Origin of the sequence: Roseovarius sp. MMSF_3298 (assembly GCF_030733705.1) — a bacterium.
GTDB lineage: Bacteria > Pseudomonadota > Alphaproteobacteria > Rhodobacterales > Rhodobacteraceae > Roseovarius > Roseovarius confluentis.
Window position 1 is genome coordinate 1 of the sequence record NZ_JASHIN010000013.1, and the last position, 54429, is coordinate 54429.

A 54429-nucleotide genomic window follows, 5' to 3' on the forward strand; every position below is an offset into this window, starting at 1 on the left:
CTGCGAGACGATGATGAAAGGCGAGGACCTTGCCACGTTCCACGCGAACCAGAAGGTCGCGCACGAGAAGCTGATCGCAAAGGTCGGCGCCGCGTCCATCACCGGCGAGTAAAACAAGGGATATCACCGAAGAATTAACGGTGGTTGAAGGTCAAGGGCGGCGCAGGTGATGCGTCGCCCTTTTCAGTGGTCGATCAGGTTAACGGTGCCGGATTCTTCGAAAATGGCACGTCGGTATCGCGTCGGTATCGCTGGAGGTACTGCATCGGTACGCATTTCAAACTCCGCGCGATTTAACGGAACGTGCGCTGCAAAAGTCTTTCAAAGACTTTTGCCAAGACTTTTTCTTAAAAAGTCTTGGCCTGTGGAACGCGGGTCAGGGGCGGAGCAGGATCTTGCCGCGGTGGGTGGCGGATTCCATCAACTCGTGTGCCGCCGTCGCCTCCTCGAACGGGAATACCTTGTGAGTGTAGGTGCCGACCGTGCCCTCGGCCAGAAGTGGCCAGACTTTTTCCAGGAGATCTTGCGCCACGCGGGTCTTGAACGTGTCGGGCCGCGACCGCAGGGTGGAGCCGGTATAGGTGAGCCGCTTGAGCATCACGGGCATCAAGTCGATTTCCATCTTCGAGCCGCCGTTGAACGCGAGTTGCACGATGCGGGCATCGGCATGGGCGGCCTTGATGTTGCGGGCCACGTAGTCGCCGCCGATGATGTCGAGGATGAGATTGGCACCGCCGGCCTCGCGGACGATGGGCACGAAATCCTCGGTCTTGAAGTCGATGGCGCGTTCGGCGCCGAGCTTCGTCACGTAGTCGGCGTCGTCCTTGCCGGTGCAGGTGGTGAAGACGCGCATGTCCAGGGCGCGGCCCAACTGGATTGCGGTGGAGCCGATGCCGCCGGCGCCGCCATGGACAAGCAGGAGGTCCTTGGGGGCCGGGGGCCTGTCGAGGAAGAGGTTGGACCAGACGGTGAAATACGTCTCGCAAAGGCCGGCGGCATCGGTTGCATCCATGCCCGTTGGAATGGGCAGGCAATGGGTGGCGTCGACGGCCACGTATTCGGCATAGCCGCCGCCATTGGTCAGCCCGCAGATCGCATCGCCCACGGCCAAGCCGGTCACGTTGGCGCCCACGGCGGCGACCTCGCCCGAGACCTCGAGCCCCAGAAGGTCGGAGGCCCCCTTGGGCGGCGGGTAGTGGCCACGGCGCTGGACGAGATCGGGGCCGTTGACGCCCGTGGCGGTGACCTTGATGAGCACCTCGGACGGCGCGGGGTCGGGGACGGGGCGTTCGCCTATCTCCAGCACCTCGGGTTTGCCGGGTTCGCGCATTTCCACGGTTTTCATCGTCTCGGGCAGCATTTGGGTCGTCCTTTTCTTGAGCTTGACCCTGAATGTGCATTTAATGCGAGGGGTTTCAACCGGATTGGCCGGGATGGTGGGTTTTCACCCACCCTACGAGAGGCGGCTAGCCGAGTTCTGACAAGTCCACATCGGGCAGGCTGTCGAGGGCGTTCTTCAGCGCCTCGCCCCAGCCCTCGGAGACGGCCTGGAAATAGGGGCTGTCGGCCTCGATCCGGCCAGTCTGGCCGATTGTCAGGCTGTCGGTTTCGTAGATGTGGTAATCGAAGGGCGCGCCCACGGTCAGGTTGGCCTTGAGCGTGGAATCGAAGCTGACCAGCAGGAGCTTCATCGCGGCCTCGAAGCTGAGATCCGGATCGAAGGCGCGCACCAGGATGGGGCGGCCGTACTTGGTTTCGCCCATCTGGAAGAAGGGCGTGTCGTCGCCCGCCTCGATGAAATTGCCCTCGGGGTAGATCAGGAAGAGGCGGGGCGGGCTGCCGGCGATCTGGCCGCCCAGCATGATGGTGGCGTTGAACGTGCCTTCGGCGCGCTGGCCGGATTCGCCCGTGCGCTCGATCACCTCGCGCAGGGTGTCGGCGACCATGCGCGCGGCCTGGAACAGCGAGGGGACGCCCAGCAGGGAGGGCGTGCGGTCGCCGGGGGACTTGGCGCGCTCGTCCAGCAGGCTGATGACGGATTGCGTGGTGGCGAGGTTGCCTGCGGACAGTAGCGTGATCATCCGCTCGCCGGGGCTTTCCCAGCTTGTCAGCTTCTTGAAGGTCGAGATGTTGTCCAGCCCGGCATTGGTGCGGGTGTCCGACATGAAAACGAGGCCCCGGTCGAGAACCATTCCCACGCAATATGTCATGCCCGTCCTTCGCTATTGTTGGGTGACGTCGATCTCGACCTCGAGCTGTTCCTCGGGGCCGCCGATTCTGGTGCCTGTGATGGGCGCAGCATCGGCGTAATCGAGGCCCGTTGCAACGCGGACGTAGCGTGTGTCGGGCGAAATTCCGTTGGATATGTCGAAGCCGACCCACCCCAGCGCGTCGACATGCGCCTCGGCCCAGGCGTGCATCGCCTCCTGCGCGGTGCGGTCGTCGAGCATGAGGTAGCCCGAGACGTAGCGGGCCGGAAAACCCATGGCGCGGGCGCAGGCCAGGAAGATGTGGGTGTGGTCCTGGCAGACGCCCTTGCCGTGGGTGATGGCATCCTCGGCGGACCAGCTGGGCTCGGACGCGCCGACCTCGAAGGGCACGCTGTCGCGGATCGTCTTGCTGAGCGCGTGCAGGCGGTCGAGCGGGTCCGGCTCGTCGACCTTGCGGATCAGGGCGCGGGCTCCGGATTTGGCCTCGGTCCGCTTGGTGGGCTGTTCATAGAGCCAGAGCGGCGCGGGGCCGAGGTGCCGCCCCAGGATGCCGCTGACATCCTCGAGTACGACCTCACCTTCGCTGCTGACTGTGAGCTCGGTCGTGTCGCGGTCGAAGCTGATGAGCTCGACGGCGTTGTTGTGGTGGTCGGTGAAGTCCAGTTCCTTACGGCCATTCTCGATGCTGGTGGTCCAGTTCAGGATGTGCTGGGCGCGCGTGGTCTTGGGAGTCTTGCGCAGCTGTTGCAGGCCATAGGTCACGGGGCCGGAAAAGCGGTAGCGGGTGATGTGCTTGATTTGCAGATGCATGGGTGTGGGTCACTCGTAGAAGCGGTATTCGCGCTCGATTTCCTGCGCAAGGTCGGCGAGGAGGGCGATGATCTCGGTGATGAATTCGTGCAGGCCGTAGTCGAAGATCGCGTCGACCTCGTGGGCGAGGTACTTGCGGTTGATGAAGTCGAGCTTCTTCATGGCGTCGGAGGGATGCGCGTTGCCGGCATTGAGGCTGCGCAGGTTTTCCTGAAGCTGGGCGGCGCAGAAGGCGAGACTGCGCGGCAGGCGCTGGTCGAGAATGAGGAAATGGGTGATGTCGCGAGGGCCGGAATCGGCGCCGTATTCCATGCGGAAGCCGCCGCGCGCCGCGACGGAGCGCAGGATGGTTTCCCATTGCACGTTGTCGAGCGCCGAGCCCACGGCGCGCGCCGATGGCAGAAGGACGTAGTATTTCACGTCGAGGATACGCGCGGTGTTGTCGGCGCGTTCAAGGAAGGTGCCGAGCCGGGCGAAATCATAGCGTTCGCCACGCAGCATGGTGCCGTGGGTCATGCCGCGCACCAGCGAGGTGTTCTGGCGCAGGGTGCGCAGGCAGCCGGGCAGGTCGCGTTCGGCCACCTGGCGGGCAAGGTTTTCCTGTGCGTTCATGTAGGCGCTGTTGATCGCTTCCCACATGTCGCCGGTAAGGGCGGTGCGCACCAGTCGCGCGTTCTGGCGGGCGGCGCAGATGCAGGAATAGACGGATGACCCGTTGTTGCGGTCGCGCAGAAGCCAGTTGATCGCGGCCTCCTTGGTGACCTCGCCCTTTGCCGCCTCGAAAGCGGGCCAGACGCCGGCGGATTGCAGCACCGAGCGCCATTCTGCCGCGCTGTCACCCATGCGTGTCAGCGCGATGCGCTGGCCGGTTTCGATCAGGCGGGCGGTGTTTTCGGCCCGTTCGAGGTAGCGGAAAAGCCAGAAGAGGCCGTTTGCGGTTTTGCCTAGCATCTCATCAGTCCTCCAGCACCCAGGTGTCCTTGGTGCCGCCGCCCTGCGACGAGTTCACCACCAGCGAGCCTTTCTTGAGAGCAACGCGCGTCAGACCGCCGGGGGTGATCTGGATGCCGTCGGGATTGACCAGCACGAAGGGGCGCAGGTCGACGTGGCGCGGGCTGAGACCCTTGTTCGTGAAAGTGGGCACGGTCGACAGGCTGAGCGTGGGCTGGGCGATGTAGTTCGAGGGCTTGGCGTCGAGTTTCTTGGCGAAGTCGGCGATCTCCTTTTTCGACGCGGCGGGGCCCACGAGCATGCCGTAGCCGCCCGAGCCGTGGACCTCTTTCACCACCAGTTCGGCGAGGTGCTCGCGGACATAGGCGTAGTCGTCGGCCTCGGAGCAGCGCCAGGTGGGGACGTTGGGCAACAAGGGCTGTTCGCCGGTGTAGAACTCGACGATATCGGGCATGTAGGAATAGATCGCCTTGTCGTCGGCGATGCCGGTGCCCGGCGCGTTGGCGATGGTGATGCCGCCGGCGCGGTAGACATCCATGATGCCCGCGACGCCAAGCTGGCTGTCGGGATTGAAATTGAGCGGATCGATGAAGTCGTCGTCGACGCGGCGGTAAAGCACGTCGATGGGTTTGTAGCCGCGGGTGGTGCGCATCGCCACGCGGCCGTCGACCACGCGCAGGTCGTGGCCCTCGACGAGGTCGACGCCCATTTGGTCGGCCAGGAAGGCGTGTTCGAAATAGGCGGAGTTGTAGATGCCGGGGGTCAGCACGGCCACGACGGGCGCGTCCTTGGTGCCTGCGGGCGCGCAGGCGGCGAGCGAGCGGCGCAGGTTGGTGGGGTAGTTCTGCACCGGCTGGACGCGGTTGCGCGAAAATAGCTCGGGGAACATCTGGAGCATGGTTTCGCGGTTTTCCAGCATGTAGCTGACGCCTGAGGGCGTGCGGGCGTTGTCCTCGAGCACGAAGAACTCGCCCGGACCGGTGCGCACCACGTCGATGCCGACGATATGGGTGTAGACGCTGCCGGGCGGCTCGACCCCGATCATGTGGGGCAGAAACGCCTCGTTCTTGGCGATCATCTCGGCGGGCAGGCGTCCGGCCTTCACGATTTCCTGCTTGTGATAGATGTCGTGCAGGAAGGCGTTGATCGCGCGCACGCGCTGTTCGATGCCGCGCGACAGCTTGAACCATTCGTTGCCCGACAGGATGCGCGGAATGATGTCGAAGGGGATCAGCCGTTCTTCGGCCTCGGCCCGGCCGTAGACGTTGAAGGTGATGCCGGTGAGCCGAAAGAGGTCCTCGGCCTCGCGCTGTTTGGCGCGCAGGCGGGCGGGATCTTCGGAGTCGAACCACTCGTGGAAGCTAGCATAGGGATCACGCAGGGTTTGGCTGGTGCCCCACATTTCGTCGAAGAAAGGTTCTGATGACATGTTCACCTCCGGCGTTTCATAGAAGCAGGCAGGCGCGAAGCTGGCAAGATAGTGCATTGCCGGAGGCTGAGTGGGTTAGGCTAAGGGGCCGGAACTGCTGGATTTTTGTGCATAGGCTGATCAGCCAAAACGGAAGAAGACCGGCGCGGTGCGGCGGATATAGTCCTCGAAGAAGGTGGTGAAGGTGGCCACAAGCGGCGGAAACGCCTCGTAGGGCGGGTAGAAAAGCGTGAGCCAGAGCGGTGTGACCTGCCAGTCAGGCAGAAGGATCGTGACATCGCCCGAGGCAAGCCCGTCGGCCACGAGAAAGTCCGGCAGGACGGTGATGCCCTGGCCGTGGCTGGCCAGTTGATAGAGCAGGTCGCCATTGTTGGTGATGAGGCTGCTTCCCGCCTGGACGCTGCGATGGGCCTGCTCGCGGGTGAACTCCCAGGTCTCCGGCGTGCCGGTGGCGCTGTAGGAGAGGCACATCTCGCGCGGCAGGTCGGCGGGGTCGGTGGGTGCGGCGGTGCCCGCAAAGAGCGACGGGGCGGCGACGGCGTGGCGTGGTACCTCGCAGATCTTGCGCCAGATGGTGGACTTGTCCGACGGTGGGCCGGAGATGCGGATCGACAGGTCATAGGGGTCTTCGATGATGTCGACGAAGCGGTCGGTCAGGGTGACGCTGAGATCGACCCGGGGGTAGGCGTCGCGGAAGGCGGCGATCAGGCCCGGCATCAGGCGCAGGCCCAGCGACATGGGCGCGTTGAGGCGCAGGCGGCCGGCGTCGGGATGGGCGGCGTGCATCAGCGCGTCGGTGGTGGCATCGAGTTCCGCCAGAAGGGGGCGATAGCGGGCCGCCACCACGGCGCCGGCATCGGTGAGCGAGACCTTGCGGGTGGTGCGCAGGAGAAGCTGCTGGCCAAGGCTGTCTTCGAGCCGCGCGACAATGCGCGTGACGCTGGAGGGGGTCATGTCGAGCGCGCGGGCGGCGGCGGCGAAGCTGCGCCGCTCGGCCACTTCGAGGAAGACGCGGATGGGTTTGATATCCTGCATGAGAGCATTATTGCCCCATGTGCAATAGTCTATGCAAGTTTGTTGCTATTCCCCTGCGAGGGTCTTTGCCCCAGATTGCACGGTAACAGTTCTTCAACCGAAAGGGCGACAGCATGATTACCGAGATCAAGGGTCTGCATCACGTGACGTCGATGGCGGGCGACGCCAATGACAACAACGCGTTCTTTACCAAGGTGCTGGGATTGCGCCGGGTGAAGATCACGGTGAATTTCGACGCGCCGGAGGTCTATCACCTTTATTTCGGCGACGAGGTGGGCACGCCGGGGGCGGTGATGACGACCTTCCCCTTCGGCCAGATGCCGCGCGGCACGCGGGGCGTGGGCGAAGTGGGCGTGACCGAGTTCGCCGTGCCACATGGCGCGCTGGGCTATTGGAAAGACCGGCTGGCCGCCGCAGGCGTGACCGGGCTGGCCGAGGACGAAGCCTTTGGCGAGAAGCGTCTGGGCTTTGACGGGCCTGATGGCGATGGTTTCGCGCTGGTCGAAACGGACGTGCGCGGGCGCACGCCCTGGACCGGGGCGGACGTGCCGGAAAGTGCCGCGATCCTGGGCTTTCACGGCGCGCGCTTTGCGCTGCGCGATGCCGATGCGACGGGAGAGCTTTTACGCTTCATGGGGTATCAGAAGATGGATACCCAAGGCGACCTGACGCGATACGTGATCGAGGGTGGCAATGCGGCGGACACGATCGACCTGCAGGAGGCGCCGAGCGCCAAACCGGCCCAACAGGGCGCGGGATCGGTGCATCACATCGCGTTCTCGGTTGAGGATCGGGCGACGCAGCTGGACGTGCGCAAGCGGCTGGTGGACACAGGGTATGACGTGACGCCGGTGATCGACCGCGACTATTTCTGGTCGATCTATTTCCGCACGCCGGGCGGTGTGCTGTTCGAGGTGGCCACCAACGAGCCCGGGTTCGACCGGGACGAGGATACGGCGAACCTGGGATCGGCGCTGATGCTACCGGATCGCTACGAGCCGCACCGTGCGAAGATCGAGGCGCATCTGCCGCAGCTGGTGGAGTGAGGCGATGGCGCTGGATCTGTACCATGCCAAGACGCGGGCGCCCGATGCGGGCGCGCCGCTGGTCTTTGCCTTTCACGGCACGGGCGGGGACGAGTCGCAGTTCTTTGACGTTGTCCGGCAGGTGAACCCACGGGCGGGGATCGTCTCGCCCCGGGGGGACGTGTCGGAACATGGCGCGGCGCGGTTTTTCCGGCGCACGGGCGAGGGGGTCTATGACATGGACGACCTGGCCAGGCGCACGGAGGCGATGGTGCGCTTCGTCGAGGCGCGGAAGGCCGTGTTTCCGGGCGTGCAAACATATGGCTTCGGCTATTCCAACGGGGCGAATATACTGGCCTCGGTGATGATGGCGCGGCCGGAGCTGTTCGACCGGGTGGGGCTGCTGCACCCGCTGATCCCGTGGGAGCCAGCGCCGGTCGCGGGGCTGGACGGGCGACGCGTGCTTGTCACGGCGGGGCGGCAGGATCCGATCTGTCCCTGGCCGCTGAGTGCGCGGCTCATCGAATGGCTGGCGGCGCAGGGTGCGGACGTCGAGACAGTAATCCATGATGGCGGGCACGAGATACGGCCCGAGGAAGTGCAGGCGCTGGCGCGCCATTTGACCTGAAACAGGAGAGCGAGATGAGTTGGAACCCGACGCAGAACCCCGATTGTCCCGATGCCGCTGGGTTGGAGGGCATAGAAACGTTGATCATCCCGCGCGCGCGGGACCTGGGCGGCTTCGAGGTGCGGCGCGCGTTGCCGAGCCCGGAGCGGCAGATGGTCGGCCCCTTTATCTTCTTCGACCAGATGGGGCCGGCGGAGTTCATCACCGAGGGCGGGATCGATGTGCGGCCGCATCCGCATATCGGGCTGGGGACGGTGACGTATCTGTACCAGGGCGAGTTCGAGCATCGCGACAGCTTGGGCACGCACCAGATGATCTATCCCGGCGAGGTGAACTGGATGCTGGCGGGGCAGGGCGTGACCCACTCGGAGCGCACGAGCGAAGAGACGCGGGGCACGCGGCATAACCTCTTTGGCATCCAGACATGGATTGCCTTGCCAGAGGACCGCGAGGACATGGCGCCGGATTTCGAGCATCACAAGGAGGCGGCGCTGCCGTTCCTGAACGATGGCGGCGCGGAGGTGCGGTTGATCCTGGGCACGGGCTGGGGTGAAAAGAGCCTGGTAACGATGCAATCCGAGATATTCTATGCCGATGCGGTGCTGGCGCCGGGGGCAAGTTTTCCCTTGCCCGACGAGCACGAGGACCGGGGGCTGTACGTGACGCAAGGCAGCGTCGAGATCGCGGGCGAGGTGTTCGAGGCGGGCCGGATGATGGTGTTCCGCCCCGGCGACCGGATGAGCGTGAAGGCGGGGCCGCAAGGTGCGCGGGTGATGGCGCTGGGCGGTGAGACGTTCAACGGGCCAAGGTATATCTGGTGGAATTTCGTGTCGTCCGATGTCGAGAAGATCGAGGCGGCAAAGAAAGCGTGGAAGGCGGCGGATTGGGACGGCGGACCGTTCAGGCTACCGCCGGGGGATGCTGACGAGTTCATCCCCATCACGGACGACATGGAGTGGATGAAGGTGAAGCGGCCCAAGGGGTAGAGCGTGCGGACGTGGTGGGGTGGAACCCCACCCTACGCAGCGTTCAGTAGAGCTTGATCGCGCCGGAGGTTTCGTCCGGCTCGGGCGTTTTTCCGGCGATGACCGAGGCGACGGACTGGTCGAGGATATCGTCCTCGGCCTTGCGCAGGCGGGTCAGCAGGTCGGGCAGGGTGCCGGTGGTGCCCGCCACCTGCTCCAGCGAGGGGCGGTCGCTCATGTCGCGGGTGCGACCGAGGCTGAGCCCGATGTCGCGGGCCAGTTCGGCCACGGTGACCCGGTGCAGGTCGCGCGAGAGACAAAGTTCGCCGTCCTCGGTTTCGACGATGTAGTTGGCCTCGAGCAGGGCCTCCACCGTGGAGTCACGCGCCAAGAGCGGCACGGCTTCGGCGAGGTCGTCATGGCTGAGCGACTGGCCATTCGGCGCCAGCCGGACCAGCGCGGCAAGAAGGGCGACGGCGACTTGCAGCGTTTCGGCGGGGGTGAGCGGACCGCCCGAGAGCGAGTCGCGGCGGCGCCACCAGTCGGGAAAGGAGGCGGTGAGCACGGCACCGAGGATGATCACCGTCCAGGAAGAATAGATCCAGATCAGGAAGATCGGGAACACCGCGACGGCGCCGTAGATCGTGGAATAGGTCGCGGAAGAGGTAACGAAGGTGTTGAACCCCCATTGCAGCAGTTGGAAGGCGACCGCGGCGAAGGCGCCGCCGATGAGCGCGTTGCGGACCTTGACCTGCACGGCGGGCACGACGCAGTAGAGCAGGGTGAAGACGAAGGTCGTGTTGACCACCGCGAGCACCGTGCGGGGCCAGTCCGAGCGCAGGTTGAGCGACGGCAGGTAGCCCGTGTCCTTGGCCCAGTCCTGAAGCGGGCGCATGACGTCGGTGGTCAGCGTGAAACTGGCCCCGATCAGGAGCGGCCCCATGGTCAGGACCGCCCAGAAGGTCAGCAGCCGCACATGCAGGGGACGGGGCCGGGCGACGCGCCAGATGCTGTTGAGCGTGGCTTCGATGGTGGCCAGAAGCAGCACGGCGGTGACCGGCAGGGCAATGATGCCTGCCACCGTCAAGTCACTGGCGTTGCTGGTGAAATCCGAGATGTAGGTGCGCACGTCCGAACCGACTTCGGGGATGAGGATGCCGAAGAACATTTCCTGCATGCGGATCTTGACCGGATCAAAGGCGGGAAAGCCCGAGAGCACGGCGAAGGCGATGACGAGAAGCGGCACCAGCGCCAACAGGGTGGAGTAGGTGAGCGCGCCCGCCGCCTGGGTCAGGCCGTCATTCACGAAGCGGCGCATGGCGAAATAGAAGAAGCTTCCGATATCCTTGAGGATGTCGATCGGGCTGGTTTCGCGCCAGTATTCCAGACGGGATTTCTTGTTCGCCATATCGGGGAGATAGCATAGGTCCCGGACAGCGTCTTTCAAACCGATGGCCTGACAGCGGCGATTTCCGCAAAGCGTGGGCTTTGAGACACCCTGGGGTTGAGGTCCCGGGTCAGGCCCGGGACGGGGTGGCGCGTAGGGCGGTGTCCCTTGTTTTTTGCCCGGTCGACGGGCTCAGGCGTCTTCCAGCACGAGTTCGGCGCATTTCTCTCCGATCATGATCGCGGGGGCGTTGGTGTTGCCAGAGACGATTTCCGGCATGATGGAGCAATCGGCCACGCGCAGGCCCGTCAGCCCATGCACGCGCAGGCGGGCATCGACGACGGCATTCGCATCGTCGCCCATCTTGCAGGTGCCGGTGGGATGGTAGATCGAGACCGAATTGTTGCGCGCCCAGTCGAGCGTGGCGGCGTCGTCGTCCATGCCGAGGTCACCCGAGGGCCGGAATTCCTCGGCGATCTTGGTCGACAGGGGCGCGTGGCGGGCGATTCTGCGGGCGATCTTGACGCCCTCGGTGAGGGTGCGGCAGTCGAGGTCGGTCGACAGGTAATGCGGGTGGATCTTGGGATAGGTCTTGGGGTCGGGGCCGTTCAGACGGATCTCGCCGCGGCTTTCGGGCCGCAACTGGCAGACTGACATGGTGAAGGCCGAGAAGGGATGCACGCCCTCACCGGGGCTGTCGGCGGACCACGGCTGGACATGGAACTGGATGTCGGGGGTTTCCACGTCGGGGCGCGTCTTGAGAAAGCCGGTGGCGAGGCTGGCGGCCATGGTCATCGGGCCGGCGCGGAACAGCGCGTATTTCAGCGCGATTCGGGCCTGCGAGGCGAGGCTGCGGACCTCGTCGTTCAGCGTGGGTTCGTTGCACTTGAAGACAAGGCGGGCTTGCAGGTGGTCCTGCAGGTTGCGGCCCACGCCGGGCAGGGCGTGGTGCGGCGTGATGCCGTTTTCCTTGAGGTGGTCGGGGTCGCCGAGGCCCGACAGCATGAGGATCTGCGGGCTGTTGATGGCGCCGCCCGACAGGATGACCTCGCGGGTTGCGCCGATGGTCTGCAACTGGCCGCCCTTGTCGCGGTACTCGACGCCGGTGACGCGTTTGCCGTCGAGAAGCACGCGGGTGACTTGCGCGTGGGTGACGATGTTCAGGTTCTTGCGGTCGCGGATGGGGCGCAGGTAGGCCACCGCCGCGCTGCATCGGCGGCCGTTGCGGGTGGTGAGCTGGAAATAGCCCACGCCCTCTTGATCTTCGCCGTTGTAATCGGGGTTGAACGGGTAGCCTGCTGTCTGGGCGGCGGCGACCCAGGCGTCGCAGATGGGGCGCTGGATGCGCATGTTGGACACCGAAAGCGGCCCGGCGTCGCCGTGATATGCGTCGGCGCCGCGCTCGTTGTTTTCGGCCCGTTTGAAAAGGGGGAGGACATCGTCCCAGCCCCAGCCGGTGTTGCCCATCTGGCGCCAGCGGTCGTAGTCCTGCGGCTGGCCGCGGACGTAGAGAAGCCCGTTGAGCGAGGACGACCCGCCCAGCACCTTGCCGCGCGGCCAGTCGATGGCGCGACCGTTGAGGCCCGGGTCGGGTTCCGTCCGGTAGCACCAGTCGACCGTGGGGTTGTGCATCGTCTTGAAGTACCCGACGGGGATGTGGATCCACGGATTTCGGTCGGGCGGGCCTGCCTCGAGCAGCGTCACGCGCACCTTGGGGTCCTTGCTGAGCCGGTTGGCCAGGACGCAGCCCGCAGAGCCCGCGCCAACGATCACGTAATCGGTATTCACCAGTTTTCCTCCCATTTCACGAAAAAACTCTATGCAGAACGGGAAAGCTATTCTAGTGTTTTTTGAAACGATACGTCTCAAAAGTTGTCAAAATGGGAGGATTAAATGGCAATTTATGACCGAGTGAAGGGCGTTTCGCGCCGGGATTTTTTCAAGATAGCAGGGACTTACGGCATGAGCTCGACGCTCTTGGCGGCGGGTGCCTTTGGTGGCGCGATGACGTCGGCGAACCTGGCCCGTGCGGCGGAATCGACCTACGAGAGGCGATTCTCGAAAGAGGCCAAGCACACGCTGAAGTTCGGTGCGTCGGGTTTCAACCCGCAGAACCTGCTGATCGAGCGGGCGGGCGCGCTTGAATTCGCGCGTGACCTTGAAAGCCGCACGGACGGCGAGATTCGCGTCGAGTTTATCGGCAACAACCAGATCTGCGGCCAGCTGAGCTGTGTCGAGAAGACCCAGCAGGGCATCATCGACATCTATGCCGCGTCTACCCAGAACTCGGCCGGCGGCGCGCCCTATCTGAACGTGCTGGATTATGCCTACATGTTCCCCGGCCGGGCGTCGCAGTACCACTTCCTTTACAGCCCCGAGTCCCAGCGCATCCTGCGCGACCCGCTGGAAAAGCGGCACGGGCTGAAATTCCTGTTCTCGCACTGTGAATTGCGGGGCATCCAGTTGGGTCTGTCATGGGAGGACAAGCCGACGGTGACCAAGCTGGAGGAGCTTTTCGGCACCAAGAACCGGGTCACGGGCACGCAGCTGGGCCGGATCGCCATGCAGGCGCTGAACCTCAACCCGGTGCCGGTGGCATGGGAAGAGACGCTGGACGGGCTGAAGCAGGGCCTGATCGACGGGGCGGAGACCTGGGCCTCGGCCGTGGCTTATGCCAACATGTCTCCGGTGGTCAGCCAGTGTGTCGACCTCAAGTTTTTCTGCGGGACCGAGCACACGTCGATGAGCGCGAGCGTCTTCGACGGGCTGGACGCGCATCTGCAGGAGGCCGTGATGGAAAGCGCCTACTGGGCGCAGACCCATGTGCAGGCGGCGAACGAGGCGGCTTTGGTCAAGACCGTCGGATTCTCGGACCCGCAGCTGCCGAACACGATCTTTGCCGAGAACAACGTGCGCAACGCGTTCCTGGCAGACGACCAGATCAAGATGGCCGAGGAAATGTGTTCGCCGGAATACCAGCCGGACCTGTGGGCCGACTGGCGCGAGCGCCTGAACAACTGGGCCGGTGGCATCGATACCTATCAGGAGATCTATGACATCGCACGCGAGGTCCCCGCGGACATGCTGCCCGAGAATGTCGAGCCGCGTCGCTGGTGGAAATCCTGATACTGACTTAAGAAAAATATCGCCGGCCCCCTGACCCGGGCCGGCGATATGCGGTCAGGACCGGCGTGATAGGCCGGAAGTCAACGAAAATGGGAGGGCGTCATGTCGATCTTGTCCGACGTGGGAGCAATTTTCTCTGCTGTCGCATCGAACGATGCGTGGATGATCCGGGAAGCGCTGAGTGCCGATGCGGCGTGGTACCTTGGAACGGCGGTGGCCTTGGTCGGGGGGCTGGCTCTGGCGGGGATGTACCGCGCGCTGCCTTTCGTCGAGCGGCACCTGGAGCGCACGATCATGGTGGTGGCTTACCTGGCGGTGGCGTTCATCATTTTCTGGGGCGTGATCGACCGCTTTATCTTTTCCAACCAGCAGCCGTGGTCGACGACGATCCCGCCCTTGCTGTTCATGATCATGGCGTGGTTCGGTGCGACCTATAACGTCGCGCTGCGCACGCATCTGAGTTTTTCCGAATTCCGCAGCCGGATGCCGCGGCCTGCGCAGTTCGCCTGTCTGATGCTGGACGCGGTGCTGTGGTTCACATTCTCGGTGATCGTGATGGTCACAACGGCGCGGGCCGCGGCCCTGTCGGCGTCGAATTTCCAGATCGTGCTGGGCACGGACAATACCCTGCAATGGTGGTTCCTGATCACCGCGCCCATCGCGTTTCTGCTGATGGCGGCGCGGACGTTTCAGAACCTGTTCGAGGATATCGCCAACTGGCGGTCGGGCCGGCCGCTGATCAAGCAAGCCGTGATCGGGGGGGACGTATGATGACCGATGGCACCCTCATTACGCTGATTTCACTGGGCGTGACGTTCCTGTTCATGCTGGGCGTGCCGGTGTTCCTGGTGATCGCCTACTGGGTGATCGGGTGCAGCTTCGTGCTGGACCTGACGCTGGACAACCTTGGCGCGGAACTGCTCAACGTCTTCAACAAGGGGTTCGCCCTGTTGGCGATGCCACTGTTCATCCTGACCGGGGACCTGATCAACAAGTCGGGGATCGCACGACGATTGTCCGATTTCGCCTATGCCTGTCTTGGGTGGTTACGCGGCGGTCTGGCCATGGCGAGCCTTGGGGCCTGCGGGCTGTTCGCCGCGATTTCGGGGTCGAACTCGGCAACCACGGCGACCATCGGTTCGATGCTGCATCCCGAGATGGTGAAAGGCGGCTATGACGAGCGGTTCTCGGCGGCCACCGCCGCCGCAGGTGGTACGGTGGGGATCATCATCCCGCCGTCGATCATCTTCATCGTCTACGGCTTTCTGATGAACCTGCCGATCTCGGACCTGTTCGTGGCGGGGATCCTGCCCGGCGCGCTGATGGTGTTCGGCATGCAGTTCGCCTGCTGGATCATCTGCCGGATGAACGGCTGGGGCTACCTGATCCCGCTCCAACTGAACCGGGTGCTGAAGACGGCGTTCGGCGCATGGCTGGGGTTCTTTGCGATCGGGCTGGTGCTGTGGGGCATCTATACCGGCAAGTTCTCTCCGACCGAGGCGGCGGGCGTGACGGTTGGCTTCTGCATCATCGCGGGCCTGCTGAGCTGGGTGGTGAGCCGGATCTTCCGGGTCAGGAGCGACAGGCCGTGGGAAGAACGGTCTTACGCGTCGATGTTGGTGGTTGAAGGGTTCACCATTCCTGAAATCCCGGGCATCGTCATGCGCTCGGCCCAGATCACGGGAATCCTCGCGCCGCTCATCGCCATCTCGGTGGTGATGCAACAGATCCTGTCGCTGTTGGGCGCGCAGGAAGTGATCGGCACGTTCCTGACCTCGATGGGCGGCTATTACCCGGTGCTGTTCACCGCGATGCTGATCGTGTTCTTTTCGGGCATGATCCTGGAATCGCTGCCGGTCACGATCATCCTGGCGCCTATTCTTGCGCCGATTGCGGCCAGCGTGGGTGTCGATCCGGTGCATTTCTCGGTGATCTTCCTGGTGGGCGCGTCGATCGGGTTCATTACGCCGCCTTATGGGCTTAACCTTTACGTCGCATCCGGCGTGACGGGGGTGCCGTACTTCCGCTTGCTGAAGTATACCGTGCCGTATCTTGTCGCCTTGATCAGTGTCTGGGTTCTGGTGTCTGTTGTCCCGGAAATTGCGCTGGTCTTGTTGCCGAACAGGTAGGAAAGACGTGACATGCCCGACGATCAATCAGAAGACGGAAAGTACCTGATCCCTACCAACCTGCGCCTGCTGGTGCTGCTTGAAGAGGTGGCGAAGGCGGGCGTGCCGGTGGCGCCGTCGACGCTGGTCGCGGCGCTGGGCCTGCCGAAGCCGACGGTGCATAGGTTGCTGAGCACGGCGGAGGCGGAGGGGTATTTGCAGCGCGATGTCGACGGGCGCTCGTTCGGGCCGGGCAAGAGGTTGCGGACACTGGCGATCAACACGCTGTCGTCGCAGCGCATCCGCACCGAGCGGCTGATGATCATGAAGGGGCTGGCCGAGGATGTGGGCGAGACCTGCAACCTGGCGGCGCCGGGACGGTACGGGATGGTGTATCTCGACCGGGTCGAGACGCATTGGCCGCTGCGCATCCAGTTGCCGGTGGGCACGCAGGTGCCGTTCAACTGTACCGCCAGCGGCAAGATGTACCTGTCATCGCTGCGCACCGACAAGCTGTCCCGGCTGTTGCAGAACCTGGACATGCCGCGGCGGACCGAACGGTCGCTGACCGACGCGGATGCGCTTATGGCGGAGCTGGCGCGCATCAGGGAGCGGAATTATTCGACCGACAACGAGGAATTCATGGACGACATGACCGCCGTTGCGGTGCCGATCCGGGACGATCAGAACCGGCTGGTGACGACCTTGTCGCTGCACTCTCCGATCCAGCGGTGCAGCCTTTCGGACCTAGAGGCTTACCTGCCGCGCCTGCGCGAGGCGGCGCGGCAGTTGGAAGACCTGATCTGAGGACGGACTGGGCGGCCTGACGGGGGCGGGGATGCGCCGCCGAAGATCGCCCTGCGGCCAACGTGGATCAGGCTTTCTTGTCTTCGGGGAATTCGACCGGGCCGCCCTGGTCGGCCCAGGTGGAGAAGCCCTCGCGCAGGTGCGACGCCTCGAACCCCATGTCCTGAAGCGTGGCTGTGGCAAGCGCCGAGCGCCAACCGGACGCGCAATGCAGCACGTAGCGCTTGCCGGGTTGGGCGAAGACGTCGCGGTGATAGGGGCTTTCGGGGTCGACCCAGAATTCGAGCATCCCGCGCGGGGCATGAACACTGCCGGGGATGAAGCCGCTGCGCTGGCGTTCGCGCACGTCGCGGATATCGACGATCACGAGATCGGGGTCTTCGTGCTGCGCGATCAGGTCCTTCGTTTCGACCTCTTGGATACGGGCGCGGGCGTCGGCGACCATCTGGGCGGCGGTTGTCTTGAGTTGGGTCATCAAAGCTCCTTTGGGGGCGTTCAGGCGTTGGGTCGCGCGTCGAGCCAGGCGATCTGGTCACGAATGAAGTTCGGGTCGGTTTCCATGCGGATGAAGACTGCCGTCAGCGCGGCGACCGCTGCGGGCATGTCGTCGTCCGGGCTGCCATCGGGCATCAGGATTTCGCAGGTGCCGTCGGGGGCGACGGTCAGTGCGAATGTGTCGGACGGGATCACGGTGCCGGTATCGGAATGGGCTTGCATGGGTCTCTCCTGACGGTTTTCCCAGCAATAGAGACGGGGCGGCGGGCTGTCAAAACGACGCGGCGGGCGCGCGCGCGTGGTGCTGTTTGCGCGAACGTGATCGCGGGACCGCTGGGATTTGTGGAAACGTCGACGTGACCGGTCTATGTTGCGCGATCAGGGAGGTGCCATGCGCGTCGTTCGACTTGCTTTCATGCTGATCTTTGCCGGGCTGGCCGCGCAGGCGGATCAGCGCGAGGATTACCTTGACATGGCGCAGCGCGGCTGGAGTTACGAGCTGCGTACCACGATGATCGGGCGGGACATGGAAATCCCGGTACGGATCAACGGGCGCGACATGGCGGGGGCCGCGCTGTGCGTGGTGGGCGAGAAGCCCCACCCCGAGACCCGCGCGGTGCTCGATGCGTTCCGGGGCCTGATCGGAGACGTTTACGGCAAGCCGCTGCCGATGCGGTTTGCCGGGGACACGGCGCAGGGCTGTGGGGCGGGGCGGGTCGTTTTGTTGCGGCTGTATTCCGGGCGGCCGCCGAACCGGGCGCTGTCGCAGGACGTGGACTGGATGAACAGCGCTTTCGGTCTGGGCCTGCCGCGAGGGCGGGACTATGCGGCGATGTCGCCGGCGATGGCGCAGACGTTCTTTGGCCACCTTGGGCAGGTGACGCATATCATGGTCAAGCAGCCGGGGCCGTCGACGCCCGGAAAGCTGGAGCGCAAATTCTATCGCTCGATCCTTGTGGAAGAGTTGTTCCAGTCGTTCACCTTCGGGATGGATGTGCTGAAGTTCGACCGCGACGCGCGGTTCGTGTCAAAACTGCAGGAATTTCCCGTGAACATGGGCAGGATGCCGTGGAGCTCACGCGGGTTCATGCGGGCGATCCTGGGGTCGAACCCGGTAGGGCTGTGCCGGTTTGACGTTTTCATGCTGCATGCGGTGGCGCAGTCGCCGGGGGCCGAGACAAACGCGCCGGAATTCATAGATTTCATCGACGTGAACTACGAGCGACTGGATGCGCTGAGCGCGGAAAGTTTTGCCGATGCGCGGTTTGCGCCACTGATGGACCCGGACTGCGCGGCCGACCGGACGGTGCGTTAGGGATTACGACTTTCGGTTAGGTAGGCGGCGACTGGCCGCTTGCCCTAGCGTTGATGTGATGCGCCGCGCGGTGGGAGAGGCTGCGGGGTGCTGTCAAACGGTGTGTTTCGGGAGGACAGGATGTGCTGAAAGAGGCCGGCCAGCGCGATATCGCGGGATTGTTGCAGCAGTTGGGAGATGGGCTGATCGGGCATGAGAGCCTGATCGAGCGAATGACGATCGCGCTGTTGACCGGGGGGCATCTGCTGGTCGAAGGGGCGCCGGGGCTGGCCAAGACGCGGGCGGTGAAATGCCTTGCGAAGGCGGTGGAAGGGTCGTTCGCGCGTATTCAATGCACGCCCGACCTGATGCCGGCCGACCTGACCGGTACGCCAGTCTACAAGCCCGGCGATGGCAGTTTCGAGTTCGTCAAAGGGCCGGTCTTTCACAACCTCGTCTTGGTGGACGAGATCAACCGGGCGCCGCCCAAGGTGCAGTCGGCCCTGCTGGAGGCGATGGGCGAAGGACAGGTCACGGCAGGCAGCGAGACGCACGGTTTGCCCGATCCGTTCCTGGTGGTGGCGACGCAGAACCCGATCGAGCACGAGGGGACCTTTCCGCTGCCCGAGGCGCAGCTGGACCGGTTCCTGCTACACGTGGTGCTCGACTTGCCGGATCTCGAGACCGAGCGGGCGATCCTGAACCTTGTCGAGGCCGAGACGCATGGCGAGGCGGTGGCGTCGGACGCAACGATCAGCCAGCAAAGCCTGAAGGAGGCGCGCAAGGCGGTGGCGGACGTGCATCTGGCCGCGGAGTTGCGTGACTATATCGTGCGGCTGGTGATGGCGACGCGGGGCGGGGATTTGGCCGGGGATATCCAGCACGCGGTGTCGCCGCGCGGCACGCTCGCGCTGGCGGCGGCGGCGCGGGCGCGGGCTTTTCTGAAGGGGCGCGACCATGCGCTGCCCGAGGACGTGGCGGCCTTGGCACCCGATGCGCTGGCGCACCGGATGGTGCTGAGCTGGCGGGCGATGGCCGAGGGGCGCCGGGCAAGGGACGTGGTGGCGGATATCGTCAAAGCGGTGGAGCCGCTGTGAGTGCCGCGTTGGAGCAGCCGGGGGTCCGGCTTGCCGCCGGGGACCTGATCGCGCTGCGCGCCCATGCGCTGACCGGGCCGGGCGGCGCGGAGCAATGCGCCACGCTGCCCGGAGGCCATGCGACACGGGTCAAGGGGCAGGGGATCGAGGTGGCGGATATCCGGGACTACCTGCCCGGCGACGACATCCGGCATCTGGACCGGGCGAGCACGGCGCGGACCGGCAAGCTGCATGTGCGGCAGTTCCAGGCGGAGCGAGACCGGGTGCGGTACCTTGTGGCCGATATGCGCAGCGAGATGCTGTGGGGCTTGCGCCGGGCGCTGTTGTCGGTGGCTGGCGCCGAGGCGCTGGTGCTGGATGCCTGGCCGCTGATCGACCAGGGCGGGCGTGTCGGGCTCTTGGCGGTGACGGACCGGGATGTGACCGTGGTGCCGCCACGCGGGCGCATCCGCGGGATGCTGGACGTGATCGGCGGGCTGGTGGAGGCCCATGCTCGGGCGCTGGAGGATGCGGCGCGGGACAAGGGCTCGACCGGCGGGGCGCTGTCGCTGGACCGGGCGCTGCACCGGCTGGAGCGGCTGGCGCCATCGGGGGCGGAGATCGTGATCGCCTCGGGGTTCGACGCGCCGGGCGAGGAACTGGTGAAGGTGCTGGACGGGTTGGGGCAAAGGCGGGCAATCCGGCTGCTTTTGGTGTCGAACACCGACGCGTTGCCGGCGGGCCGGTACCCGGTACGGCTGGCCGATGGGCGACGGGCGAATTTGCGGATCGGTGTGAATGACTCGGTTCCGACAATGGTACGCATCGCGGGGCGCGAGGCGCTGGTGGTGGATGCCGGGGCCGACCCACGCGAGACGGCGCGGGTCTTGATCCGCTATCACGATGAGCATGCGGCATGAGCGGCGCGCCCCTTTCCGAAGCGGCGATGCGCGACAGCCTGCTGGATATAAGGTTGCCGCCGGGAGGCGCGGTGGAGGCCGTGGCGGACGTCCTGGTGTCGGCGGGGCTGGCGGGGTGTGCTGCGCTACTGGTGATCGGAGGGTTGCGGCTGGCATTTACGCGACGGCGCAGCGGCGCGACACCGGGGGTTGAGGCGCGTATTGCCGCGCTGGCGGAGTTGCCCGAGGACGCACGGCGCGTGGGTTTGCTGCACTTGCTGAAGGAGGTTGCGCCGGAGCGGTATGATGCGTTGCGCCCCACTCTGTACCGGCGGGAGGCGGAGATCGACGTGGAGGCGGAGGTGAGGGCGCATGTTTGAGCTCGCGCAGCCGCTGGCGCTGTTGCTGCTGCCGCTGCCGTGGTTGGTGCAGCGGTTCGTGGCGGCGCGGAGTGCGGGGGGACGGGCCTTGGTGCTGCCACGCCGTGTCGGCGAGGATCTGCTGGATCGAGCGCGACGCGGCGGCGTGGGCGTGGCGGGCGTGCCGCTGCGCGATGGAGCGTTGTGGATGGCCTGGGCGCTGCTGGTGGTGGCGTTGTCCGGTCCGAGGGATCTTGCGCCGGTGTCGGCGCTGAAGGTGTCGGGACGGGACCTGGCAATTGCGCTGGATCTGTCTGGCTCGATGGTGCGGGACGATTTCGACCTCGACGGCCGGCAGGTGACGCGGCTGGAGGCGGTGCAGACCGTCGGCGCGGAGTTTGCCCGGCGGCGGGGCGGCGACCGGCTGGCGCTGATCGTGTTTGGCTCGGAGGCCTATTACGCGACGCCCTTCACGTTCGACATCGAGGCGGTGGCGCAGGAGATCGAGACCTCGGTGATCGGCATCTCGGGGCGGGCGACGAACGTCTCGGACGGTCTGGGGCTGGCGCTGAAGCGGATGAAGGACAGCGATGCGGCGAGCAAGGTGGTGATCCTGCTGTCGGACGGGGTGAACAACGCGGGCGCGACGAAGCCGCTGGGCGTGGCCGAGCTGGCCGCCCGGATGGGGGTGCGGGTGCATACGATTGCGCTGGGACCCAAAGACCTGGAGAGTGCCGAGGAAGGCGAGCGCGGCGTGGTGGATGCGCGGAGCTTGCGGGCGATTGCGGAGGTCTCGGGCGGCGAGAGTTTCCGGGTGCGCACGACCGAGGATCTGCAGCAGGTGGCGGATGCGCTGGACCGGCTGGAGGCGAATGACAGCGACGGGCTGGCTGCCGAAATCTATCGAGATTACTGGCCCTGGCCCGCCGCGGCGGCTGCGTTGCTGTGCCTATTCGTGATCGCGAGGGACCCGGCATGAGCCTGGACGTCACCCTGCTGCGGCCCCTGTGGCTGTTGGCGCTGCCCGTGCTGGCGGGGCTGGCGTGGTGGCTTTGGTCGCAGCGGCAGGGGTTGGGCGACTGGCAGCGGGCGGCGGACCCGGGCATGATCCGCGCGATGGCGGCGCTGGGCCGGGTCGAGGCGCAGCCGGGGCGGTCGGGGCTGTGGGCCGGGATGGCGGTGCTGGTGATCGCGGTGCTGGCGCTGGCGGGACCGGCGGTGGAGCGGCGGGACACGCCCAGTTTTCGCAACCTCGACGGGGTGCTGTTCGTGGTCGATGCCTCGAGCAGTGTGACGAAGGATGACCGCTGGCCGCAGATGCAGGCGCTGGGGCGGTTCGGGCTGGCCAACCTGGGAACGCGGCCCGGGGGAGTCGTGGTCTATGGCGGGGACGCCTATCTGGCGACGGGCATGACGCTGGATCACTTGCAGCTTGGGCAGACGTTTTCGTTGATCGGGCCGGAGCTGGTGCCCGACCCCGGCACAAGGCCCGCGCGCGCATTGGCGCTGGCGGTGGCGCGGCTGGAAGAGGCCGAGATCATCGCGGGGGACGTGGTGCTTTTCACAGATGGGGCGGGGCTGGGGCCGGAGAGTTTGCGGCTGGCGGCACGGCTGTCGGAGATCGGGGCAAGGCTGTCGTTGGTTGGGATGGGCGACGCACCGGCGCTCGTGACCCATGCGCAGGCAGGCGGCGGGCGGGTCTTTGGGCTGAACGACGCGGAGGCGCTGGCCGGCTGGCTGGTGCAGGACATGGCGGCGCGGCTGGAGCGGCAGGATTATCCGCTGATTTTCTGGAGCGACATGGGTCGGTACCTGCTATTACTGGCCGCCGTGCCGATGCTGCTGATGTTCCGCAGGCAGGCCGCATGAGGGGGCTGGCGCTGATAACGGCGGTGTTCCTGCTGGCCGGCCTGAGCCTGGGCGGGACGGCGTCGTTCGGGCGCGTGTTGTTGGCGGTCGGGTTGCCGGGATGGGCGGCGGAGGTGTTCGACGCGCCGGACTGGCGGGGCGTGGCGCGGTTCCGCGCGGGCGAATACGGCGCGGCGGCGGAGGCCTTCGCGGCGGCCGGGCAGGACTATAACCTCGGAAATGCGCGGGCTTTCGAGGGGGAGTATGCGCAGGCTTTGGAATCCTATGATCTTGCCATTGCAGCTGGGGATCCGCGGGCGCGGGCGAATTTCGATGTGGTCGCGGCCTATTACGCGGGCCTCGCGATCGACCCCGAGGCGCTGGCCTTGCTGCCTGACCGCAAGCGTGGGTCTACTGCCGACGCTGAGGTGGGGCAGGGCGACGCGCGTGCGGCCTCGACCGGCGACGGGGTCAGCAATACCGGCGCGGTGCTGGGCATGGCCGAGCTGGAAAGCCGTGGCAAGCTGGGCGTACGGCGCGTGTTCAAGGATTACTTCATGGTGGCCGACGAGCGCTGGCTCTTGCAGTTGGAGGACGTGCCGGGGGAATTCATGTCGGAGCGGATCTTGCAGGAACACAAGCGGCGCGGGAAACTGGGACTGTCGCCGCCCGAGCCGGAGGATCCGGGATGACAATTGCTTGTGAGACGCGCGCCTCGGTTCCGCCCCGGCCCTCGAGCCGGGGCCTACTGCCGGGGAAGGCGAGAGGTCCCGGATCAGGTCCGGGACGGGAGGTTCATGTGTTTGCGCTCGGCGTGTTGGCGCTTGCGATGCTCGTGCTGCTGATGCCGGCGGTGGCGTTCGGGCAGTCGCGCGAAGTGCGGCCGGGGGAATTGGCGCTGGAGGTCAGCGTGGAAGAGCGGCAAGCGACGCCCTACACGCAGGAAATGGTGCTTTTGACCATCCGCGGCACCTATCGGCGCTATATCACCCGGGAAAAACTGGTGCAGCCGGAGCTGGAGGGGTTCAACTGGTCACAGCTGGGACCCGACACCTGGCGCGATGAGCGCGTGGACGGGCGTAAGGTCAAGGTCTTTATCCGGCGCATGGCGGTTTACCCGGAAAGGCCCGGCGAACTGACCATCGGGGCGTTTCGGCACCGGCTGACGCTGACCGACGAGGGCGACGACTGGTTCGAGCACGACGTCGCGTCCGAGCCGATCACGATCAAGGTGGACCCGGCGCCGGCGGATGGAGACTGGTGGTTCCCGGTGCGGCAACTGGAAGTGTCGGACCAGTGGTCGAACGCGCCCGACCAGCTGACGCCGGGAGAGGGCGTGTTGCGGGTGATCCGCGTCGAGGCGCTGGGCGCCACGCCCGAGATGATCCCGCCGATGCCGGAGCTGAACTCGCCTTCGGGCATGATTTTTGCCCACCCGGAAAAGCGGCTTATCCAACTGACGCCGGAGGGACCCAAGACCATCGCCTTCTGGCGCTGGACGATCCGGCCGGGCAATGACGTGTCGGCGGTCGTGGAGCCCTTGAGCTTTGACTATTACGACACAACCATGCGCGAAAAGCGGACGGTGGAGATCAACGCGCAGCGGGTGGCCTATGGCGCACGCGTGAGGGCAAGCGGGGCCGGTGCCCCGACGACCGCGCAGGCCGTGCCCGAACCCGCCGAGGCGGTGTTGCCGGGCGGTCCGGCGCTGGCTGCTGCACTGGCGGTTTTCGCGGCGGCGCTGGCGCTGGGGCTGCGCGGTCGGGCGTGGTCGGGCGTGCCGCGGCTATCGGACTGGGTGCCGGGGTGGCACCCTCAGCGACGCGCGCTGCGCCGTGCGGCGCGGGCCGGGCGGGTCGGTGAGGTGCGGAAGGCTCTGGTGGCACTTTCAGGAGCGGATCCGGGAGCCGAGACGTACCGCAAGCGGTTGGCGGAACTGGATCGGGCGGTCTATTCCGGCGCGGCCCCGCCGGGCGACGTGACGCGGTTCGCCCGCTAGTTGCACACGGGCGCCCCCGGCTGTTTCCGATTTCGCGGGGAACTTGCCCGCTGTGCGATTGGCCAAGCATTGCCGGTTCGGACAGGCCTGCGCCAAATGGTTGATCATTCTCGATTTGGTGCTAGGTTTCCATTTGGGAGGATCGGCATGTTGGCAGCAAGAGATGAATGCGCGGACGCGCAGCCTGTGTCGTCGGTGATGATCGTGGACGACCATCCGCTGTACAGCGACGCGCTGGAAACAGCGCTGACGCTGGGATTCCCCGAGTGCAAAATCCGCAAGGCGGGCAGTCTTCAGGCGTGCTTCGACCTGTTGGACCAGGAGTTTCACCCCGATCTGGTGATGTTCGACCTGAAGTTGCCGGACGTGACCGGGGTGTCGGGTTTCGAGAAATTGCGCGAGCGGTTGCCCGAGGCGCGCGTGCTTGTGATCTCGTCGCTGGCGTCGAGCGAACTGGTGCACACGCTTTTGCGATCGGGCGCGATGGGATTCCTGCCAAAGGACGCCTCGGCCAAAACGCTGCAATTCGCGGTGTCCGAGATCACCGCCGGGCGGCGTTACATTCCCGCCGAGTACGTCAATGTCGAGGAGGCAGGCGGCGAGGACGATCTGTTCAAGACGACGCCCGAGCTGAGCATCCTGACGCCGCAGCAGGTTAATATCCTGAAGCTGATTTGCGCGGGCAAGCCCAACAAGCAGATCGCTTACGAGCTGTCGCTGGCGGAAGCCACGGTCAAGGCGCATATCACCGCGCTGTTGCGCCGGCTGGACGTGCGCAACCGGACCCAGGCGGTGGTGTTCGTGGAGTCGGTGATGGCGCGTCATGCCGAACCCGAGGCGCGCGCCTTTTTGCAGCACTAGGCGCGGGCACGTGAAGTCCGCCCCCCCTGAATTTGTCATGATCGGGGAATCCCGGGCCCCGGATCCCGCGAGCGCCGTGGCCGAGGCGGCCGAGGGGCTGGTGGGCAAGGGGCTTTGTTTCGTCTTTGCGGTCCTGCCCGACAGTCTTGATGTGCAGGAAACCAGCGCGATTCTGTCCGAGGCGTTCCAGGGCGTGCCGGTCTTCGGGTGCAGTTCTGCCGGGCAGATCACCACCGACGGGTATGACGATCAGGCGCTGTTGTTGATGGGCTTCCCGCGCAGGAACTTCCGCTGTGCCTCGATGCTGTTCCGGGACCTGCACCCGGACCACGCCACGGCCTTTGCCGCCGAGGCGCAAAAACAGGCGGAGCGGTTCCGGCACACCGCCGGCTGGAACCGGTTCGCGCTGATCGTGGCGGACGGGTTGTCCAAGCAGGAGGATCTGCTGGTCTCGACGCTTGACGCGGTTCTGGGCGACGTGCCGATTTTCGGCGGCTCGGCGGGAGACGGGCTGAAGTTCGAGCGGACCTTCGTTCTGCATGACGGTGAGACGCATTCCAATGCCGCGATGCTGTTGCTGATCGAGACCGACCTGCAGTTCCAGGGCGTGGCCTTCGATCATTTCCAGCCCGAGGGCGCGCAGATCGTCATCACCTCGGCCGATCCCGAGGACCGGCTGGTCTACGAGATCAACGGGGCGCCGGCGGCGGAGGAATACGCGCGGCTGGTGGGCTGCCCGCCCGAGGCGCTGAGCCCGGAGGTGTTTGCAGAAAACCCGATGATGCTGCGCCACAACCTGACGCATTACGCCCGTGCGATCAGCGATGCCAAGCCGGGCGGTGCTCTGTCGTTGCTGGCGGCCATCGACGACGGGTTGATCCTGACGCTGGGCAAGGCGCAAGGCAGCCTGGATGCGCTGCATGCGGGTCTGTCGACGCGGGATGCGGCCGGGCGCGAGCCGGATTTCATCCTTGGCTTCGACTGTTTCCTGCGGCGGCTGGAATTCGAACACAAGCAGCTGACGCATGAGGTGTCGAATATCCTGCGCGCCCACCGGGTGATCGGGTTCAACACCTATGGAGAGCAGAAATCCGGCCTGCACATGAACCAGACCTTCGTGGGCGTGGCGTTCTTCAAACCCGAAGCGCGGGTGCTGAACTGATGCTGGTGAACCCCGACGAGCCGCTGGATGTACAGGTCGAGCGCCAGGCGCGGATTATCGACGCGCTGATGCGGCGGGCGAACCGGCAGGATGATGTGCGCCCCTCGGCGTTTCGTGCGTTCCAGTCCGCCATCGAGTTGCAGGAGAAGATGCAGGCGCAGGGCCGCGACCTGGCGCGCGCGGTGTCGGAACTGGAGACGGTGCGCGGCGAGCAGGAGCGGATGCGCAAGAGCCTGGTGGCGGCGCTGTCGTCGATGGAGGGTGGCTTTGCCCTGTTTATCGACGGCAAGCTGGAGCTTTGCAATCACCTGTTTTTGCAGCTTTTCCCGGACATCTCGAACAAGATCGACACGGGGCTTTCGATCGGCCGGTTCTTTGCGCGGCTGGTGTCGAGCAAGTTCTTCCGCTCGGCCGACCGCAACCTGGCCACGCTGCCCACCACGCTCGAGAAGCGGCGCGACGAAGGCGTGATCACCTCGGTCATGATCGAGATGGCCGACGACCGCTGGTTCCAGCTGAGCGCGCAGCACACGTCGGGCGACAACGTCGTGCTGCTGTTGACCGAGATCACCGATTTCGTGCGGCGCAACCGGTCTGAGAAGGAAAGCCTGATCGACCGGCAGGAGGATTACCTGAAGGCGGTGTTCCAGACGCTGACCTCGGGCGTGTGCACGTTTACGTCCCGGGGGCGCGTGCTGATGCATAACGCGCAGTTCCGGGAGCTTTTGAACGTGCCGGCGTCCCATGTCGCGGAAGGTGAGCCGGTGACGGCGCTGGTGGATTATCTCTTCGAAACTGGCCTGACCGTGGAAGGCGGTGATACGAGCATCGAGGGGATGTATCGCAAGCTGGTCAAGCAGGGTGCGTTTCGACAGCGCGTGCGGCTGGGCCCGATGCGGGTGCTGGAACTGCACATGCACGAGATGCCCGACAGCGGGTACCTGGTGGAGGTCGAGGACGTCACGCTGGAGGCGCAGGCGACCGAAACGCTGGAGCGCCGGGTGATGGAACGCACGGCCGAGCTGACCCGTGCCAACGAGAAGCTGACCGAGGAATACGAGAAGAAGGCGCGGGTCGAGGAAGCATTGCGCGATGCCAAGGACAAGGCGGAGAAGGCTGTGTCGTCGAAGACGCGCTTTCTGGCCGCCGCGTCTCATGACCTGTTGCAGCCGATCAATGCCGCGAAGCTGTTGATCTCGACCCTGCTGGAGACGTCGCGGCACACCGACATGCACGGGCTGGTCGAGCGGCTGGAAGGGTCGTTTCGCTCGACCGAGCAACTGCTGCACTTGCTCTTGGACATCTCGCGGCTGGAAAGTGCGGCGCCTGACACCGTGTCGCCGCTGGTGGTGAACCTGACGGCGATGATGAACAGTATCCATGCCGACCAGAGCCTGGTGGCCGAGCAGAAGAACGTCCGGCTGAAGATGGTGCCCTGTTCGGTGCTGGTGCGGTCGGACCCGGTGTACCTGTTGCGGTCGATCCAGAACCTGGTGGTGAACGCGATCCAGTATACCCAGCCCGGGGGGCGCGTGCTGGTCGGGTGCCGCCGGCGCAAGGGGCGCGTTGTGCTGGAGGTGTGGGACACCGGCATCGGGATCCCCAAGCGCGACCAGCAGCGGGTGTTCGAGGAGTTCGCGCGCGCCGATGGCGAGAAGCTGGCCGCGGGCGTCGGCCTGGGCCTGTCGGTGGTGGAGCGGGCCTGTCGCCTGCTGGGGCACAAGCTGTCGGTGAAATCCAAGCCCGGCGTTGGGTCGGTCTTTCGGATCGAGTTGGAGACGGTCGTGGATGCGCCGGCGGTCAATGAGCCGCTGAGCCTTGCATCCAACGCCGATGACCTGCTGGAAAACCAGATCGTGCTGCTGATCGAGAACGATGAGGATGTTCTGTTCGGCACCACCAAGCGGTTGGAGCAATGGGGGGCCGACGTGCTGGCCTGCCGATCGATCGACGAGGCGGTGACCTGTGTCGAGGATATGGGCATGGCGCCCGACATCATCCTGGCGGATTACACGCTGGACGATGACGAGACCGGCGTGGATGCCATAGCGAAGGTGCGCAAGCTGACCGGCGTGCATGTGCCGGCGATCCTGATCACCGCCGACCGCAGCCCCAGGGTGCGGGCGGCGGGGCTGACCTATGACATCTCGGTGATCTACAAGCCGGTGAAGCTGAACCGGTTGCGGCCGCTGATGGCGTGGAAGATCGGTCAGCAAGGGGATGCCGAGGGACAGGGTGATACGAAAGTGGCCGGTGACAGCGCTGCCGGAGCCTTTAGTGTCTGGTCCGAATAGGGAGGAGATTGAGCATGATGACGCGTCTGACAAGCGCCCTGATCGGGGTTGCCCTGAGCTGTGCCACGGCTGTGGCCGCCCCGCTGAACGGGCAGGAAACATATGACCTGTTGTTCAAGAACGGCACGCTGGACAAGGTGTCGCGTGACACGTCCCTGGTTTACCAGAGGGAGGTCAGTAACGCGCTGGCGCCCGATGCGGCGGAGCGTGACAGCGGCAAGGTGGCGCTGACCGTGGGCGAGGGCGAGAGCCCGATGGCGGTGCTGGAACTGCGGCAGGGCGAGAAGTACCGCAAGCTGGGGCAATTCCCCGCGAGCGTGGGCAACCCGATGATCATGTTCTTCTACGAGAGCACGGTGCGCGACATGGCCGAGAGTGCCGGCGGCAGCAAGTTCTACATCCGCAACCGGGTGAAGGAGGCGCTGGTGCAGCCGAACGAGGTGACGATGGGCGAGGCCGAGTATGACGGTGAGACGGTCGAGACGCAGACGGTGACGATGCAGCCCTTTGCCGAGGACCCGAACCGCGCCCAGATGCGCGGCTTTGGTGATTTGGAGCTGACGGTCACGATGTCCGAGGACGTGCCGGGCTGGTATCTGAGCCTCTTGGCCGAGGCGCCGGGGCCGGAGGGCGGTGAGGGGTACCGTTCGGAAGTGACATTCGAAACGCTGGAGGAGGCGACGCAATGAGACAGCCGTTTGAGTTCAGTCCCCCCCGTCCCGGGCTTGACCCGGGACCTCTGCGCGCGAAGGCCGGGAGGCCCCGGCTCGGGGGCCGGGGCGGCGTAGGGCGGATGGCTGGTGCTGTTCTGGCGTCGATGCTGATTGCAGTGCCGGGCCTGGCGCTGGGCCAGACCGCCGCCGAACGCTTGAACGATTTCCCCACCGCGGCGCGGGCGGATTACGTCTTTGCCTGCATGTCCACGAACGGTACGACGCGCGAGATGCTGCAGAAATGTTCGTGCTCGGTGGACGAGGTGGCGCAGATCCTGTCCTACGAGGAATACCTGGAAGCCGAGACCGTGCTGTCGATGCGCCGGGTGGGCGGCGAGCGCATGGCGGTGTTCAACAGCTCGGCCGCCGCGGCGAACCTGGTGGCGGAGCTGCGCCGGGCGCAGGCCGAGGCAGAGATCGTCTGCTTCTGAACCGACCTCAGCTGCTCGGTTCGACCTCTTTCTTGCCGGGCATGGTGCGGTAGACCAAGGGCGCGTCGGTGTTGGACGCGTGGGTGTCCGCCTGTGCTTGCAGCGCCCCGTGATGCGGCGACTTGATGCAGACCGGATCTGTTGCGGCGGGGTCGCCGACGATGGCCATGGCCTGGCACCGGCAGCCGCCGAAATCCACCAGCTTGCGGTCGCAGGACTTGCAAGGCTCCTGCATCCAGTCGGTGCCGCGATAGGCGTTGAAGGCGCTGCTCTGGTACCAGATCTCGTCCAGCGGCTTGTCGCGCACGTTTTCGAATTCGAGATGCGGGATGGATTGCGCGGCGTGGCAGGGCAGAACCTGCCCGTCTGGGGCGACGTTGAGGCCCGTGCTGCCCCAGCCGCCCATGCAGCGCTTGGGGTAATCGTCGTGATAATCCGCGGGCACGTAGTCGATCACCAGTTTGCCTTTGAGGGCGGCGCGGGATTCGGCGACGATGCGGGTGGCCTCGCGGGCCTGTTCCTTGGTCGGCATGAGGGTGTCGAGGTTCTTGAGGGCCCAGCCGTGGAATTGCACGGTCGCAACCTCGATCCGGCGGGCGCCCATTTCCTGTGCCATCTCGATGGCGCGGGGCAGCTGGTGCAGGTTGCGCCGGTGCAGGACGGCGTTGAGCGTCAGGGGAAAGCCGATCTGGCCGATCCACTCGGCCACCTGCATCTTGCGCTTGTAGCCGCCGTTATAGCCGCCGATTTCGTCGGCCATTTCGGGCGTGGTGCCTTGCAGGGACAGCTGGATGTGGTCGAGGCCGGCCTCGTCCAGTTCTTTCAGCCGGCGCTCGGTCAGGCCGATGCCGGAGGTGATGAGGTTGGTATAGAGCCCCGCATCGCGGGCGGCCTGTACGAGCGGAACGAGATCGCGGCGGGAGGCGGGCTCGCCGCCCGAGAGGTGGAGTTGCAGCACGCCGAGCCTTGCCGCCTCGTCGAAGACGCGGACCCAGGTTTCGGTGTCCAGTTCGCTGTCCTGCCGGGCCAGTTCCACGGGGTTGGAACAATAGGGGCAGGAGAGCGGACAGCGGTGTGTCAGCTCGGCGAGCATGGCGATTGGGGCGGGTATTTTCATTGCGCTACGTCCAGAAATCTGCGGTCGCGCAGGGCCGTAAGGAAGCCGTTGCTGTCCTCGGTGATCTGCTCGACCGGGGCGTTGTACTTGTCCGACAGGGCCTGCGTGATCTCGCCGAAGCTGCGCTGCCCATCGACCTCGGTCAGGATGGCGTGGCCGATCTGGTCGAGGGTGATGGCGCGTTCGGGCGCGAGAAGAACCCACGTGTCGCGCACCTTGTCGAAATGCAGGCGCACGCCGCGGGGCAGGGAGGGAATGTCGGTGGCGATCATCAGGAGGACCTTTCGAGCAGCAGCCCTTCGCCCGGTTGCCAGCCGCCGGGCGGGATGCGGGCGGGTTCGACATAGGCGCTCCAGAGGGCGTCGAGCTGGGACCAGAGCACGTCTGTCTTGAAGATCAGCGCGTTCGCGGCGGCGTCCTGCTTTTCCTGCGTGTCGGCGTGGTCGAGCACCCAGGCGAGGCCGAAGGCGACGTCCTTGGGTGCTTCTTTCAACCGGGTCTTGAAGTAGCTGAGCGAACTGTCGTCGGCGAAGTCGTAGTTCTTCAAGAGGCCCTCGATCCGGTTGGCGTGGATCTTGGGCGCGAAAAGCTCGGTTAGGGACGAGGCGACGGCCTCCAGCAGGGTCTTGTCGCGGACGAAGCGGACATAGGCGTCGCAGGCGAATCTGGTGGCCGGCAGGACGCCCTCGCGGGAGGCGACATAGGCCGGGTCGAGGCCCACGGCCTCGGCCAGCCGGAGCCAGCGCTTGATGCCGCCTTCGTTCTCTGCGGTGCCGTCGTGATCCTCGATCCGGCTGCGCCAGGCGCGGCGCAGGTCGGGGTCTTCGACGCGGCTCATGAAGGCGGCGTCCTTCATCGGGATCGTGTGCTGGTAGTAGTAGCGGTTCAGAACCCAGGCGCGGACCTGGTCGGGCGTGCAGTCGCCGCCATGCAGGCGGTCGTGGAACGGGTGCAGGTCGTGATACCGCTCGGCGCCGATCTTGCGCAGGCGGGCTTCGAACTCTTCGCGGCTTTGCGTCATGGGGTGATCTCCATTCCGTCCTGTCCGATGATCCAGCCCGCTGCCTGTGCCTCGGCCTTTTCCGCCGAATTGGGGCGCAGCACCGGGTTGGTGTTGTTCATGTGCACGAAGACCTTCTTGCCGATATCCACCCCCGCGAAGGCGGCGATGGAGCCGTCGGGACCGGACATGGACATGTGGCCCATGCGCTGGCCCGTCTTCTTTCCCAGCCCGGCGCGGACCATTTCATCGTCGCGCCAGAGCGTGCCGTCGAAAAAGACCATGTCGGCCCCTTGAAGGCGCTCGCGCAGGTCGTCGGTGAGGCGGGCGCAGCCGGGGATGTAGAAGGCCGTCGTGTCGCCGTTTTCCAGAACGACGCCGACGGTCTGTTCGCCCATCAGGTCGGTCTCGACCGTCTCGCCCTCCATGTAGAGCGGGACCTTGCCGGGCACAGCGAAAAGCGTCGCGGTGAGGTCGGGGGCCAGTTCGAACGGCGCGTCGAGGGCGATGTTGGTGCGGGTCACGACGCCGGCATTGAGCGCGTCGAATATGGGATTGGCAGCCAGCACCTCGTGAATGCCCTTGGTTGCGAACAGCGTGAAGGGCTGCATCTCGCGCAACGTAAGCAGGCCGGCCACGTGGTCGATATCGCCATTGGTTACCAGCACGGACGTGAGCGGCAGTTTGCGCAGGTCCGTCGGATAGAGCGCGGGCGTGTGCGACATCTGCTCCCGAATGTCGGGAGAGGCGTTCAGAATTGCCCAATCAACACCGTTTCCGGTGACGGCGAGGGACGATTGCGATTGTGAGGGTATGTCGCCTGAACGTGCAAGGTTGCAGTTGTCACAACCACAGTTCCACTGGGGCAGGCCGCCCCCGGCAGCAGCGCCGAGTATTTGCGCGCGGAATGACATCAAGTATCCTCCCGCGCGCAAGCAGTCTTAGATCAGGACTTCGCGCTCTTCGTCGAAGTCAGGTCCGTACATGTTGATTTCCATGCCGCATTCGATTTCGCGGATGATCGGTTTTGCCCATGCCATGATGGTATCCTCCTTTGAATGACAGTTTAAAGATGACAAGTCGGCCGCGTTATTGCGACTCTTAATTTCTGTGAAACGCTTAGACTTTAGTCCCGGTTCCCGGCGTCGGTACGTGGTGCAAGGCCGTCTATGACGAAGCCCTGGTTGCGTACTGTCTTGATCTCGAAAGCAAAATCGGCGTCGCGGAGTTTCTTCCGCAAATAGCCGATATAGACGTCCACCACGTTTTCGTTACCCGAGCCCTCGGCCTGCCAAAGCGCATCGAAGATGTCGCCGCGTGGCAGGGGGGTGCCGTCGTGGGCGATCAGAAGGCGCAGAAGGTCGTCTTCGCGCTCGGTCAGAGAGACCTTGGCGGTCTCGGTCTGCAGGACGCGGTCGGCGTTCAGCGTGGCGGGCTGCGGGCGCTGCGACGTGGCGCGGCGTTCCTGCACGCGCAGGCGGGCGACCAGCTCTTCGAAGCTGAAGGGTTTGACCACGTAATCGTCGGCCCCGGCCTCGAGACCCGCGGTGCGGTGTTCGACGTCAGAGAGTGCCGAGAGCATCAGGATGGGCAGGGTGGCGCCGTCTTCGCGGGCGCGGCGCACGAGGTCGAGGCCGCTGTCGGCGCCCAGCATGACGTCGATGATGGCGCCCGAGAAGGTCTCGGCGCGCAGTTTGTCTAGCGCGTGGTCGTAGCGGTTGACCGTTTCGGCCTGATAGCCGTGCAGACCCAGCCCCCGCGCCAGGGCGGAGGTGATTTCCGGGTCGTCGTCGACGATCAGGAGGCGGGTCATGGTGATGCGGTCTCTTTCGCGGCTGCGACGGTGAGGATAGCGCCGTTTTAGCCGGATGAAAGGGGAAGGCGAACCGCGATCTTTGTCCCGGGTGCGTCGCCGAGGGCGTCGGCGGGGGGGACGGGGCTTTCGAGGGTGATGGTGCCGTCATGGGTCTCGACCACCCAGCGGGCCAGGGCCAGGCCGATGCCGAAGCCCTGGGCCGAGGCGCTGCCGGCTTGGGAGAAGCGTTCGAAGATGCCCGTCTGGTCTTTGGCTGCGATGCCGGGGCCGTTGTCAATGACGGCGATTTCGGCGGTCTGGTCGTCCGATCGTGCGTCTAGGCGGACATGCCCGCCGTCGCGGGCGTGGCGGATGGCGTTGCGGACAAGCCCCACCAACACCTGACGAATCCAGTTGCGATCGCAGGTGAGCGTGGCGTGGGGAACGTCCGAGAGCGTGAGGGTCATGCCTGCGTTGTCGGCCTCGGCGCGGACTTCTTCGTGCACTTCGGTCATCAGGTCGGGCAGGCCGACAGCGGCGTGTTCGAGCGCCAGCTGCCCGCTGTCGGAGCGCGCGACGCGCAGAAGGTCGTCGATCCGGCGATTGAGACGCGCGGCGCGGGTCTCGATCGTGGCGAAGGCGTCGGCCTCAGACCCGCCTGCCGCCCGACCGATCTGGGCCTCCATCAGGATGACGGTGAGCGGCGTGCGCAATTCGTGGCTGACATCGGCAAAGAAGCGGCGGCGATTCTCGTCGATTTCGGCGAGGGTTTCGTTGGCGGCGCGCAATTCCTCGGTGCGGGCGGCGATGATGCTGTTCAGTTGTGCACGGTCCTGCTCGACCGCGGATTTGCGGGCGGCGAGCGCGTGGGCCATGCGGTTGGTCTCGGCGTAAAGCCCGCCGATTTCGTCCCGGCGGGTTTCGGGCAGGTCGATGGCGAAATCCTCCTGCCCGATCTTCTGTGCGGCGTCGCGCAGGCGGTCCAGCCGGGCGAATTGCGGGCGGATGAGGCCGAAATAGAAGGCCAGAACCATCACGACCGCGGCCACCGCGATGGCGATGGCGGCCAGCGTCAGCTTTTGGCGCAGGCTTACGATATCGGCGCGGATGTCGGCGCGGAAAAGCTGTTCGGTCTGAACCGCCTGGCTGAGCAGGGGGTCGAAGCCAGTGGCGAAGCTGTCGATATGGGCCTGCAGGCGGGGTCTGTCGACGTCGTCGTCGCCAAGGCCGCGCATGGTGCTGTTCAGGAGGGCTTCCATCCTGGCGAGGCCGAGGGATTGGGTGCCGAAGCGGGACTGGGCGTCGATGCCGAGGTCCTCGGCCTCCTGCACGGCCTGGGCCACGTTTTGTTGCAGTCGCCCGAAAGACGCGCGGAGGTTTTCGACCACGGGCTCTAGCCGCTCGGACCGGGTGTCGGCGGGCAATTCGCGCTGCACCGCCTCGGTCGCGACGACGAGAAAGGTGGCGGCCTGGGTCGAGAGGCCCGCATAGCCCGACATGCGCTGTTCGGCCTTGAGCGTGGCATCCAGACGGTCGGACACGGCCAGCAGCCCCAGCCACAGGATCAGCGCGGTGACCCATGTGCCGACCCCCAAGGCCAGGGCGCCGAGGCCGAGAAGGGTCTTCAGCGACATGGCAGAACCGCCTTTTTCGCGGGCATTTGCGATGAAGTGCCGCATTCTTTTGCACAAATTCTGGCGTGACGCGGTGCGCAGGGTCCGGTTACGCTTTTCTTAGGGGAATTGCTGTTGGATGACTGGAGGCACGGGAGCGAGGACCAACGCAACGCGTAAGGAACGATTATGATAGAGCTCCTGTTCGTCGCCTGCCTGGCGACAGATCCAACCCAATGCCGAGAGCGCAGCCTTGTGTTCTCCGATGTAACGCCGATGCAGTGCCTTGCCGGGGCGCAGCCGGAACTGGCGCGCTGGGTGTCGACCCATCCCAACGAACGTGTACGAAGCTGGCGGTGCCGGACAGTGAACGATACCGAGTTCGACATCTGAGGTCCCCTCAGGTCTTGCGCTTCATCAGGCCGCGGGCGGGGTCGTAGCCCCAGATGGCCAGCGCGCAGAAGACTAGAGTGCTGCCTGTGACCCAGGCGAGCGCGGTCCAGTTGATCTGGAGATAAAGCGAGAAGCGGATGAGCTCGACCGCGTAGGTGAAGGGGTTGAGCGCGCAGATGTCGCGCAGGAGCGGTGAGCTTTCTGCCATTTTCCACAAGGGGTAGAGGGCCGAGGACATGAAGAACATCGGGAAGATGACGAAGTTCATCACGCCCGCGAAGTTCTCCAGTTGCTTGATGAAGCTCGACAGGACCAGCCCGAGGCCGCCGAGCATGAGGCCGCCGAGGATCAGGCTGGGCAGCACGGCGAGGTAGCCCCATGTGGGCATTGTGATGCCGAAGGCCGCCGCGATGGCGAGGAAGGTGTAGACCTGCAGCACCGAGATGATCGTCGCGCCGAACAGGCGGCAGATCAGCAGCCACCATCGCGGGAAGGGGCTGGTCAGCAGAAGGCGCATCGAGCCCATTTCGCGGTCGTAGACGAGGCTGAGCGAGGATTGCATCCCGTTGAAGAGCAGCACCATCGCGCAAAGTCCGGGCACGATATAGGTCTCGTAGGTGACGTAGGTCTGGTAGGGCGGGATGATCGACAGGCCGAGGGCCGCGCGGAAGCCTGCGGCGAAGATCAGCAGCCAGACGAGAGGGCGCACAAGCGCGGCGATGAAGCGCTCGCGCTGGTGTACGAAGCGCAGGAATTCGCGGGCGATGATCGCCTTGGCGACGCGGAAGGTGCCGGTCATGCGACCTCCCCCGTGCGCGACAGGAACCAGTCCGACAGGCTTTGATCGCCGCGGGCGGCCCCGGCGGTGCCGCGGTGGATGATTTGGCCCTTGTGCAGAACGACGAGGTCGTCGCCATCGCGCACCTCGTCCGTGAGGTGGGTGGTCCAGAGGACGCAGAGGCCTGTTTTCGTGAGTTCGTGAACGTGGTCCGTTATGCCTTGTCGCGAGGCGGCGTCGAGGCCGACGGTGGGCTCGTCCAGCAAGAGCACGTGTGGGTCGTGAATGAGGGACCGCGCAAGCTCGGTGCGGCGGCGGTGGCCGCCGTTGAGGTCGCGGGCCTTTTCGTCGGCGCGCTGGCGCATGTCGAGCTGGTCGAGGGCGGCGTCGATGCGGCCGGGGATCTCGGATTTCGGCAGGCCTTGCAGGGCGGCGAAATAGGCAAGGTTCTGGCGGACTGACAGGTTGAGATCGAGCGTCGATTGCTGGAAGACGACGCCGAGCTTTCCGAGCGCCTTGCGGGGCTCGCGGCGCATGTCGTGGCCCGCGACGGTGATATCGCCCTGGGGGGGCACCAGCAGGCGGGTCAGCAGGGCAATGAGCGTGGATTTGCCGGCGCCGTTGGGGCCGAGAAGCGCGCAGAAGGTGCCGGGGGCGACGTCGAACGCCACGTCGACCAGCGCCTGCTTGGCGCCGTAGTTGAAGCTGAGGTTGTTGACGGTCAGGCCTGTGGTCACGTGGTCTGGTCCTTTGTCGTTCCGGCGAGCTGTGCGCCGTCTGGCCCACCTTCCAGTGTCAGGGTCCGGTGTGCAAGCCGTGTCGCCTCGGCCATGTCGTGGGTCACGAAAAGGGTCGCGGGCTGGTGGCGGGCGATGAGCTCTTCGGTCAGGGTCAGCATCCGGTCGGCGGCGGCGGCGTCGAGCGACACGAACGGCTCGTCCATGATCAGCAGGTCGGGCTGGCCCGCAAAGGCGCGGGCGAGGGCGAGGCGGCGCTGTTGGCCGAGGGAGAGTTGACCGGGAAAGAGAGTTTCCTTGCCGGTGAGGCCGACCTCGTCAAGCGCGGCGAGGGCGCGCTCGGGCGGCAGGCCGGGATGAAGGAGCGTGAGGTTGTCGAGGGCGGAGCGCCACGGCAGCAGGGTGGGTTCCTGGAAGACCATGGCCATCGCCTGAGGCCGGTCGATATGGCCGGTGAAATCGGTGTCGATACCCGAGACCAACCGCAAAAGGGTGGACTTGCCGATGCCGGAGGGGCCGACAAGGGCGACGGTTTCGCCCTGCGCGATCCCGAAGGCGATGGGGCCGAGCACGAGGTCGTCGCCGAAGCGTTTCTCAGAGATCGAGACGGTGATCATGCGCGGCGCCACCGGGTTGCGTGGCGTTCCCACGGTTGCAGCAGCGCCCATTCCACGAGCAGCATGACCGCGATGAAGGAGAATGCGTAGACCAGCACCATGGATACGTCGAATAGCTGGAAATAAAGGTGGATCTGGAAGCCTACGCCGGAGGAGCGGCCGAGGAATTCGACCACGAGCACGATTTTCCAGATGACGGCCACGCCGCCACGGGCGGCAGCGGCGATGAAGGGGCCGAGTTGCGGCAGGATCACGTGGCGCAGGTGCGTCCAGCCCGACATGCGGTAGACGCGGGCCAGCGCGTCAAGCTGCGGGTCCAGCGCACGGGCGCCTTCGCGGATGACGATGGCGACGTTGGGCACCTTGTTGAGCGTGACGGCGGCGATGGCGGCGGCCTCGGTCAGGCCGATCCAGAGGTAGCAGAGCACGATCAGTACCAGCGCGGGCAGGTTGAGGAAGATCACCAGCCACGGGTCGAGCCAGCGGTTGAGCGCGGGGGAGCGACCCATCGCGAGGCCGATGATCCCGCCCAGCGTCATGGCGAGGCAGAAGGCCCAAAGCACGCGCAGGAGGGTGGCGGAGAGGTGGGTCCAGAGTTCGCCGCTGGCGATTTCCTGTGCAAAGAGGGGCGCGAGGGCCCAGGGGGTGGGCAGGACCTGCGGGTCGGCCTTGAGCGTTGACGCCACGACCCAAAGGGCCAGAAGCCCCGCGATGGAGAGGAGCGGCGTCAGCTTGGTCTGCATTTACTGGACGTCGGCAAATAGGCCGTCGGGGAGTGTGTCGGCCTCGCCCACCAGCTCGGCGCCGCCGAGGTCGTGCATCAGGCTGAGAAGGGCCTGGGCGGCGTCGGTGTCGATCGGCTTGCGCGCCGGAATGCCGGCGATCCAGTCGGTGCGCAGTTGCTCGAATTCGGCGTCGCTGTCGGCATTCATCATCGGGCGCAGGTCTTGCCAGATCTCGTCGGAGGACATGAGCAGGGTTTTGGCCTCGCGGCTGGCCTCGAAGAAGGACTGGGCGAGGCCGGGGTTCTCCGACAGGAAACCTTCCTTGAAATAATAGCCCAGCAGCGGCGTTTCGGGGTCGAGGCCCAGCTCGCGGGCGGCGGTGTCGACGGAAATGAGTTCGTGCATGCCGGCGGCCTTCATCTTGGCGAGGTAGTGCCAGTAATTGATGGCCCCGGCGAGGCTGCCGTCAAGGGCGGTGCGGAAAACGAGGGGCGGGGCGCCGAAGACCTGTTCGGTTTCCGCCTCCAGGTCGAGGTCATGGGCCTGCTGCGCATACGCGCGCAGGATGAGCCAGGACTTGTCGAGCGGGCCGCCGGCGATGCCGAGTTTCTTCCCGGCAAGGTCTGCAAGGGTTTCCGCGGTGGAATCTGCGGGAACGACCACGCCGCCCACTGCGCGGGAATAGGGGATAAACACGTAAGGTTTGCCCGCGGCGCGCTGGCGGGCAACCCAGATCCAGTCGGCGACGGCCATGTCGGCTTCGTTGCCTTCGACCGCGATGCGGGTGGCGCCATTGTCGGCATAGGGCTGAATGTCGAGGATGAAGCCGTGTTTTTCGTCGAGGCCTTCATCGACGATGGTCTGAAGCTCCCAGTTGACCGTGCCGATCTTGAGGGTTGCGGCACGGATCGTGGGGGGCTCTTGGGCGTAGGCCGCCATGCTGCTTAGCAAGAAGGAGAGAGATGCTATGATGCGCAACATGGCGGGCCTTTACTCCATGGGAGAACGGTAAATTTACTCGGCGCGGCGTTCGACCTCGTTCAGGTCGGCGTCGAGTTCGATGTCGAACTGGTTGCCGCCCTTGCAGATCACGTCGTCAAGCTCGTAGCCGCCGTCATCTTCGGCTTCGATATCGGCGGGGTCCATCTGGCATTCGATGGAGGCGAGATAGGCCTCGATCTTTTCGACCGTTTCGGCGTCTACGTGGTCGTCGGCGAGGGCGGGCGAGGCGATAAGCGCCGCGATTGCGAAAATACGTTTCATTTTCAGGGCTCCGTTACTGGATGTTGAAGGTGACTTGTTGCGTTTCGCCGGTGGAGCCGGGGATGCGCAGCGTGTGGCTGCCCGGCTTGATGGCGATGAACGAGATCGTGGCAACGCCCGCCTTGTCGAATTCGAGGGAATCGACAGCCATGGGACGGATCTCGATCTGGTTGATGACGATCTCGTTCATCCAGATCGCGCGGAAGAAATCGCTGCCGGTGACGGCCAGCTCGGCGGAGCCGTCGGCGGTGATTTCAAGCGTGTAATAGGCGCCTGATTGCAGGTTCACGCTGCCAGTCTCGTGCAGGGGCTGGCCCGAGGCGAGGGTGATCGGGATGTCGTCACCGCGATTGCAGGCGGCCAGCAGACCAGCAAAGCCGAGGTCGTCGCAGAGCGGTGCGGCGGCGGCGGGGCCGGTGAGGCAGGTGGCGGCGGTGGCCGCGGCCATCATCAGTTTCTTCATCTTTTCTGTCTCCTTCATTATTCGATGGTCACCACGCCCCAGGGTTGTTCGCCAACCTGGATGGAGCGCACGGCCTCTTCCTTGGCCACGTCGATGACGGTGATGTCGTTGGAATTGCCGTTGGTCGTCAGCAGGTATTTCTCGTCCGGCGTGAAATCGAGCTGCCAGACACGCTGGCCCACGAGGATGTAGTCGAGCACCTCGAGGCTTTGGGCATCGACCACGGCGACGCGGTTGGAGGGGCCGAGCGCCACGAAGAGGCGCTTGCCGTCGGAAGTGACCTTGGCGCCCACGGGTTGCAGCCATTCGGGCTGGACGTTGGGAACCTCGAAGCTGATCTTCTCGATCAGGGTGGGCGTGCCGTCCTCGGCGATGTCCATGACGCTGACGGTGCCGCCGATCTCGGACGTGACGAAGAGGCGGGTGCCGTCGGCGGTATACTGGGCGTAGCGCGGGCGCTGGTCGACCAGCACGTTGTGCTTGATCTCGTAATCCTCGGTCGAGATGAAATGCGCCATGTTGGTCGTCTCGGAGGTGTTCACCACCCACTTGGCGTCGGGGCTCATGCCCATGCCTTCGGGCTCCACCCCCACGGGGACCTCGGCCAGCACGGTGCGGCTTTCGGTATCGGTGACGGTCACAAGGTTGTCATCCTCGTTGGCGATATAGAGCCGCTTGCCCGAGGGCTCGATGATGAAAAGCTCGGGGTCGGGGCCGGAGGGGAGCGAGGGCAGTTCCTCGTAGGTTTCCGAATCGAAAACCCGGACGAGGTTATCGTCGGAGGCGCAGACATAGATCTTGGTGCCGTCGGGGCTGGCGGTGATGCCGCGGGGGCGATTGCCGGCGAAGAATTCGTCGGTCACTTCCCATGTTTCGGTATCGACCACGGTGATGGTGTTGCCGCGTTCGTTGGTCACGAAGGCCTTGCCGGCCAGCGCGGGCCCGGCGGCGAGCGCCAGGGCGGAGGTCAGAAGGAGTGCCTTGAGTTTCATGTGTTCCCCTTAGTTGCTGAAGGCCGTGCAGGCCGATTCCGGGCGGTCGAGGCCGAGCGTGTCCTGCACGGCGTTCTGATGCAGGAAGCCTTCCTGCGGGCTGACGCTAATTGTGACGCGGTCGTCATAGAGCATGACCTGCTGGCGCATCTGGCCGTTCCAGTCGCGGAAGGTGACTTCCTGCCCCTTGAAACCGGCCAGTTCGAATTGGTCGGAAAGCAGGTAGTCTTTCACCCCGTCGGGTTCGGCGGTTTCTGCGCGGGTCACGGCCTCGCCCACTGCGCGCAGGGCGATCCAGACGTTGTAATCGGCGTCCTTGATGTAGCGGTTCGCCAGTTCCTCGAACCGGGTCTGAAGCTGGGTTGCGCCGTAGGCTTCGTGCCCGCCATGCATTTGCACGGGGCGCAGGCCGGACGATCCCATCACGGGGCGCGGATCCCACAGGTGATAGGTGAGGTAGGCGGCGAAATAGTCGGTCTCATCCGCGGTGATGACCACGTCATGCTCGGGCAGGCCCTGCATGAAGCTGGGCAGTTGGCGCTGGACGAGAACGTGCCCAGAGTCGGTGCGGCGGGCGCCGCCGGTGTCCTCGAACGTGCGTTCCTCGACGATATTGGCGCCGAACTTGGTGGCGGCGCGGCGATAGGCGTCTGCCAGCGCCATGTCGGCGGGGTTGGAGCCGGCGATGAGCACCCAGCGCGGCCATTTCTTCCAGATGGCGAATTGCGCGATGGCGTCGGCCTGCTGGGCATAGCTGGTGGCGGTGTGCAGGAGGTTGGCGCGGCATTCCTCGTTGCGCATGGCCATGTCCCCGGCGCGGGCGTTGAAGACCAGCGCGCCATCCTCGGCAGCACGGTCGGCGAGGCGCAGAACGTCCTCTTCCCGGGCGTGGATGACGATCAGGCGGATGCCGTCGGCGAGAATTTCATCGAGAGCGGCATCGGCGGCGTCGGGCGTGGCTGATTTCTGTACCGTCTCGTAGGTATGGCCCATGAAGCTGCCGGTGCTGTTATTGTCCTGATCGGCCAGCGCGGCGCCGGCGAAGCCCAGGTCCTCGGGCGCCTCGTCGAAGCGCGAAATGGGGCGCTGGACCTGGTAGTCGACTCTTAGGACGGCGGCGCGCACGTCGATGGCGGCGGCAGATCCTGCGGTGAAAATCAGCGTGGCGGCGCAGAGCAGCGCGGCCGCGAAAAGCGTCGCAAAACGGTTCAGCACTTTTATCCTCCCTTACCGCCAGATTGCCTCTCGCGGCCCGACCAATACCAATTGCCGTGTTTCGCAATCACTGTACGCAACGCAGAATGAAGGGCGACTCTTAACTTCTAAGAACGTCTGTATGCGATTGATATTGTTCCTGTTCCTGGCTTTCGCCCCGGCTGCGTACGCGCAAGGGGAGGTGGCCTTTTTCGGGCTTCATCTAGAGGACAGTTCGGACCAGACGACACAATCTTCGTCGCTGGTGGCCGCTGGGCCGGACGATGCGGACCTGGCCCGCGTGGAGATGCTGGAAGGGATGCTGACGGAGCGATTCGAGGCGGAAGGTTATACGCTTTTGGATCTTGCGCCGGTGGCGGAGGAGTTGGAGCGCGTGAGCAACCCGGCGAGCTGTTACGGATGCGATATTCGCATGGCCAAGACGCTGGGCGCGGAGTTCATCCTGGTGGGCGAGGTCAACATGGTGTCGCCTGTTCTTGTGTCCATCGCGGTGCAGTTGAAGGATGGCACCAGTGGCGAGATCGTGAAGGGCGGCAGCGTCAGCGTGCGCGGCAGCACCGACGAGATCTGGGCGCGGGGGATGCGACAAATCTTGAAAAACCGAATCTTCAGGGAGGAAGATACATGAGAAGACGAGTGTTCATGGCCAGCCTGACGGCGCTGATGCTGCCGGGTATGGCGCTGGCGCACGGGCCGACGCGGCAGAAGGTGACGCTGACCACCGAGGTGGCGGCGGACCCGGCCGAGGTCTGGGAGGCGATCGGGAATTTCCAGGACATGTCCTGGCACCCGGCGGTGCATTCGACGGAAGGCGAGGGCGGCAACGAGATCGACGCCACGCGGGTTCTGACGCTGGGCGAGGACGGTGGGCCGACCATCGACGAGATCCTCTACAAGTACAGCGACGAGAAGATGAGCTATTCCTACCGGATCACCGAGGTGGCGGTCGAGACGCTGCCGGTGACGAATTACTCGTCGCACCTGACGGTGAAGCCGCGTGACGGGGGCGGGTCGATCGTGGAATGGCGGGGCGCGTTCTATCGCGGCTATCCGAACAACGATCCGCCGCCCGAACTGAATGACGAGGCGGCGATTGCAGCTGTCAGCGGCGTCTACCAGGCGGGGCTGGATGCCCTGACCGAGCGGTTCGGTGCGCCGGGCTCTTAATGCGCTGGCGCTTTGCCTGGCCACGCCGGTGGCCGGGCAGACCGCCTTTGTCACCTGTCAGCCTGCTGATGCGTTGAGCGTGATCGACGTGGCCCGAGGGGTCGAGGTTGATCGCTGGGACGTGGCGGGCAAGCCTGCCGGGGTCGCCGTTGGTGGTGATGCGGTCTATTCCGTCTCCCCGGATACCAAGACCGTGCGGCGTTTCACGCTCACCGGCAGGCTTTTGACCGAAACGGTGCTGGATGGCGGGCCGACCGGCGTGGCGCTGGATGCGGCGCGCGGGCGGCTGTTCGTGTCGGACTGGTACAATGCGCGGCTTTGGGTTTTGGACGCCGAAAGCCTCGAGGTCTTGCAGGAGCTCGAGACCGGGGCGGAGCCGGCGGGGATCGCGCTGTCGGAAGATGGGCGGTTTCTGGCCAGTGCCGAGAAGGATGCCGACAGGGTGTCGGTCTGGGATGCAGAGACTTTGGAGTTGTTGCACCGTGTCGGCGTGGGCGTGCGGCCCTACGGGCTTGGCTTTGCACCCGATGGGCGGCTGTTGGTGGGTAACGTGGGCAGCAATGACGTGAGCGTCGTGGATGCGTCCGTGGGCAAGGTTTTGGCCACGGTACCGGTGGGAGAACGGCCCTACGGCGTCGCCTTTGCAAGCGGACGGGCCTTTGTGACCAACCAGTATGCGAACAGTCTGAGCGTGATCGACCTGGACACGCTGGAGCCGGTCGAGGAGGTCAGCGTCGGGGAATATCCCGAAGGGATCGACGCCACGGCGGACGGCGCACATGTGGTCTTCGCCAACTGGTTCGAGAACACGGTGACCGTGATGGACGCACAAACTCTGGACGTGGTATATGACGTCGAGACATGCGACGGGCCGCGGGCCTTTGGCATATTCCTGTCGGGAGGAGACAAGGAATGATTGGAACATCCATACGCGCGTTGAGTGCGCTGTGCGTGATGGCGGTGCCGGCGCTGGCGGGCACCTGGGAGGATCTGAGCGCCGAGATGTATGGCGAGCGGGCGCTCCTGGACGGCACCGAAGTGATCGCCATCGACGCGCCTTACCGGACGGGCAACGATGCGCGCACGCAGCTGGCGGCGCAGGTGGTGGCGCCGGAAGGGGCCGAGATTGCCAGCGTGACGCTGGTGATCGACGAGAACCCGATGCCGGTGTCGGCCGTCTTTGACCTGGATGCGCCGTTGCCGGCGTTCTTTTTCGACGTGACCATGCGGATCAATGGGCCGACGCCGATGCATGTCGTGGCCGAGACGACCGATGGGCGGCTCTTCGTCTCTGAGGCCTTCGTCAAGACGTCGGGGCAGGGCGCCTGTGCGGCCCCGCCGGGGACCGATCCGAAGCTGGCGCTTGAAACGCTGGGACAGGTGGAGATCGAACTGGCCGGGCAGTTGACCGGTCTGGGGCAAAGTGCGGCGGACAAGCTGGCCAATCGGCTGAACCGGATGGACGTGGACATTTCGCACCCGTCGCATTCGGGGATGCAGATGGACCAGATCACGCTGCTGTTCTTGCCCATGCGCTATGTCGAGACGGTGGAGATCGACCTGGACGGTGCGGGATATGTCGAGATGACGGGGTCGATTTCGCTGTCGGAAAACCCGCAGGTGGCGCTATCGGTGCCGAGCCGGGCGCAGGCGGTGGATGTGACGATGACGGACACCGATGGCACCGTGACCCACGCGCACAAGAAACTGACCGGATATTAAGAAAGGGCGGCCCCGGGCACATGATGCGCCCGGGGCCTGTCTTTTGTCTTTACTCGCAGGCCGCGGCGAAGCGCGCGGTCTTGTTCTCGACGCTTTCGACGGTCAGCGTGCAGCCGTTCTCAAGCTCGACTTCGGAGCCGGATTCTGCGGATTGCACGTTGAAACCATTTACGGCGAAGCGTACGGTATCGTCGGCAATCGAACTGACGAAGATGCGGATGTCGCCGTCGTTCAGCATCGCGGTAGAGCCGACGCCGAAGGTTTCGGTGTCTTCACTCGACGAGGAGCCACTGTCGCTGGAGCCTGAGCCACCTTCGCTGAGCTGAGCCTCGAGCGCGGCCACACGTTCCTCAAGCGCGGCGATCTTGTCTGCGCTGGATTGCGTGCCTTCGGAACCTTCGCTGCCGCTCTCGGAGGATGCGGCCTGCTCTTCGGAACCTTCGCTGCCACTCTCGGAAGATGCGGTCTGCTCTTCGGAGCCTTCGCTGTCGCTTTCGGAGGATGCGGTTTGCTCTTCGGAGCCTTCGCTGTCGCTCTCGGAAGAGGCTGCCTGCTCTTCAGAGCGTTCGCTGCCGCTCTCGGAGGATGCGGCCTGCTCTTCGGAACCATCGCTGCCGCTCTCGGAAGATGCGGTCTGCTCTTCGGAACCTTCGCTGCCGCTTTCGGAGGAGGCTGCCTGCTCTTCGGAACCTTCGCTGTCACTCTCGGAAGAGGCGGCTTGCTCTTCGGAACCTTCGCTGTCGCTCTCGGAAGAGGCGGCTTGCTCTTCGGAACCTTCGCTGTCGCTCTCGGAAGAGGCGGCTTGCTCTTCAGAGCCTTCGCTGCCGCTCTCGGAGGAGGCTGTCTGCTCTTCGGAGCCTTCGCTGTCGCTCTCGGAGGATGCGGCTTGCTCCTCTGAGCCTTCGCTGTCGCTCTCGGAAGATGCGGCCTGCTCTTCGGAACCTTCGCTGTCGCTCTCGGAAGAGGCGGATTGCTCTTCAGAGCCTTCGCTGCCGCTCTCGGAGGAGGCTGCCTGCTCTTCGGAGCCTTCGCTGTCACTCTCGGAGGAGGCGGCTTGCTCTTCAGAGCCTTCGCTGTCGCTCTCTGAGGATGCGGCCTGTTCTTCGGAACCTGCGCTGTCGCCTTCGGCAGAAGCGGCTTCTTCCTGGGAACTTTCGCCTTCAGCGGCTGCGGTTTCTTCCCCGGAGGTTTCGCTGTCACCTTCGGCAGACGCGGTCTCCTCCTCGGAGGTTTCGGTGCTGGCTTGGGCTGTCTGATCGCCCAGCGGTTCGGGTCTCGGGCGCAGGGCGGCAACGGCCAAAAGCACGGCCACGGCCGCGATCAGAACCCCGTAAATCAACTTGTCATTCAATGTTTCCACTCCCAGGTCTTAGTGTTTTCGATGCGCGAGTCGCTTTCAAACCATATGGGACGACCCGGCCAAACGGCAAATTTCCGGCGCGTATTCGCCCGTCAGGGGTTGGGGAACGGCTCAACTTCTTCCAATGGAAAATCCTGAAACGCCCACCCGTCCGTACCATCGGGGAACCAATAGACCTGCGAATGGTTCCATTCGATTGCGCGTTTCGCGGCGTTCCAGCTCATCCAGCACTCGGCGAGGCAGAAGAAAACGACCGGGCGGTCGGGGTCGCCCCCGGTGGCGTGATCCAGCCCGTCGCGGAAATAGGTGGCGGTGACGTCGGCCAGCGCACCGTAGCCTACATTGGGCAACCAGACCGCGCCCGGGATGCTGGGGCGGGGCTTGTCGCGCCAGATGGTGCCTTCGGGCAGGTTCTCGGGTTTCGGCGCGCGGGGGAGGACGTCGATGAAGGCGGCTTCGCCTGTTTCCCACAGGGCGTGCGCCTCTTCCGCGTCGATGACGGTGCCGCCCTCAAGCGTGGCAGGCACCGGGGCGCGGTAGTGGTCCATGCGGTAGTCGGAAGGTTCAGCCACGTCCTGGGCGGTGGCTGCGCTGGCGGCCCCGGCCGCGAGGGCGAGGGCCACCAGGAGCTGTTTCACTGGCCCGATTCCAGCATCTCATTGCCCATGTCGCTGACCAGCGGCACGCCGGCCTCGACCAGAAGCGCATTGATCTCGTCCTGGTGACGGCGGATGAGCGAATTCAGCTCGCGCTGCCAGACCTTTTCGCCCTGGCGCACGCCCATCGTGATGCGGAAAAACAGGCGCGGGGGCAGTTCCTCGTTGATGAGGGGGATCACCTTCATGCCGGGGTAATCCGCCTTGACCAGCGGGCCGCCGAGCGGGCCCCAGAGGATGGCGGCGTCGGTGTCGCCGGCCTTGAGATCGTCGAGCATGTTGATCGCCGGGTTCTCGTGCCGGCGGTCGACGACGAGGTTGTAGGGCTTGGCCTTGCCGATCAGCCCGTGCCGGGCGAGATGCGCAGACGGCGGCGTGCCGGCGATGATGCCGATGCGGGCGCCCTTCAGAGCGTCGTCGGTGAGGGTCTCGACCGAGGCGAGCGGGCTGTCCTGCGGGACGATCAGGGTGTAGACCGAGCTGAAGTAGTGGTTGGTGTTCAGCACCAGTTCGTGGCCCTGGGCGTAGCCCATCACGATGTCGCAGCGCTTGACCTTCAGCGTGTTGCGGATGAACCCCGTGGCCTGCGGATACCAGGTGTATTGCACCGGCAGGTCCAGCTTGGACGCGATCAGCTCGGCCAGCTTGTTCTCGTACCCCGTGCCCTCCTTGGTGGACATGGGGTAATTGGCCGGATCCGCGCAGACGCGCAGGGCGTTCTGCGACACGAGATCGGAAGTCTGGGCCGTCGCCGGCCCGGACATCATCAGCGCCGAAAAGCAAAGCGCCGCCGACCCGGTGAGGCGGGCGGCGGCGCGCAATGCTGCGGATTTAGCCCATGCAGGCATCTTCATCCTCTTGGATCGATTCTGACTTGGCTTCTTTCGAGCCGGGGCGTCCGCGCGGGACGGCCTCCATGCCGCGAGCCTTGAGATAGACGTAGATGTCGTCGAGATAGCACATCACGTTCGGGTTGTCGCCGAAGTGGGGCATGACGGAGTTGCCGTTGCCACGGCCGTTCACGACAACATCGTAGAAGTCGTAATAGCCCATGTGGACGGCGGAATTCTTGACTTTGGGGGCGTAGGACGAGCCTTCGCCATCGGGGCCGTGGCAGACGTGGCATTCGGCGTGATAGCGGCGGAAGCCCGAGAAGGTCAGCCAGTCGACGGTGCCGTCTTCGGCCACGTTGTATGTGGGCAGATCTTCCTCGTTGAAGTAGCGCCCGCCTTCTTCGTAGGCGACGGTCTCATCGTGGTTTGCAGGATCGACCGGCTGATCGCTCCAGTTCTGAGCCGAGGCGGTGATCGGCAGTGCGACCAGGGCCGAGGCGAGTGTCAAGCGGAGTCCGGTGCTCATGATGCGGTCATACCTTTCCTGTTTCGGGTACTGATAATGCGTTGTTTATCTTGGGCACGGGGCCGGCCTTCCCGAAGGAGGACCGGCCCCGGCTGTTGCGTAAACCTTAGTCCGGCAGAGCGAACACGGTCAGCTGGCCACCCAGTGCAGTGTAGTCGCTGAGAGCGGCGTAGCCACCCACGGCGCCCAGACCGTCATTGGGGTTGGTCAGACCGGCCGCGAGACCGATGCCGGCCCAGCCACCGACGCCCGAGAGGACGGCGACATACTGTTTGCCTTCACGCTCGTAGGTCATCACGTTGCCGATGATGCCCGAGGGTGTGCGGAACTTGTAGAGTTCCTCACCCGTGGAGGTGTCGACCGCCTTCAGGTAGCCCTCGAGCGTACCGTAGAAGGTGATGCCACCGGCGGTGGTCAGAGCACCGGACCAGACCGAGAACTGCTCGGGGTTGGACCACTTGATTTCGCCGTTGATGTTATCCCAGGCGATGAAGTTGCCCATGCCGCCATGGCTATCCGGGGCAGGGTACATCGACAGGGTCGCGCCCACATAGGGCTGACCTGCGGTGTAGCTGACGCGGAACGGTTCGTAGTCCATGCAGACGTGGTTGGTCGGGACCAGGAACAGCTGGGTTTCCGGGTCATAGGCCGCGGGCTGTTGGTCCTTGGTGCCAAGCGCCGCCGGGCAGATGCCGGTGGAGTTGACGTCTTCGCCGTTCTGCTCGGTGGAGTATTGCGCCACCACTTCGGGACGACCGTAGGTGTCGGACTCGGGGTCCATGTCGACGCCGGAGGTCCAGTTCACGACCGGGTCGTACTTTTCGGCGACCAGAAGTTCACCCGACACACGGTCCATCGTGTAGGCCAGACCGTTACGGTCGAAGTGGGTCAGAAGCTTGCGCTCCTCGCCGTCAATTTCCTGCTCCGTGAGGATCATTTCGTTGACGCCGTCGTAATCCCACTCGTCATGCGGGGTCATCTGGTAGAACCACTTGGCCTCGCCCGTGTCGATGTCGCGGGCCATGACGGTCATGGACCAGCGGTTGTCGCCGGGGCGCTGCGAGGGGTTCCACGTCGACGGGTTGCCGGTGCCGTAGTACATCAGGTTCTCTTCGAGATCCGCCGAGTACCAGCCCCAGGTGGTGCCGCCGCCGATTTGCCACTGGTCGCCTTCCCAGGTGTTGGTGCCGGAGTTTTCACCGACAGGCTCACCCAGATGGGTCGTGTTCTCGGGGTCCACGAGGATGTCCTCGTCAGGGCCCATCGAGTAGGCGCGCCAGGCTTGGCTGCCGTCCGACATGTTGTAGGCGGTCACGTGACCACGCACGCCGAACTCACCGCCCGAGATGCCGACGATGACCTTGTCCTTGACCGGAAGAACGGTCGCGGTGTTGGTCTCGCCGATGGACGGGTCGCCGTTGACGACTTCCCATTCGACCGAACCGTCGTCGGCATTGAGAGCCACGACCTTGGTGTCGGCCTGGTGCAGGAAGATCTTGCCGTCGGCATAGGCCACACCGCGGTTCACGGTGTCACAGCACATCACCGGAATGACGTCCGGATCCTGCTTGGGCTCGTACTTCCACTTGATCTTGCCTTCGTCGGCCAGGTCGAGCGCGTAGACGATGTTCGGGAAGGGCGTGTGGACATACATGGTGTCGCCCACGACGAGCGGCGAGCCTTCGTGACCGCGCAGCACGCCGGTCGAGAAGGTCCACGCGACCTGCAGGTCACCCACGTTTTCCTTGTTGATCGTATCCAGCTTGGAATGGCGCTGGTTCTTGTAGTCGCCCGTCTGGATCGCCCATTGGCTGGGGTCGTCCATCTGCGTGACAAGGTCGTCATTGGCGACGGCCATGCCAGCGCAGAGCGCCAGACCCGAAGTTAAAAGCATAAGCTTCTTCATTGTAGTCCTCCCATGAAAGCAGCGGTCTTCCGCCGCATTGGAATGGCCGATTTATCGACCGTTAAAGCGGGGGTCCCAAGCTCTCTCCTTCGAGGAGCCCCCGCGTCTCGGACGTGCCGCGTTATTCGCCGGTCGAGGCGAGGTACGCGATCACGTTCATTCTTTCTTCTTCCTTGCGCAGACCGGCGAAGGCCATCTTGGTGCCCTTGGCATAGTCGCGCGGTTTTTCGAGGAAGGCCGCCAGTTCTTCCGGCGTCCACTCCTTGCCCTCCGCGCCCATCTCGGCGAGCACGTCGGAATAGTCGAAATCTTCATTCGCCGCGACGGGTGAGCCGACGATGCCGGTCAGCACCGGGCCGACCTTGTTCTTGGCGCCTTCGCCCACGGCGTGGCAGGCCATGCATTTGCGGAACACTTTTTCACCGGCTTCGGCGTCGCCTTCGACGTCTTGCGCAAAGCCCAGTGCGGGCGTGGTGGCCAGGATGCTGGCGGCGAGGATGGTACGAATGGTCAAGTTGATGTCTCCCTAGTCAACAGTGTCAGTACACACATCATTGCAGCAGGCGTTCGGCGTGCCACGAAACATGGTCGGCAGCGAAGGTCTGCACGAAAAAGTAAGAGTGGTCATAGCCCGGTTGGATCCGGATCTGGCCCGGCTGGCGGCGTTTGGCCATCGTGTCGGCCAGCGCCTCGGGTTTCAGCAGGTCGAGAAACTGGTCGCTCGATCCCTGGTCGATCAGCACGTCGCCTTTCCAGCCGTGTTCTTCCAGCAGCAGCGTGGAATCGTGTTGCGCCCAGGTGCTTTCGTCGTCGCCCAGATAGGCACTGAGCTGCTTGCGCCCCCAATCCGAGCGGGTCGGATTGGCGATTGGCGCGAAGGCCGAGAGCGACTCGAACTTGTCGGGGTTGCGCATGGCGATGGTCATGGCACCGTGCCCACCCATGGAGTGCCCGGTGATACCGTGACGGTCCTGCACCGGTTGGGTTTCCATGATGATCGAGTAGAGCTCGTTCACGATGTAGTCGTACATGCGATAATGCTGCCGCCACGGGTCGCAGGTGGCGTTGACGTAAAAGCCTGCCCCCTGGCCCAGATCATACGCCTCGTCATCCGCCACGTTCTCGCCCCGGGGCGAGGTGTCGGGGAACACCAGCGCGATGCCTTCCCGCGCTGCGTGTTCCTGAAAACCGCCCTTGGTCATGGCGTTTTCGTGGTTGCAGGTCAGGCCCGACAGGTACCAAAGCACCGGAACCGGGCCATCCTTGGCCTGCGGAGGCTGGTAGACAGCGTAGGTCATCTCGCAGGCACATGTGTTGGAACTGTGCTTGTAGACGATCTGTTCGCCGCCGAAGCTCCTGTTCTGAGAGACGACCTCGTGGGACAAATCAGAACTCCACCACGGCGCGGATCGATTTGCCTTCGTGCATCAGTTCGAACCCGTGGTTGATCTCGTCAAGCGTCAGCTTGTGGGTGATCATGGGGTCGATCTCGATCTTGCCGTCCATGTACCAGTCAACGAATTTCGGAACGTCGGTGCGGCCCTTGGCGCCGCCGAACGCGGTGCCTTTCCAGACCCGACCGGTGACCAGCTGGAAGGGACGGGTGGAGATCTCGGCGCCCGCGGGGGCCACGCCGATGATGACCGAGCAGCCCCAGCCGCGGTGCGAGCATTCCAGCGCGTCGCGCATCACCTTCACGTTGCCGGTGGCATCAAAGGAATAGTCCACGCCGCCGATCTGATCATTGCCCCGCTTGGTCATGTTCACGATCTCCTGGACCGTGTTGTCGACCTTGGTGGGGTTCACGAAATGGGTCATGCCGAACTTCTTGGCCATCTCGGCCTTGTCGTCGTTCAGGTCGACGCCGATGATCATGTCACAGCCCGCCATGCGCAGGCCCTGGATCACGTTGAGGCCGATGCCGCCGAGACCGAAGACCGCGGCGGTCGAGCCGATTTCGACGCCGGCGGTGTTGATCACCGCGCCGATGCCGGTGGTCACGCCGCAGCCGATATAGCAGATCTTGTCGAAGGGCGCGTCGTCGCGCACCTTGGCCAGCGCGATTTCGGGCATGACCGTGTGGTTGGCGAAGGTCGAGCAGCCCATGTAATGGTGGATGGGCGTACCATCCAGCATCTTGAACCGCGTGGTGCCGTCGGGCATCAGGCCCTGGCCCTGGGTATTGCGGATCGCCGTGCAGAGATTCGTCTTGCCCGAGAGGCAGGACGCGCATTCACGGCATTCGGGCGTGTAAAGCGGGATCACGTGATCGCCGGGCTTGAGCGTGGTGACGCCTTCGCCGACTTCCATCACCACGCCGGCGCCCTCGTGGCCCAGGATGGCGGGGAAGATGCCTTCGGGGTCGTCGCCCGAGCGGGTAAATTCGTCGGTGTGACAAAGGCCAGTGGCCTTGATTTCCACCAGAACCTCGCCGGCCTTGGGGCCTTCGAGTTCGACTTCCATAATTTCCAGTGGTTTGCCGGCCTCGAGGGCCACGGCAGCTTTAGTGCGCATGATAGTGTATTTCCTCCCGTTCGCGCCGCAGACAGGCACGTGATTCAAAGCTATGGTAGGGGGCGGCAATGCCGCGGCACAATTAGTACCTTGGTTGGTATTCCATTGTGAACCCTTGCCGGGGATGGATGGGCGTGTTCCCATGGGACCAAGGGAGGATCGTATGAGGACGTTTGTTTTAACGGCATTTGCCGGCTTTTTGGGCGCCGCCGCCCCGGCAATGGCGGAAGATTTCTCGGATCCGACATGGCCTTGCGTGCAGCGCAAGGTCGAAACCTTGTCGCTGGGGCTGATGTGGCCCATCGCGTTGCCGGAAGACGAGGTCGAGGATCCGGCGCTGGCGGCGGGAATCAGGGACCTTGCAGGCACTTTGGCCGTGCGGCGGCTGGAGATGGACACGCTGCGGCAGGCGGCCGAAGAGTTTACGGATCGCTGGCCCGAGGACACGGAAGCCAACCTTGGCCGGGCCTTTGCGCAGACATTCAAGTCGCTCAACACGCGACGGTCGCAGATCATCAACGGAATCGCGGATTTCTCTCTGGGGCAGATCGCACTGGCCGAGAAGATCGACGAGATGCGGCTGGAGATGGATACGGCGCTGGAAGCGGAGAACCCGGATTTTGACCGCGTCGATGAATTGGAGGAAAAGCTGGATTGGGACCAGGTGATCTATTCCGACCGGCAGCAGTCGATCACGTATCTTTGCGAGACGCCGCAACTGATCGAAAAGCGGCTCTTTGCCATCGCGCAGATGCTGCAGGGCGTGGCGAAGGAAAAGGAATAGGCGCTATTCCCACTCCAATTCGGTGAAGGCGACGGTGGCGTTGCGCGGGTTGTAGGCCTCGAAAAGCTGCCACTTGTCCGCCTCGCTTTCCGCGATCGTGGTGACGGCCTCGCCCAGACGGGTGCCTCTTGCAATGGCCGCGCGGGTGTCGTCGCGCAGGGTTTCCAGATAGCGGCGTTGGTCCTCGGCGCCTTGCGGCCAGTCCAGAACCGGGCCGCCATGCCCCGGGACGATGCGGCTGACCTCCCACTTTTGCAGTTGGTCCAGAACTTCGAGCCACCCGAGGACGCTGCCATCGAGCGCGGGGGTGTGCGTGTGAAAGACGAGGTCGCCGGTAAAGA

At 64.8% G+C, this 54429-nt stretch carries 61 protein-coding genes (1 of these 61 only partly in view); 26 read left to right on the forward strand and 35 right to left on the reverse strand.

Annotated elements, in window-relative coordinates; genetic code table 11:
- Positions 1 to 376 precede the first annotated feature (376 nt).
- The 6 genes from RBB18_RS12685 to RBB18_RS12710 all read right to left on the reverse strand — a co-directional run bounded on the left by RBB18_RS12685 (position 377) and on the right by RBB18_RS12710 (position 6435).
- Positions 377 to 1360, reverse strand: coding sequence for an NAD(P)H-quinone oxidoreductase (locus RBB18_RS12685; RefSeq protein ID WP_306111227.1), 984 nt, complete (start codon positions 1358 to 1360; stop codon positions 377 to 379).
- 106 nt (positions 1361 to 1466) lie between these two features.
- Complete coding sequence (locus RBB18_RS12690; protein ID WP_170067269.1) at positions 1467 to 2210, reverse strand: proteasome-type protease; 744 nt, start codon at positions 2208 to 2210, stop codon at positions 1467 to 1469.
- 12 nt (positions 2211 to 2222) lie between these two features.
- Complete coding sequence (locus RBB18_RS12695; RefSeq protein WP_103764894.1) at positions 2223 to 3020, reverse strand: transglutaminase family protein; 798 nt, start codon at positions 3018 to 3020, stop codon at positions 2223 to 2225.
- Positions 3021 to 3029: 9 nt separating this feature from the next.
- Positions 3030 to 3971, reverse strand: coding sequence for an alpha-E domain-containing protein (locus RBB18_RS12700; protein ID WP_103764895.1), 942 nt, complete (start codon positions 3969 to 3971; stop codon positions 3030 to 3032).
- Between the two features lie 4 nt (positions 3972 to 3975).
- The gene (locus RBB18_RS12705; RefSeq protein WP_103764957.1) at positions 3976 to 5400 is read right to left on the reverse strand and encodes a circularly permuted type 2 ATP-grasp protein; all 1425 of its coding nucleotides are present in this window, start codon (positions 5398 to 5400) and stop codon (positions 3976 to 3978) included.
- Positions 5401 to 5520: 120 nt separating this feature from the next.
- Positions 5521 to 6435 (reverse strand): LysR family transcriptional regulator, encoded by a 915-nt coding sequence (locus tag RBB18_RS12710; protein WP_306111228.1) that lies wholly within the window; start codon positions 6433 to 6435, stop codon positions 5521 to 5523.
- A 113-nt stretch (positions 6436 to 6548) separates the two neighbouring features.
- On the opposite strand from RBB18_RS12710, the gene RBB18_RS12715 reads away from it, so the two are divergent.
- Genes RBB18_RS12715 through RBB18_RS12725 form a run of 3 tightly spaced genes read left to right on the forward strand, consistent with a single transcriptional unit; the run spans position 6549 to position 9074 of the window.
- Positions 6549 to 7481 carry a ring-cleaving dioxygenase gene (locus tag RBB18_RS12715; RefSeq protein WP_306111229.1) on the forward strand — a complete coding sequence of 311 codons (933 nt, stop codon included), beginning with the start codon at positions 6549 to 6551 and terminating at the stop codon, positions 7479 to 7481.
- 4 nt (positions 7482 to 7485) lie between these two features.
- Positions 7486 to 8088, forward strand: coding sequence for an alpha/beta hydrolase (locus tag RBB18_RS12720; RefSeq protein ID WP_274594549.1), 603 nt, complete (start codon positions 7486 to 7488; stop codon positions 8086 to 8088).
- A gap of 14 nt (positions 8089 to 8102) precedes the next feature.
- Entirely contained in the window at positions 8103 to 9074 is a 972-nt protein-coding gene (locus tag RBB18_RS12725) for a pirin family protein (protein WP_306111230.1), read from the forward strand.
- Between the two features lie 43 nt (positions 9075 to 9117).
- Here RBB18_RS12725 and RBB18_RS12730 read toward each other — a convergent pair whose 3' ends face one another.
- Positions 9118 to 10500 carry a YihY family inner membrane protein gene (locus RBB18_RS12730; RefSeq protein WP_306111231.1) on the reverse strand — a complete coding sequence of 461 codons (1383 nt, stop codon included), beginning with the start codon at positions 10498 to 10500 and terminating at the stop codon, positions 9118 to 9120.
- Between the two features lie 132 nt (positions 10501 to 10632).
- A complete protein-coding gene (locus RBB18_RS12735; protein ID WP_103764901.1) occupies positions 10633 to 12243 on the reverse strand; it encodes a GMC family oxidoreductase in 1611 nt (536 codons plus the stop codon).
- A 90-nt stretch (positions 12244 to 12333) separates the two neighbouring features.
- Between RBB18_RS12735 and RBB18_RS12740 the strand changes: the two genes are divergently transcribed.
- From RBB18_RS12740 to RBB18_RS12755, 4 genes are all read left to right on the forward strand, one after another.
- Positions 12334 to 13566, forward strand: a complete 1233-nt coding sequence (locus tag RBB18_RS12740) for a TRAP transporter substrate-binding protein (RefSeq protein ID WP_103764902.1) — start codon at positions 12334 to 12336, stop codon at positions 13564 to 13566.
- Between the two features lie 102 nt (positions 13567 to 13668).
- Entirely contained in the window at positions 13669 to 14337 is a 669-nt protein-coding gene (locus RBB18_RS12745) for a TRAP transporter small permease (RefSeq protein ID WP_103764903.1), read from the forward strand.
- Positions 14337 to 15695: a TRAP transporter large permease gene (locus tag RBB18_RS12750; RefSeq protein WP_306111232.1), complete on the forward strand. Its 1359-nt coding sequence runs from the start codon at positions 14337 to 14339 to the stop codon at positions 15693 to 15695. The genes RBB18_RS12745 and RBB18_RS12750 overlap by 1 nt, the downstream gene beginning before the upstream one ends.
- Before the next feature lie 12 nt (positions 15696 to 15707).
- The gene (locus RBB18_RS12755; protein WP_103764904.1) at positions 15708 to 16481 is read left to right on the forward strand and encodes an IclR family transcriptional regulator; all 774 of its coding nucleotides are present in this window, start codon (positions 15708 to 15710) and stop codon (positions 16479 to 16481) included.
- A gap of 67 nt (positions 16482 to 16548) precedes the next feature.
- On the opposite strand, the gene RBB18_RS12760 is transcribed toward RBB18_RS12755, so the two are convergent.
- Together RBB18_RS12760 and RBB18_RS12765 are read right to left on the reverse strand one after the other, a co-directional pair.
- Positions 16549 to 16956, reverse strand: a complete 408-nt coding sequence (locus RBB18_RS12760; RefSeq protein WP_306111233.1) for a rhodanese-like domain-containing protein — start codon at positions 16954 to 16956, stop codon at positions 16549 to 16551.
- Positions 16957 to 16976: 20 nt separating this feature from the next.
- A complete protein-coding gene (locus RBB18_RS12765; protein ID WP_274594552.1) occupies positions 16977 to 17198 on the reverse strand; it encodes a hypothetical protein in 222 nt (73 codons plus the stop codon).
- Positions 17199 to 17367: 169 nt separating this feature from the next.
- On the opposite strand from RBB18_RS12765, the gene RBB18_RS12770 reads away from it, so the two are divergent.
- From RBB18_RS12770 to RBB18_RS12830, 13 genes are all read left to right on the forward strand, one after another.
- Positions 17368 to 18291 carry a hypothetical protein gene (locus RBB18_RS12770; RefSeq protein WP_146050099.1) on the forward strand — a complete coding sequence of 308 codons (924 nt, stop codon included), beginning with the start codon at positions 17368 to 17370 and terminating at the stop codon, positions 18289 to 18291.
- A 122-nt stretch (positions 18292 to 18413) separates the two neighbouring features.
- Positions 18414 to 19367, forward strand: a complete 954-nt coding sequence (locus RBB18_RS12775) for a MoxR family ATPase (RefSeq protein WP_245890574.1) — start codon at positions 18414 to 18416, stop codon at positions 19365 to 19367.
- On the forward strand, positions 19364 to 20266 hold the full coding sequence (locus RBB18_RS12780; RefSeq protein WP_306111234.1) for a DUF58 domain-containing protein: 903 nt from the start codon (positions 19364 to 19366) through the stop codon (positions 20264 to 20266). The genes RBB18_RS12775 and RBB18_RS12780 overlap by 4 nt, the downstream gene beginning before the upstream one ends.
- The gene (locus RBB18_RS12785; RefSeq protein ID WP_103764909.1) at positions 20263 to 20625 is read left to right on the forward strand and encodes a hypothetical protein; all 363 of its coding nucleotides are present in this window, start codon (positions 20263 to 20265) and stop codon (positions 20623 to 20625) included. The genes RBB18_RS12780 and RBB18_RS12785 overlap by 4 nt, the downstream gene beginning before the upstream one ends.
- Positions 20618 to 21583 (forward strand): VWA domain-containing protein, encoded by a 966-nt coding sequence (locus tag RBB18_RS12790; protein WP_103764910.1) that lies wholly within the window; start codon positions 20618 to 20620, stop codon positions 21581 to 21583. The genes RBB18_RS12785 and RBB18_RS12790 overlap by 8 nt, the downstream gene beginning before the upstream one ends.
- Positions 21580 to 22473: a VWA domain-containing protein gene (locus RBB18_RS12795; RefSeq protein WP_306111235.1), complete on the forward strand. Its 894-nt coding sequence runs from the start codon at positions 21580 to 21582 to the stop codon at positions 22471 to 22473. Before RBB18_RS12790 ends, RBB18_RS12795 begins: the two co-directional genes overlap by 4 nt.
- On the forward strand, positions 22470 to 23144 hold the full coding sequence (locus tag RBB18_RS12800) for a hypothetical protein (RefSeq protein WP_306111236.1): 675 nt from the start codon (positions 22470 to 22472) through the stop codon (positions 23142 to 23144). Before RBB18_RS12795 ends, RBB18_RS12800 begins: the two co-directional genes overlap by 4 nt.
- 107 nt (positions 23145 to 23251) lie before the next feature.
- Positions 23252 to 24451, forward strand: a complete 1200-nt coding sequence (locus RBB18_RS12805; protein ID WP_306111237.1) for a hypothetical protein — start codon at positions 23252 to 23254, stop codon at positions 24449 to 24451.
- Between the two features lie 147 nt (positions 24452 to 24598).
- Complete coding sequence (locus tag RBB18_RS12810; protein WP_103764913.1) at positions 24599 to 25312, forward strand: response regulator transcription factor; 714 nt, start codon at positions 24599 to 24601, stop codon at positions 25310 to 25312.
- Positions 25313 to 25349: 37 nt separating this feature from the next.
- Positions 25350 to 26474: an FIST N-terminal domain-containing protein gene (locus RBB18_RS12815; RefSeq protein ID WP_306111238.1), complete on the forward strand. Its 1125-nt coding sequence runs from the start codon at positions 25350 to 25352 to the stop codon at positions 26472 to 26474.
- The gene (locus RBB18_RS12820) at positions 26474 to 28768 is read left to right on the forward strand and encodes an ATP-binding protein (RefSeq protein ID WP_306111239.1); all 2295 of its coding nucleotides are present in this window, start codon (positions 26474 to 26476) and stop codon (positions 28766 to 28768) included. The genes RBB18_RS12815 and RBB18_RS12820 overlap by 1 nt, the downstream gene beginning before the upstream one ends.
- A 14-nt stretch (positions 28769 to 28782) precedes the next feature.
- Positions 28783 to 29457, forward strand: a complete 675-nt coding sequence (locus tag RBB18_RS12825; RefSeq protein WP_306111240.1) for a hypothetical protein — start codon at positions 28783 to 28785, stop codon at positions 29455 to 29457.
- Between the two features lie 104 nt (positions 29458 to 29561).
- Positions 29562 to 29912 carry a hypothetical protein gene (locus RBB18_RS12830; RefSeq protein WP_103764916.1) on the forward strand — a complete coding sequence of 117 codons (351 nt, stop codon included), beginning with the start codon at positions 29562 to 29564 and terminating at the stop codon, positions 29910 to 29912.
- A gap of 7 nt (positions 29913 to 29919) precedes the next feature.
- Here RBB18_RS12830 and pqqE read toward each other — a convergent pair whose 3' ends face one another.
- From pqqE to RBB18_RS12865, 7 genes are all read right to left on the reverse strand, one after another.
- Entirely contained in the window at positions 29920 to 31029 is a 1110-nt protein-coding gene (pqqE, locus tag RBB18_RS12835) for a pyrroloquinoline quinone biosynthesis protein PqqE (RefSeq protein WP_306111241.1), read from the reverse strand.
- A complete protein-coding gene (pqqD, locus tag RBB18_RS12840) occupies positions 31026 to 31301 on the reverse strand; it encodes a pyrroloquinoline quinone biosynthesis peptide chaperone PqqD (protein WP_057796101.1) in 276 nt (91 codons plus the stop codon). The genes pqqE and pqqD overlap by 4 nt, the downstream gene beginning before the upstream one ends.
- Positions 31301 to 32050, reverse strand: a complete 750-nt coding sequence (gene pqqC, locus RBB18_RS12845; protein WP_306111242.1) for a pyrroloquinoline-quinone synthase PqqC — start codon at positions 32048 to 32050, stop codon at positions 31301 to 31303. The genes pqqD and pqqC overlap by 1 nt, the downstream gene beginning before the upstream one ends.
- Positions 32047 to 32943, reverse strand: coding sequence for a pyrroloquinoline quinone biosynthesis protein PqqB (gene pqqB / locus RBB18_RS12850; RefSeq protein WP_306111243.1), 897 nt, complete (start codon positions 32941 to 32943; stop codon positions 32047 to 32049). The genes pqqC and pqqB overlap by 4 nt, the downstream gene beginning before the upstream one ends.
- Before the next feature lie 27 nt (positions 32944 to 32970).
- A complete protein-coding gene (pqqA, locus tag RBB18_RS12855) occupies positions 32971 to 33069 on the reverse strand; it encodes a pyrroloquinoline quinone precursor peptide PqqA (RefSeq protein ID WP_057796095.1) in 99 nt (32 codons plus the stop codon).
- Between the two features lie 86 nt (positions 33070 to 33155).
- Entirely contained in the window at positions 33156 to 33842 is a 687-nt protein-coding gene (locus RBB18_RS12860) for a response regulator transcription factor (protein WP_103764920.1), read from the reverse strand.
- A 47-nt stretch (positions 33843 to 33889) separates the two neighbouring features.
- Positions 33890 to 35458 (reverse strand): HAMP domain-containing sensor histidine kinase, encoded by a 1569-nt coding sequence (locus RBB18_RS12865; RefSeq protein WP_245890577.1) that lies wholly within the window; start codon positions 35456 to 35458, stop codon positions 33890 to 33892.
- Positions 35459 to 35626: 168 nt separating this feature from the next.
- Between RBB18_RS12865 and RBB18_RS12870 the strand changes: the two genes are divergently transcribed.
- Positions 35627 to 35830 (forward strand): hypothetical protein, encoded by a 204-nt coding sequence (locus tag RBB18_RS12870; protein ID WP_103764922.1) that lies wholly within the window; start codon positions 35627 to 35629, stop codon positions 35828 to 35830.
- 7 nt (positions 35831 to 35837) lie between these two features.
- On the opposite strand, the gene RBB18_RS12875 is transcribed toward RBB18_RS12870, so the two are convergent.
- The 9 genes from RBB18_RS12875 to RBB18_RS12915 are packed head-to-tail and all read right to left on the reverse strand — an operon-like array spanning position 35838 to position 42620.
- A complete protein-coding gene (locus RBB18_RS12875) occupies positions 35838 to 36629 on the reverse strand; it encodes an ABC transporter permease (protein WP_103764923.1) in 792 nt (263 codons plus the stop codon).
- A complete protein-coding gene (locus RBB18_RS12880; RefSeq protein ID WP_306111244.1) occupies positions 36626 to 37345 on the reverse strand; it encodes an ABC transporter ATP-binding protein in 720 nt (239 codons plus the stop codon). Before RBB18_RS12880 ends, RBB18_RS12875 begins: the two co-directional genes overlap by 4 nt.
- Positions 37342 to 37962, reverse strand: coding sequence for an ABC transporter ATP-binding protein (locus RBB18_RS12885; protein ID WP_306111245.1), 621 nt, complete (start codon positions 37960 to 37962; stop codon positions 37342 to 37344). Before RBB18_RS12885 ends, RBB18_RS12880 begins: the two co-directional genes overlap by 4 nt.
- Positions 37959 to 38705 (reverse strand): ABC transporter permease, encoded by a 747-nt coding sequence (locus RBB18_RS12890; RefSeq protein WP_274594561.1) that lies wholly within the window; start codon positions 38703 to 38705, stop codon positions 37959 to 37961. The genes RBB18_RS12885 and RBB18_RS12890 overlap by 4 nt, the downstream gene beginning before the upstream one ends.
- Positions 38706 to 39668 carry an ABC transporter substrate-binding protein gene (locus RBB18_RS12895; RefSeq protein WP_306111246.1) on the reverse strand — a complete coding sequence of 321 codons (963 nt, stop codon included), beginning with the start codon at positions 39666 to 39668 and terminating at the stop codon, positions 38706 to 38708.
- 33 nt (positions 39669 to 39701) lie between these two features.
- A complete protein-coding gene (locus RBB18_RS12900; RefSeq protein ID WP_274594563.1) occupies positions 39702 to 39950 on the reverse strand; it encodes a PepSY domain-containing protein in 249 nt (82 codons plus the stop codon).
- Positions 39951 to 39963: 13 nt separating this feature from the next.
- On the reverse strand, positions 39964 to 40413 hold the full coding sequence (locus RBB18_RS12905) for a hypothetical protein (protein ID WP_103764963.1): 450 nt from the start codon (positions 40411 to 40413) through the stop codon (positions 39964 to 39966).
- A gap of 17 nt (positions 40414 to 40430) precedes the next feature.
- On the reverse strand, positions 40431 to 41405 hold the full coding sequence (locus RBB18_RS12910) for a YVTN family beta-propeller repeat protein (protein ID WP_306111247.1): 975 nt from the start codon (positions 41403 to 41405) through the stop codon (positions 40431 to 40433).
- Positions 41406 to 41414: 9 nt separating this feature from the next.
- Complete coding sequence (locus RBB18_RS12915) at positions 41415 to 42620, reverse strand: ABC transporter substrate-binding protein (protein WP_371931648.1); 1206 nt, start codon at positions 42618 to 42620, stop codon at positions 41415 to 41417.
- 121 nt (positions 42621 to 42741) lie between these two features.
- Here RBB18_RS12915 and RBB18_RS12920 point away from each other — a divergent pair, with 121 nt between their 5' ends.
- From RBB18_RS12920 to RBB18_RS12935, 4 genes are read left to right on the forward strand one after another with little or no spacing between them, the layout of a single operon-like run.
- Positions 42742 to 43248 (forward strand): DUF3280 domain-containing protein, encoded by a 507-nt coding sequence (locus RBB18_RS12920; protein WP_306111248.1) that lies wholly within the window; start codon positions 42742 to 42744, stop codon positions 43246 to 43248.
- Positions 43245 to 43787 carry an SRPBCC family protein gene (locus RBB18_RS12925; RefSeq protein ID WP_103764930.1) on the forward strand — a complete coding sequence of 181 codons (543 nt, stop codon included), beginning with the start codon at positions 43245 to 43247 and terminating at the stop codon, positions 43785 to 43787. The genes RBB18_RS12920 and RBB18_RS12925 overlap by 4 nt, the downstream gene beginning before the upstream one ends.
- Positions 43771 to 44703, forward strand: a complete 933-nt coding sequence (locus RBB18_RS12930) for a cytochrome D1 domain-containing protein (RefSeq protein ID WP_306111249.1) — start codon at positions 43771 to 43773, stop codon at positions 44701 to 44703. The genes RBB18_RS12925 and RBB18_RS12930 overlap by 17 nt, the downstream gene beginning before the upstream one ends.
- Positions 44700 to 45509: a quinoprotein dehydrogenase-associated SoxYZ-like carrier gene (locus tag RBB18_RS12935; RefSeq protein ID WP_306111250.1), complete on the forward strand. Its 810-nt coding sequence runs from the start codon at positions 44700 to 44702 to the stop codon at positions 45507 to 45509. The genes RBB18_RS12930 and RBB18_RS12935 overlap by 4 nt, the downstream gene beginning before the upstream one ends.
- 49 nt (positions 45510 to 45558) lie before the next feature.
- Here the strand turns inward: RBB18_RS12935 and RBB18_RS12940 are convergent, their stop codons facing one another.
- The 8 genes from RBB18_RS12940 to RBB18_RS12975 form a co-directional block, all read right to left on the reverse strand.
- Positions 45559 to 46860 (reverse strand): hypothetical protein, encoded by a 1302-nt coding sequence (locus tag RBB18_RS12940; protein WP_306121250.1) that lies wholly within the window; start codon positions 46858 to 46860, stop codon positions 45559 to 45561.
- Between the two features lie 101 nt (positions 46861 to 46961).
- Positions 46962 to 47507, reverse strand: a complete 546-nt coding sequence (locus RBB18_RS12945; protein ID WP_371931649.1) for a PQQ-dependent catabolism-associated CXXCW motif protein — start codon at positions 47505 to 47507, stop codon at positions 46962 to 46964.
- Positions 47504 to 48373: a substrate-binding domain-containing protein gene (locus RBB18_RS12950; protein ID WP_371931650.1), complete on the reverse strand. Its 870-nt coding sequence runs from the start codon at positions 48371 to 48373 to the stop codon at positions 47504 to 47506. Before RBB18_RS12950 ends, RBB18_RS12945 begins: the two co-directional genes overlap by 4 nt.
- Positions 48357 to 48884 carry a c-type cytochrome, methanol metabolism-related gene (locus RBB18_RS12955; protein ID WP_103764934.1) on the reverse strand — a complete coding sequence of 176 codons (528 nt, stop codon included), beginning with the start codon at positions 48882 to 48884 and terminating at the stop codon, positions 48357 to 48359. Before RBB18_RS12955 ends, RBB18_RS12950 begins: the two co-directional genes overlap by 17 nt.
- A gap of 106 nt (positions 48885 to 48990) precedes the next feature.
- The gene (locus RBB18_RS12960; RefSeq protein WP_274594568.1) at positions 48991 to 50790 is read right to left on the reverse strand and encodes a methanol/ethanol family PQQ-dependent dehydrogenase; all 1800 of its coding nucleotides are present in this window, start codon (positions 50788 to 50790) and stop codon (positions 48991 to 48993) included.
- A 121-nt stretch (positions 50791 to 50911) separates the two neighbouring features.
- Complete coding sequence (locus RBB18_RS12965) at positions 50912 to 51304, reverse strand: cytochrome c family protein (RefSeq protein WP_371931651.1); 393 nt, start codon at positions 51302 to 51304, stop codon at positions 50912 to 50914.
- Between the two features lie 37 nt (positions 51305 to 51341).
- Positions 51342 to 52175 carry an S-formylglutathione hydrolase gene (gene fghA, locus RBB18_RS12970; protein WP_103764936.1) on the reverse strand — a complete coding sequence of 278 codons (834 nt, stop codon included), beginning with the start codon at positions 52173 to 52175 and terminating at the stop codon, positions 51342 to 51344.
- A gap of 1 nt (position 52176) precedes the next feature.
- Positions 52177 to 53304 carry an S-(hydroxymethyl)glutathione dehydrogenase/class III alcohol dehydrogenase gene (locus RBB18_RS12975; protein WP_103764937.1) on the reverse strand — a complete coding sequence of 376 codons (1128 nt, stop codon included), beginning with the start codon at positions 53302 to 53304 and terminating at the stop codon, positions 52177 to 52179.
- A 163-nt stretch (positions 53305 to 53467) separates the two neighbouring features.
- Here RBB18_RS12975 and RBB18_RS12980 point away from each other — a divergent pair, with 163 nt between their 5' ends.
- Positions 53468 to 54088 carry a hypothetical protein gene (locus RBB18_RS12980; RefSeq protein WP_103764938.1) on the forward strand — a complete coding sequence of 207 codons (621 nt, stop codon included), beginning with the start codon at positions 53468 to 53470 and terminating at the stop codon, positions 54086 to 54088.
- A 3-nt stretch (positions 54089 to 54091) separates the two neighbouring features.
- On the opposite strand, the gene RBB18_RS12985 is transcribed toward RBB18_RS12980, so the two are convergent.
- Positions 54092 to 54429 carry the 3' portion of a quinoprotein relay system zinc metallohydrolase 2 gene (locus RBB18_RS12985; RefSeq protein ID WP_306111252.1) on the reverse strand. The gene runs 694 nt beyond the window's last position, so 338 of the gene's 1032 nt are visible here — the last part of the coding sequence; its start codon lies off the right edge, out of view — the gene reads right to left on this strand; the stop codon is at positions 54092 to 54094.

Coding starts and splice junctions, on each gene's coding strand:
- RBB18_RS12755 (WP_103764904.1), top strand. CDS start 15,708: ATGCCCGACGATCAATCAGAAGACGGAAAGTACCTGATCCCTACCAAC.
- RBB18_RS12895 (WP_306111246.1), bottom strand. CDS start 39,668: ATGTTGCGCATCATAGCATCTCTCTCCTTCTTGCTAAGCAGCATGGCG.
- pqqA (WP_057796095.1), bottom strand. CDS start 33,069: ATGGCATGGGCAAAACCGATCATCCGCGAAATCGAATGCGGCATGGAA.
- RBB18_RS12725 (WP_306111230.1), top strand. CDS start 8,103: ATGAGTTGGAACCCGACGCAGAACCCCGATTGTCCCGATGCCGCTGGG.
- RBB18_RS12920 (WP_306111248.1), top strand. CDS start 42,742: ATGCGATTGATATTGTTCCTGTTCCTGGCTTTCGCCCCGGCTGCGTAC.
- RBB18_RS12960 (WP_274594568.1), bottom strand. CDS start 50,790: ATGAAGAAGCTTATGCTTTTAACTTCGGGTCTGGCGCTCTGCGCTGGC.
- RBB18_RS12710 (WP_306111228.1), bottom strand. CDS start 6,435: ATGCAGGATATCAAACCCATCCGCGTCTTCCTCGAAGTGGCCGAGCGG.
- RBB18_RS12735 (WP_103764901.1), bottom strand. CDS start 12,243: ATGGGAGGAAAACTGGTGAATACCGATTACGTGATCGTTGGCGCGGGC.
- pqqE (WP_306111241.1), bottom strand. CDS start 31,029: ATGAAAATACCCGCCCCAATCGCCATGCTCGCCGAGCTGACACACCGC.
- RBB18_RS12860 (WP_103764920.1), bottom strand. CDS start 33,842: ATGACCCGCCTCCTGATCGTCGACGACGACCCGGAAATCACCTCCGCC.
- RBB18_RS12790 (WP_103764910.1), top strand. CDS start 20,618: ATGTTTGAGCTCGCGCAGCCGCTGGCGCTGTTGCTGCTGCCGCTGCCG.
- RBB18_RS12760 (WP_306111233.1), bottom strand. CDS start 16,956: ATGACCCAACTCAAGACAACCGCCGCCCAGATGGTCGCCGACGCCCGC.
- RBB18_RS12715 (WP_306111229.1), top strand. CDS start 6,549: ATGATTACCGAGATCAAGGGTCTGCATCACGTGACGTCGATGGCGGGC.
- RBB18_RS12975 (WP_103764937.1), bottom strand. CDS start 53,304: ATGCGCACTAAAGCTGCCGTGGCCCTCGAGGCCGGCAAACCACTGGAA.
- RBB18_RS12785 (WP_103764909.1), top strand. CDS start 20,263: ATGAGCGGCGCGCCCCTTTCCGAAGCGGCGATGCGCGACAGCCTGCTG.
- RBB18_RS12825 (WP_306111240.1), top strand. CDS start 28,783: ATGATGACGCGTCTGACAAGCGCCCTGATCGGGGTTGCCCTGAGCTGT.
- RBB18_RS12685 (WP_306111227.1), bottom strand. CDS start 1,360: ATGCTGCCCGAGACGATGAAAACCGTGGAAATGCGCGAACCCGGCAAA.
- RBB18_RS12705 (WP_103764957.1), bottom strand. CDS start 5,400: ATGTCATCAGAACCTTTCTTCGACGAAATGTGGGGCACCAGCCAAACC.
- RBB18_RS12870 (WP_103764922.1), top strand. CDS start 35,627: ATGATAGAGCTCCTGTTCGTCGCCTGCCTGGCGACAGATCCAACCCAA.
- pqqB (WP_306111243.1), bottom strand. CDS start 32,943: ATGTCATTCCGCGCGCAAATACTCGGCGCTGCTGCCGGGGGCGGCCTG.
- RBB18_RS12910 (WP_306111247.1), bottom strand. CDS start 41,405: ATGAAACTCAAGGCACTCCTTCTGACCTCCGCCCTGGCGCTCGCCGCC.
- RBB18_RS12935 (WP_306111250.1), top strand. CDS start 44,700: ATGATTGGAACATCCATACGCGCGTTGAGTGCGCTGTGCGTGATGGCG.
- RBB18_RS12950 (WP_371931650.1), bottom strand. CDS start 48,373: ATGCCTGCATGGGCTAAATCCGCAGCATTGCGCGCCGCCGCCCGCCTC.
- pqqC (WP_306111242.1), bottom strand. CDS start 32,050: ATGACGCAAAGCCGCGAAGAGTTCGAAGCCCGCCTGCGCAAGATCGGC.
- RBB18_RS12745 (WP_103764903.1), top strand. CDS start 13,669: ATGTCGATCTTGTCCGACGTGGGAGCAATTTTCTCTGCTGTCGCATCG.
- RBB18_RS12815 (WP_306111238.1), top strand. CDS start 25,350: ATGATCGGGGAATCCCGGGCCCCGGATCCCGCGAGCGCCGTGGCCGAG.
- RBB18_RS12700 (WP_103764895.1), bottom strand. CDS start 3,971: ATGCTAGGCAAAACCGCAAACGGCCTCTTCTGGCTTTTCCGCTACCTC.
- RBB18_RS12820 (WP_306111239.1), top strand. CDS start 26,474: ATGCTGGTGAACCCCGACGAGCCGCTGGATGTACAGGTCGAGCGCCAG.
- RBB18_RS12770 (WP_146050099.1), top strand. CDS start 17,368: ATGCGCGTCGTTCGACTTGCTTTCATGCTGATCTTTGCCGGGCTGGCC.
- RBB18_RS12900 (WP_274594563.1), bottom strand. CDS start 39,950: ATGAAACGTATTTTCGCAATCGCGGCGCTTATCGCCTCGCCCGCCCTC.
- RBB18_RS12695 (WP_103764894.1), bottom strand. CDS start 3,020: ATGCATCTGCAAATCAAGCACATCACCCGCTACCGCTTTTCCGGCCCC.
- pqqD (WP_057796101.1), bottom strand. CDS start 31,301: ATGATCGCCACCGACATTCCCTCCCTGCCCCGCGGCGTGCGCCTGCAT.
- RBB18_RS12865 (WP_245890577.1), bottom strand. CDS start 35,458: ATGTCGCTGAAGACCCTTCTCGGCCTCGGCGCCCTGGCCTTGGGGGTC.
- RBB18_RS12905 (WP_103764963.1), bottom strand. CDS start 40,413: ATGAAGAAACTGATGATGGCCGCGGCCACCGCCGCCACCTGCCTCACC.
- RBB18_RS12830 (WP_103764916.1), top strand. CDS start 29,562: ATGGCTGGTGCTGTTCTGGCGTCGATGCTGATTGCAGTGCCGGGCCTG.
- RBB18_RS12885 (WP_306111245.1), bottom strand. CDS start 37,962: ATGATCACCGTCTCGATCTCTGAGAAACGCTTCGGCGACGACCTCGTG.
- RBB18_RS12750 (WP_306111232.1), top strand. CDS start 14,337: ATGACCGATGGCACCCTCATTACGCTGATTTCACTGGGCGTGACGTTC.
- RBB18_RS12765 (WP_274594552.1), bottom strand. CDS start 17,198: ATGCAAGCCCATTCCGATACCGGCACCGTGATCCCGTCCGACACATTC.
- RBB18_RS12720 (WP_274594549.1), top strand. CDS start 7,486: ATGGCGCTGGATCTGTACCATGCCAAGACGCGGGCGCCCGATGCGGGC.
- RBB18_RS12810 (WP_103764913.1), top strand. CDS start 24,599: ATGTTGGCAGCAAGAGATGAATGCGCGGACGCGCAGCCTGTGTCGTCG.
- RBB18_RS12980 (WP_103764938.1), top strand. CDS start 53,468: ATGAGGACGTTTGTTTTAACGGCATTTGCCGGCTTTTTGGGCGCCGCC.
- RBB18_RS12890 (WP_274594561.1), bottom strand. CDS start 38,705: ATGCAGACCAAGCTGACGCCGCTCCTCTCCATCGCGGGGCTTCTGGCC.
- RBB18_RS12800 (WP_306111236.1), top strand. CDS start 22,470: ATGAGGGGGCTGGCGCTGATAACGGCGGTGTTCCTGCTGGCCGGCCTG.
- RBB18_RS12925 (WP_103764930.1), top strand. CDS start 43,245: ATGAGAAGACGAGTGTTCATGGCCAGCCTGACGGCGCTGATGCTGCCG.
- RBB18_RS12955 (WP_103764934.1), bottom strand. CDS start 48,884: ATGAGCACCGGACTCCGCTTGACACTCGCCTCGGCCCTGGTCGCACTG.
- RBB18_RS12795 (WP_306111235.1), top strand. CDS start 21,580: ATGAGCCTGGACGTCACCCTGCTGCGGCCCCTGTGGCTGTTGGCGCTG.
- RBB18_RS12740 (WP_103764902.1), top strand. CDS start 12,334: ATGGCAATTTATGACCGAGTGAAGGGCGTTTCGCGCCGGGATTTTTTC.
- RBB18_RS12690 (WP_170067269.1), bottom strand. CDS start 2,210: ATGACATATTGCGTGGGAATGGTTCTCGACCGGGGCCTCGTTTTCATG.
- RBB18_RS12875 (WP_103764923.1), bottom strand. CDS start 36,629: ATGACCGGCACCTTCCGCGTCGCCAAGGCGATCATCGCCCGCGAATTC.